Annotated in this window: 52 protein-coding genes and 1 tRNA gene; 35 read left to right on the top strand and 18 right to left on the bottom strand. The window is 31.5% G+C overall.

The genetic code is table 11. The annotated features are described in order from the left end of the window. Positions 1 to 314 precede the first annotated feature (314 nt). The 5 genes from ACK5ON_RS07395 to ACK5ON_RS07375 form a co-directional block, all read right to left on the bottom strand. A complete protein-coding gene (locus tag ACK5ON_RS07395) occupies positions 315 to 569 on the bottom strand; it encodes a DUF6327 family protein (RefSeq protein WP_396172877.1) in 255 nt (84 codons plus the stop codon). 2 nt (positions 570 to 571) lie between these two features. After that, positions 572 to 922 (bottom strand): competence protein, encoded by a 351-nt coding sequence (locus ACK5ON_RS07390; RefSeq protein WP_396172875.1) that lies wholly within the window; start codon positions 920 to 922, stop codon positions 572 to 574. Beyond that, on the bottom strand, positions 922 to 1,251 hold the full coding sequence (locus ACK5ON_RS07385; protein ID WP_409821290.1) for a YtxH domain-containing protein: 330 nt from the start codon (positions 1,249 to 1,251) through the stop codon (positions 922 to 924). Before ACK5ON_RS07385 ends, ACK5ON_RS07390 begins: the two co-directional genes overlap by 1 nt. Before the next feature lie 65 nt (positions 1,252 to 1,316). Next, entirely contained in the window at positions 1,317 to 2,300 is a 984-nt protein-coding gene (locus tag ACK5ON_RS07380; protein WP_409821288.1) for a hypothetical protein, read from the bottom strand. Positions 2,301 to 2,611: 311 nt separating this feature from the next. Next, the gene (locus tag ACK5ON_RS07375) at positions 2,612 to 4,327 is read right to left on the bottom strand and encodes a glutamine--tRNA ligase/YqeY domain fusion protein (protein WP_409821285.1); all 1,716 of its coding nucleotides are present in this window, start codon (positions 4,325 to 4,327) and stop codon (positions 2,612 to 2,614) included. Between the two features lie 116 nt (positions 4,328 to 4,443). Here ACK5ON_RS07375 and folB point away from each other — a divergent pair, with 116 nt between their 5' ends. Next, entirely contained in the window at positions 4,444 to 4,803 is a 360-nt protein-coding gene (folB, locus tag ACK5ON_RS07370) for a dihydroneopterin aldolase (protein ID WP_409821283.1), read from the top strand. Positions 4,804 to 4,900: 97 nt separating this feature from the next. Continuing rightward, positions 4,901 to 4,971, top strand: a tRNA-Cys gene (locus tag ACK5ON_RS07365). Positions 4,972 to 5,311: 340 nt separating this feature from the next. On the opposite strand, the gene ACK5ON_RS07360 is transcribed toward ACK5ON_RS07365, so the two are convergent. From ACK5ON_RS07360 to rnr, 4 genes are read right to left on the bottom strand one after another with little or no spacing between them, the layout of a single operon-like run. Then, the gene (locus tag ACK5ON_RS07360; RefSeq protein ID WP_409821281.1) at positions 5,312 to 5,716 is read right to left on the bottom strand and encodes a hypothetical protein; all 405 of its coding nucleotides are present in this window, start codon (positions 5,714 to 5,716) and stop codon (positions 5,312 to 5,314) included. Positions 5,717 to 5,725: 9 nt separating this feature from the next. Next, a complete protein-coding gene (locus tag ACK5ON_RS07355; RefSeq protein ID WP_396172865.1) occupies positions 5,726 to 6,418 on the bottom strand; it encodes a LysE family translocator in 693 nt (230 codons plus the stop codon). Positions 6,419 to 6,473: 55 nt separating this feature from the next. Further along, positions 6,474 to 7,139, bottom strand: a complete 666-nt coding sequence (locus ACK5ON_RS07350) for a head GIN domain-containing protein (protein WP_409821279.1) — start codon at positions 7,137 to 7,139, stop codon at positions 6,474 to 6,476. Between the two features lie 45 nt (positions 7,140 to 7,184). Continuing rightward, the gene (rnr, locus tag ACK5ON_RS07345; RefSeq protein WP_409821277.1) at positions 7,185 to 9,365 is read right to left on the bottom strand and encodes a ribonuclease R; all 2,181 of its coding nucleotides are present in this window, start codon (positions 9,363 to 9,365) and stop codon (positions 7,185 to 7,187) included. A gap of 738 nt (positions 9,366 to 10,103) precedes the next feature. Between rnr and rpiB the strand changes: the two genes are divergently transcribed. Genes rpiB through ACK5ON_RS07310 form a run of 7 tightly spaced genes read left to right on the top strand, consistent with a single transcriptional unit; the run spans position 10,104 to position 15,623 of the window. After that, entirely contained in the window at positions 10,104 to 10,535 is a 432-nt protein-coding gene (rpiB, locus tag ACK5ON_RS07340) for a ribose 5-phosphate isomerase B (RefSeq protein WP_409821275.1), read from the top strand. A gap of 9 nt (positions 10,536 to 10,544) precedes the next feature. Next, positions 10,545 to 10,868 carry a hypothetical protein gene (locus ACK5ON_RS07335; protein WP_396172859.1) on the top strand — a complete coding sequence of 108 codons (324 nt, stop codon included), beginning with the start codon at positions 10,545 to 10,547 and terminating at the stop codon, positions 10,866 to 10,868. A 3-nt stretch (positions 10,869 to 10,871) separates the two neighbouring features. Continuing rightward, a complete protein-coding gene (locus ACK5ON_RS07330; RefSeq protein ID WP_396172857.1) occupies positions 10,872 to 11,774 on the top strand; it encodes a cation diffusion facilitator family transporter in 903 nt (300 codons plus the stop codon). A gap of 18 nt (positions 11,775 to 11,792) precedes the next feature. Beyond that, positions 11,793 to 12,614, top strand: a complete 822-nt coding sequence (locus ACK5ON_RS07325; RefSeq protein ID WP_409821272.1) for an NAD(P)H-hydrate dehydratase — start codon at positions 11,793 to 11,795, stop codon at positions 12,612 to 12,614. After that, complete coding sequence (locus ACK5ON_RS07320; RefSeq protein WP_409821270.1) at positions 12,611 to 14,734, top strand: Tex family protein; 2,124 nt, start codon at positions 12,611 to 12,613, stop codon at positions 14,732 to 14,734. Before ACK5ON_RS07325 ends, ACK5ON_RS07320 begins: the two co-directional genes overlap by 4 nt. A gap of 20 nt (positions 14,735 to 14,754) precedes the next feature. Beyond that, the gene (locus tag ACK5ON_RS07315) at positions 14,755 to 15,060 is read left to right on the top strand and encodes a DUF6922 domain-containing protein (RefSeq protein ID WP_409821268.1); all 306 of its coding nucleotides are present in this window, start codon (positions 14,755 to 14,757) and stop codon (positions 15,058 to 15,060) included. Between the two features lie 8 nt (positions 15,061 to 15,068). Next, positions 15,069 to 15,623, top strand: coding sequence for a nucleotidyl transferase AbiEii/AbiGii toxin family protein (locus tag ACK5ON_RS07310; protein WP_409821266.1), 555 nt, complete (start codon positions 15,069 to 15,071; stop codon positions 15,621 to 15,623). A 15-nt stretch (positions 15,624 to 15,638) separates the two neighbouring features. On the opposite strand, the gene ACK5ON_RS07305 is transcribed toward ACK5ON_RS07310, so the two are convergent. Next, entirely contained in the window at positions 15,639 to 17,018 is a 1,380-nt protein-coding gene (locus tag ACK5ON_RS07305; RefSeq protein WP_409821263.1) for an alpha/beta hydrolase family protein, read from the bottom strand. Positions 17,019 to 17,119: 101 nt separating this feature from the next. Continuing rightward, positions 17,120 to 17,341, bottom strand: coding sequence for a twin-arginine translocase TatA/TatE family subunit (locus ACK5ON_RS07300; RefSeq protein WP_396172849.1), 222 nt, complete (start codon positions 17,339 to 17,341; stop codon positions 17,120 to 17,122). 182 nt (positions 17,342 to 17,523) lie between these two features. On the opposite strand from ACK5ON_RS07300, the gene ACK5ON_RS07295 reads away from it, so the two are divergent. From ACK5ON_RS07295 to ACK5ON_RS07240, 12 genes are all read left to right on the top strand, one after another. Beyond that, positions 17,524 to 18,351 carry a M23 family metallopeptidase gene (locus ACK5ON_RS07295; RefSeq protein ID WP_409821260.1) on the top strand — a complete coding sequence of 276 codons (828 nt, stop codon included), beginning with the start codon at positions 17,524 to 17,526 and terminating at the stop codon, positions 18,349 to 18,351. Positions 18,352 to 18,558: 207 nt separating this feature from the next. After that, positions 18,559 to 18,921 carry an SdpI family protein gene (locus tag ACK5ON_RS07290; RefSeq protein WP_409821257.1) on the top strand — a complete coding sequence of 121 codons (363 nt, stop codon included), beginning with the start codon at positions 18,559 to 18,561 and terminating at the stop codon, positions 18,919 to 18,921. Positions 18,922 to 18,923: 2 nt separating this feature from the next. After that, complete coding sequence (locus ACK5ON_RS07285) at positions 18,924 to 20,420, top strand: GH3 auxin-responsive promoter family protein (RefSeq protein WP_409821255.1); 1,497 nt, start codon at positions 18,924 to 18,926, stop codon at positions 20,418 to 20,420. A 157-nt stretch (positions 20,421 to 20,577) separates the two neighbouring features. Next, positions 20,578 to 21,435: a carboxypeptidase-like regulatory domain-containing protein gene (locus tag ACK5ON_RS07280; protein ID WP_409821253.1), complete on the top strand. Its 858-nt coding sequence runs from the start codon at positions 20,578 to 20,580 to the stop codon at positions 21,433 to 21,435. A 41-nt stretch (positions 21,436 to 21,476) separates the two neighbouring features. Then, positions 21,477 to 23,168 (top strand): DUF6909 family protein, encoded by a 1,692-nt coding sequence (locus ACK5ON_RS07275; RefSeq protein WP_409821250.1) that lies wholly within the window; start codon positions 21,477 to 21,479, stop codon positions 23,166 to 23,168. Between the two features lie 8 nt (positions 23,169 to 23,176). Next, a complete protein-coding gene (locus ACK5ON_RS07270; protein WP_409821247.1) occupies positions 23,177 to 24,145 on the top strand; it encodes a hypothetical protein in 969 nt (322 codons plus the stop codon). 2 nt (positions 24,146 to 24,147) lie between these two features. Further along, positions 24,148 to 25,011: a glucose-1-phosphate thymidylyltransferase RfbA gene (gene rfbA, locus ACK5ON_RS07265; RefSeq protein ID WP_409821245.1), complete on the top strand. Its 864-nt coding sequence runs from the start codon at positions 24,148 to 24,150 to the stop codon at positions 25,009 to 25,011. Positions 25,012 to 25,070: 59 nt separating this feature from the next. Continuing rightward, complete coding sequence (gene rfbC / locus ACK5ON_RS07260; RefSeq protein ID WP_396172836.1) at positions 25,071 to 25,622, top strand: dTDP-4-dehydrorhamnose 3,5-epimerase; 552 nt, start codon at positions 25,071 to 25,073, stop codon at positions 25,620 to 25,622. Continuing rightward, positions 25,616 to 26,497, top strand: coding sequence for a dTDP-4-dehydrorhamnose reductase (rfbD, locus tag ACK5ON_RS07255; protein ID WP_396172835.1), 882 nt, complete (start codon positions 25,616 to 25,618; stop codon positions 26,495 to 26,497). Before rfbC ends, rfbD begins: the two co-directional genes overlap by 7 nt. A gap of 78 nt (positions 26,498 to 26,575) precedes the next feature. Further along, on the top strand, positions 26,576 to 27,697 hold the full coding sequence (locus ACK5ON_RS07250; protein ID WP_396172834.1) for an ATP-binding protein: 1,122 nt from the start codon (positions 26,576 to 26,578) through the stop codon (positions 27,695 to 27,697). After that, the gene (locus tag ACK5ON_RS07245) at positions 27,627 to 27,833 is read left to right on the top strand and encodes a sugar nucleotide-binding protein (RefSeq protein ID WP_396172832.1); all 207 of its coding nucleotides are present in this window, start codon (positions 27,627 to 27,629) and stop codon (positions 27,831 to 27,833) included. The genes ACK5ON_RS07250 and ACK5ON_RS07245 overlap by 71 nt, the downstream gene beginning before the upstream one ends. A gap of 367 nt (positions 27,834 to 28,200) precedes the next feature. After that, positions 28,201 to 29,379: an ATP-binding protein gene (locus tag ACK5ON_RS07240; RefSeq protein WP_409821242.1), complete on the top strand. Its 1,179-nt coding sequence runs from the start codon at positions 28,201 to 28,203 to the stop codon at positions 29,377 to 29,379. Between the two features lie 445 nt (positions 29,380 to 29,824). Here ACK5ON_RS07240 and ACK5ON_RS07235 read toward each other — a convergent pair whose 3' ends face one another. Both ACK5ON_RS07235 and ACK5ON_RS07230 read right to left on the bottom strand, forming a co-directional pair. Continuing rightward, positions 29,825 to 30,772: a glycosyltransferase family 2 protein gene (locus ACK5ON_RS07235; protein ID WP_409821240.1), complete on the bottom strand. Its 948-nt coding sequence runs from the start codon at positions 30,770 to 30,772 to the stop codon at positions 29,825 to 29,827. 43 nt (positions 30,773 to 30,815) lie between these two features. Beyond that, complete coding sequence (locus ACK5ON_RS07230) at positions 30,816 to 32,294, bottom strand: glucosyltransferase domain-containing protein (RefSeq protein ID WP_409821238.1); 1,479 nt, start codon at positions 32,292 to 32,294, stop codon at positions 30,816 to 30,818. A gap of 238 nt (positions 32,295 to 32,532) precedes the next feature. On the opposite strand from ACK5ON_RS07230, the gene ACK5ON_RS07225 reads away from it, so the two are divergent. The 10 genes from ACK5ON_RS07225 (at position 32,533) to ACK5ON_RS07180 (ending at position 43,984) form a co-directional block, all read left to right on the top strand. Further along, the gene (locus tag ACK5ON_RS07225) at positions 32,533 to 33,069 is read left to right on the top strand and encodes a hypothetical protein (protein ID WP_409821235.1); all 537 of its coding nucleotides are present in this window, start codon (positions 32,533 to 32,535) and stop codon (positions 33,067 to 33,069) included. 213 nt (positions 33,070 to 33,282) lie between these two features. Continuing rightward, a complete protein-coding gene (locus ACK5ON_RS07220) occupies positions 33,283 to 34,014 on the top strand; it encodes an FkbM family methyltransferase (protein ID WP_409821232.1) in 732 nt (243 codons plus the stop codon). 1 nt (position 34,015) lies between these two features. Further along, positions 34,016 to 35,299 (top strand): lipopolysaccharide biosynthesis protein, encoded by a 1,284-nt coding sequence (locus ACK5ON_RS07215; protein ID WP_409821229.1) that lies wholly within the window; start codon positions 34,016 to 34,018, stop codon positions 35,297 to 35,299. After that, positions 35,280 to 36,530, top strand: a complete 1,251-nt coding sequence (locus ACK5ON_RS07210; protein ID WP_409821226.1) for a hypothetical protein — start codon at positions 35,280 to 35,282, stop codon at positions 36,528 to 36,530. Before ACK5ON_RS07215 ends, ACK5ON_RS07210 begins: the two co-directional genes overlap by 20 nt. Next, on the top strand, positions 36,523 to 37,662 hold the full coding sequence (locus ACK5ON_RS07205; protein WP_409821223.1) for a glycosyltransferase family 4 protein: 1,140 nt from the start codon (positions 36,523 to 36,525) through the stop codon (positions 37,660 to 37,662). The genes ACK5ON_RS07210 and ACK5ON_RS07205 overlap by 8 nt, the downstream gene beginning before the upstream one ends. A 194-nt stretch (positions 37,663 to 37,856) precedes the next feature. Then, positions 37,857 to 39,173 (top strand): ATP-binding protein, encoded by a 1,317-nt coding sequence (locus ACK5ON_RS07200; RefSeq protein ID WP_396172812.1) that lies wholly within the window; start codon positions 37,857 to 37,859, stop codon positions 39,171 to 39,173. Between the two features lie 44 nt (positions 39,174 to 39,217). Then, the gene (locus ACK5ON_RS07195; protein ID WP_409821221.1) at positions 39,218 to 40,333 is read left to right on the top strand and encodes a DUF1972 domain-containing protein; all 1,116 of its coding nucleotides are present in this window, start codon (positions 39,218 to 39,220) and stop codon (positions 40,331 to 40,333) included. Then, on the top strand, positions 40,266 to 41,630 hold the full coding sequence (locus ACK5ON_RS07190) for an O-antigen ligase family protein (protein WP_409821219.1): 1,365 nt from the start codon (positions 40,266 to 40,268) through the stop codon (positions 41,628 to 41,630). Before ACK5ON_RS07195 ends, ACK5ON_RS07190 begins: the two co-directional genes overlap by 68 nt. Then, on the top strand, positions 41,627 to 42,610 hold the full coding sequence (locus tag ACK5ON_RS07185) for a UDP-glucuronic acid decarboxylase family protein (RefSeq protein WP_396172806.1): 984 nt from the start codon (positions 41,627 to 41,629) through the stop codon (positions 42,608 to 42,610). The genes ACK5ON_RS07190 and ACK5ON_RS07185 overlap by 4 nt, the downstream gene beginning before the upstream one ends. 6 nt (positions 42,611 to 42,616) lie before the next feature. Beyond that, positions 42,617 to 43,984, top strand: coding sequence for an undecaprenyl-phosphate glucose phosphotransferase (locus ACK5ON_RS07180; protein WP_409821216.1), 1,368 nt, complete (start codon positions 42,617 to 42,619; stop codon positions 43,982 to 43,984). On the opposite strand, the gene ACK5ON_RS07175 is transcribed toward ACK5ON_RS07180, so the two are convergent. The 3 genes from ACK5ON_RS07175 to ACK5ON_RS07165 all read right to left on the bottom strand — a co-directional run bounded on the left by ACK5ON_RS07175 (position 43,981) and on the right by ACK5ON_RS07165 (position 47,680). Then, a complete protein-coding gene (locus ACK5ON_RS07175; protein ID WP_409821214.1) occupies positions 43,981 to 45,165 on the bottom strand; it encodes a glycosyltransferase family 4 protein in 1,185 nt (394 codons plus the stop codon). The genes ACK5ON_RS07180 and ACK5ON_RS07175 overlap by 4 nt on opposite strands. A gap of 101 nt (positions 45,166 to 45,266) precedes the next feature. After that, a complete protein-coding gene (gene wecB, locus ACK5ON_RS07170) occupies positions 45,267 to 46,352 on the bottom strand; it encodes a non-hydrolyzing UDP-N-acetylglucosamine 2-epimerase (protein WP_409821211.1) in 1,086 nt (361 codons plus the stop codon). Beyond that, positions 46,349 to 47,680, bottom strand: a complete 1,332-nt coding sequence (locus ACK5ON_RS07165; protein WP_409821208.1) for a hypothetical protein — start codon at positions 47,678 to 47,680, stop codon at positions 46,349 to 46,351. Before ACK5ON_RS07165 ends, wecB begins: the two co-directional genes overlap by 4 nt. A gap of 201 nt (positions 47,681 to 47,881) precedes the next feature. Here ACK5ON_RS07165 and purD point away from each other — a divergent pair, with 201 nt between their 5' ends. Continuing rightward, complete coding sequence (purD, locus tag ACK5ON_RS07160; RefSeq protein ID WP_409821205.1) at positions 47,882 to 49,162, top strand: phosphoribosylamine--glycine ligase; 1,281 nt, start codon at positions 47,882 to 47,884, stop codon at positions 49,160 to 49,162. Between the two features lie 27 nt (positions 49,163 to 49,189). Here the strand turns inward: purD and ACK5ON_RS07155 are convergent, their stop codons facing one another. Then, complete coding sequence (locus ACK5ON_RS07155) at positions 49,190 to 49,420, bottom strand: DUF6341 family protein (protein ID WP_396172794.1); 231 nt, start codon at positions 49,418 to 49,420, stop codon at positions 49,190 to 49,192. Positions 49,421 to 49,465: 45 nt separating this feature from the next. Between ACK5ON_RS07155 and ACK5ON_RS07150 the strand changes: the two genes are divergently transcribed. Then, entirely contained in the window at positions 49,466 to 50,395 is a 930-nt protein-coding gene (locus ACK5ON_RS07150) for a DUF6427 family protein (protein WP_409821203.1), read from the top strand. On the opposite strand, the gene upp is transcribed toward ACK5ON_RS07150, so the two are convergent. After that, positions 50,390 to 51,043, bottom strand: coding sequence for a uracil phosphoribosyltransferase (upp, locus tag ACK5ON_RS07145; protein WP_396172790.1), 654 nt, complete (start codon positions 51,041 to 51,043; stop codon positions 50,390 to 50,392). The two genes, ACK5ON_RS07150 and upp, sit on opposite strands and share 6 nt — an antisense overlap. Positions 51,044 to 51,122: 79 nt before the next feature. Between upp and ACK5ON_RS07140 the strand changes: the two genes are divergently transcribed. Further along, positions 51,123 to 51,728 (top strand): DUF4254 domain-containing protein, encoded by a 606-nt coding sequence (locus ACK5ON_RS07140; protein ID WP_396156357.1) that lies wholly within the window; start codon positions 51,123 to 51,125, stop codon positions 51,726 to 51,728. Between the two features lie 119 nt (positions 51,729 to 51,847). Beyond that, positions 51,848 to 52,658 (top strand): glycosyltransferase family 9 protein (locus tag ACK5ON_RS07135; protein WP_409821293.1); only part of this gene is annotated, 811 nt, incomplete at its 3' end.

Genomic DNA, 52,658 nt, shown 5'->3' with positions numbered 1-52,658 from the left:
TGGCAAGTTTTACAGCTAGTAATCTAGTTGGCGAATCTATGAAAACGGGGATGAAAAAGATTGAGCCAAACAAGAAAAAAGGGACTAACCATAAAATTAATGACGAGGAAGAACCAACCGAGACTGATGTGTAATATTGATTCCATCAGAATTTGAGTGGGTATTACCAAAATATGCATTATTTTGAAATATAAAGCCCATAAATTAAACCATTAAGAAATTAAGAAACATTAAGCCTTAATTTACTTAATTTCTTAATGGTTTATCTTATAACTAAAACCCACAAATTCTTGGTAAAACAATAAAAAAGAGACCTAATCGCCTCTTTTTCTTTTTATATACCAATTGATTGCTATTGGAATTAGTGTTTTCAAAATCGTCCCATACGTTCCTGATGAGAAATTTGAAACGCTTTCCAAAATCTTATTAACTTTCCTAAACGGAAGAATACTTTCTTTGGTTTTATCAATGCTCAATACAATCTTTTGATATTGTATTTCCCTTTCCATTTTTAGGATTTGTAACTCTTGCTCGATTTCGGCGTAGGATGAATATTTTTTGGTTTCCATAATTAATCATTAAAAAATATTTCGGAGAATTTCTCTAAAATGGGGCCTTCAACAATTCTGTCTTTTACGAAGAATAAAAGTAACGCTAAAACTAAATAAATACCCGCTACACACAAAAAACCTAAAGGGTAACTGTTCAACATCTCGCCAAAAACAAAAGCTCCTGCGATTGATATAAACAGTAAAACAATCATCAAACAAAATGCGATTAAGAAAAACTTAACCATCAATGTGGTTGACTTCATGGCAACTTTAAAACCCCAAAGTTTATAGTACGCTAGACTAGTTTCTATATATGCTTTGGTATTTTCCTGAATGCCTTCTGCATTTTGTTTTAATTCTTCAAAAGCCATTATTTGTGAAGTTTTGCGTTTTGTTTTTTTAGCTCGGCTAATTTCTCTTCCAAAAAAGTAATTGCTTCCTCCGCCTTGTAACTTGAATCAGAGAGCAAATCATTAACAGTGTCTTTCAAATCGTCTTTTGTTTTTGAGAACTTTTCTTTGGTTTCTGTTTCAAGGAAGTCCCATTTTGATTTGGCGCTGTCTTTCAAATCATCTAAACCATCCTTGATTTTTTCTCTTGTTTTTGAACCTTTATCCGGAGCAAATAAAATTCCTAATCCCAATCCGACTGCTGCTCCAGCAAGAAGGGCTAAAATACTATTGTTGTTTGAACTTGACATGATTTCTATAATTTAATTTCAAATAAAGTTACGAAAAAAAAATTGTTTTCAACATTAAATAGAAGTTAAACATCGGTAATAACATCAAAACCTTTAAAACTTCCTACAATTGCTAGGCCAATCACTTTCTTTGCTAATTGTTTGTTTTTAATTTTTCCAGCTATTTGATTTAAAGTTGAGCCAGAACCAACCGCATCATCAATTAAAAGAACATTTTTATAGGACACATTCCCTTTTACAACAAAGGTGTTTTCTGCATTGCTAATTCTCTCTTCAATTTTATTTAAAGATTTTTGTGGAACCGGTATTAAACCGCCAATTTTTTGAATTTCTATACTTGGTAAATTAATTTTTAAACCGTTGGCTAATACTTTCATTAGTTGAGTTTCACGTCTTATTGTTGGTGGAACATAAGCTATGGCATCAATTTTATAAACTGAAATTAGCGTATTTATTTTTTCTTTAATCTCATCAATTAAAATAGTCATCAACATCTTGTTCTGACCTTGTTTTGCGTAATGTAAAATAGTTCCAAGTCGTGTTTTTCCAAATCGTTCTATGGCATAAAAATCAAGATAAAGTAATTCGTCTAATAAAATTTTATCATGACCTTTAGTGTTTTTTAGCTTTTCTAAACCCGATATTAATCCGTTTTTATCAATATATTGGTTGTATTTGTCTTTGGTTAAAATAAATTCATCAATAGTTTTTTCTAATGGTAAACTACGTTTTTCACACCAGTTTTCAAATGCTTCTAATCCGTTAAGAAGTTGGCCTATTTCGGTTATTAGAATAAAATTATCTTGTAAAAACTTTTGTTTTTCGACTGGAATAATAGCAGTCGTAATAGCTTTTTTATTAGTAATAACTTTGAGTTTATAAATAGTTTTGGGTGTTCTACCTATTTTATCGATAAAATTATTATCTATCAACGTATTTAAAACCAAATGTACCATCTGTTTGGAAGCATGGATTTCATTTACAATTTCCGTTACACTCAATTCCTTTTTTATTTCAAAAAGCTGAATGATTTTTTCTTTAGCAGTCATATTTTACTATTTACTATCAATAGTCAAATATAAAATAAAAATAAAACAACACAAAATATTTTACTATTTACCATCAATAGTCAAATATAAAAACCGTTAAATTAATTAAAATCGAAATAAGGTGATTGCTGAAGTGTTTTTTGCTGAAATATAATTTCACTAGAATTAATTTTAAAAATTGCTTAAAATTAAAATATAAAAGCCGTTTTTAATAGTTTTACTATATCCATTTTAAATCAACTATAATATAATCTAATAATAGAAAAAGTCAACATTTCTGTTGACTTTAATCTATAAAAACTATACTTTATTTATTCTTTACTTTCCACTTTTGCCCAAGTGTCTCTCAAGCCAACAGTTTTATTAAAAACTAATTTTCCTCCCGAAGCTTCGGGAGAAGAATCTTTATCAACACAATAATAGCCCAAACGTTGGAATTGGAAACGTTCTCCGTTTTTGGCAGTTGCTAAACTAGGTTCCAAATATCCTGTAATCACTTCCAATGAATTTGGATTGATGTATTCTTTGAAATCAACCTCTTTATCGCCATCTGGATTTTCATGAGTAAACAAACGGTCATAAATTCTAACTTCTGCAGGAATTGCATGGGCAATAGAAACCCAATGAATGGTTCCTTTTACTTTGCGTTGAGAAGCTTCTGTTCCGCTTCCACTTCTAGAATCTTCGTCGTAAGTGCAATGAATTTCGGTTATTTTTCCGGCTGCATCTTTTACAACACTTTCCCCTTTGATGATATAAGCATTTTTCAAACGCACTTCTGTTCCTAAGGTCAAACGGAAAAATTTCTTGTTGGCTTCTTCCTGAAAATCTTCTCTTTCGATATACAATTCTTTAGAAAAAGGCACTTTTCTAAATCCTAAACTTTCGTCTTCCGGACTGTTTTCGGCATCTAAAATTTCTTCTTTCCCATCAGGATAATTAGTAATAACCAATTTTACGGGATTTAAAACCGCCATCACACGAGGTGTTGTTTTATTCAGTTCTTCTCGAACGCAAAACTCTAAAAGCGAAACGTCAATAAGATTTGTTCTTTTTGCAATTCCGATAGTAGTAGCAAAATTCCGGATTGCCATTGGTGGATATCCACGACGACGCATTCCCGAAATGGTACTCATTCTTGGATCGTCCCAACCAGTAACGTGTTTTTCTTCTACTAATTGCAATAATTTTCTTTTTGAAACAACCGTATGAGAAAGATTTCTACGCGCAAACTCTCTTTGCTTTGGACGAACAGGAAGTTGAGAATCTGAAACAAGTTCAGATTGAATCTGGTCTAAAAACCAATCGTATAATTCTCGGTGTGGCAAAAATTCGAGCGTACAAAACGAGTGTGAAATTTGTTCCAAATAATCGCTTTCGCCATGCGCCCAATCATACATTGGATAAATACACCAATCATTTGCTGTTCTGTGATGATGTGCATGTAGAATTCGGTACATAATTGGATCACGCATCAACATATTGTTGGCATTCATACTTATTTTGGCGCGAAGAATGTGTGTTCCGTTTGGAAACTCCCCGTTTTTCATTCGCGTAAATAAATCTAAATTTTCTTCAACAGAGCGATTTCTGTATGGTGAATCCGTTCCTGGACTTGTTGGCGTTCCTTTTTGCTTTGCCATGTCTTCAGAAGATTGGCTATCCACATAAGCTTTTCCTTTTTTGATAAATTCGATTGCCCAATCGTATAATTGCTGAAAATAATCAGAAGCGTAACATTCATTACTCCATTGAAAGCCGAGCCATTCGATGTCTCTCTTGATAGCGTCAACATATTCCTGCTCTTCTTTTGCTGGATTGGTATCATCAAAACGCAAGTTTACCGGCGCATTATAATCAATGCCTAAGCCAAAATTTAAACAAATCGCACTAGCATGACCCACATGCAAATACCCATTAGGTTCTGGCGGAAAACGAAAACGAAGTTTATCTTTCGACAAACCGTTTTTCAAATCTTCTTCTATAATTTGTTCAATGAAATTAAGCGACTTCTCTTCTGTAGACATAGTAATTTTCTATCTTTTGACAAAGATAGAAAATGTTTAAAGTTTAAAGTTTAAAGTTGTTTAAAAAAGCTAGAAAACATAGTAACTTTGAACTTTAAACCTGAAACATAGAATATATGGGAACTATAAAACTACAAAATATCAGAACTTTTTCATTTCATGGATGCTTAGAAGAGGAAGCTAAAATTGGTTCCGATTACCGTGTTGATTTAGAAATTAAAACTGATTTAAGAAAATCTTCAACTACTGATGAACTCAAAGATACGGTTGATTATGTGCTTTTAAACAAAATTGTTGTTGAAGAAATGGCTGTTCGTTCCAAGTTATTAGAACATGTAGGCCATAGAATTATTGTTAGAATTTTTAGTGAAATACCCGAAGTATCGAGAATTCTGTTAGCGGTTTCAAAACTCAATCCTCCTATTGGTGGTGATGTTGAAGCGGTTACTATTGAAATGGAAGAATACAGGAGTTAAATACGATTTACGAAGTTGGAAGTACGAAGTAGTTAGAAAACTTTTTAAACTTTACACTTTTAAACTTTAAACTTTTTAGTATATTTGCCGTCCAACTGGCATCGTGGCCGAGTGGCTAGGCACCGGTCTGCAAAACCGTATACTCCGGTTCGAATCCGGACGATGCCTCAAGAGAGTTACTAGAAATAGTAGCTCTTTTTTTTTGTCATTCTGAGGAACGAAGAATCTAAAAAATTGATTAAAGTTATGTTCGAACCCGTCCCGAAGTTTCGGGAGATGCCTCAAAAGAGTTATTGTAAATAGTGGCTCTTTTTATTTGTTATTGCTTCGCCAGCCTGCCTGACGGCAGACAAGTTCGAGCAAAGCTCTCGAACTTGAAGAACGAAGAATCTAAAAATTATTTAAAAGTTAATTTAAAAAAGTGCTCGAATAGCTTTAAAGGAAAGGTTTTTAGAATTAAATTACTATGGATAAGTAAAACTAAACGAGCATTTGTAACTAACGGCTGTTATAAACTGGCTCTATGATATGTAATTAATCTGCAACGCCTTACTTTACCATCTTTCTCTGTCTGACTATAAAACCAAATTTGGCCAAAAACAATTCTTATCAAAGCACCATTTAGGCATTGGTCACCATCCATTTGAGTAAGTCTAAAAAACCCTTTTTCTTTTTTAAATGTGCCTTTTCTAATATCGACCATCCACTTTTTGTAATTACTTATAGTGTCTGTGGTTTTTTTAAAGTATTTACGGTTTTCAAAAGTCTTGTCGTTATTCAACTCCATTTCATATACTAATGTATCTTGTGCTTCGCCACGCAAATGCAATATGTATTTTTTCCCGTCATTTTGAGAAAATACAGAAATGTGAAAAATTAAAAATAACAAGAAGAATAAAATTATTTTTCCCATAACACAGAGCTATTTCTCTTTCTCCAACTTTTCAAAAGCAGAATTTACCATTTTTTGTTCATTGGGAAACCACGCTTGTGAAAGTAAAAAAACTCCACAAACAATTAGAATAATACTAATAACTTTCTTAATCAAAAGAATGTTTTTTGGATTAAGTTTATTACGTAATTGTTTGGCTAATAGAATTTTAAAAATGTCAGTTATAAAATAAGTAACTATTAAAGTGGAGAAAAAAGTCAACATTCTAGAGGTTTTCAATTCTAGTTGTGGACCTACAGTTATCAAGATAGCTAACCAAAAACCAAGCACGCCAATGTTAATGAAATTCAAGAAAAAACCCTTAAAAAACAAAGATAAATAATTGGTTTTTGCTAATATTTTTGGATCAATTTCATCGATGCTTTTTTTAGATTCTTTTCTGTTTTTTGCAAATGATATGATTCCATAAGTCAACATCACTAATCCGCCAAAAATAAACAATGCTGGATCGTCTTTTATACTTTGTATTAATCGGTAACTACTAAAAAAAGCTACGATAATAAAAATTATGTCGGCTAAAACAACACCTAAATCAAATACAATAGCTGCCTTGAATCCTTTTACGACACTCGTCTCTAACAAAACGAAGAATACTGGTCCAATCATAAAACTTAGAAAGAAACCAAGTGGGATGGCTGATAAAATATCTTTAACTACTATCATTGTTACAATTTTGACACTGCAATTTAGAATTTAAAATCTATATTTTAAAATAAAATTACTTTGCTTGTTCAATAGTTCCGCCTGCTATTACTTTTTGATTAATTTGTTTTGGTTTACCATAAATGGTGATTTCTCCTCCAGCACGAACTTTTGCATCGACTACATTTGTTGCAAAAACAGCTGCTTGTCCACCAGCATTTGCCGTAATGGTTGTTTGACTGGTTAGTAATTTTTTTGCCTCATAAATTCCTCCTGAATTCACTAAAACATCTTGAGTTGATGCTTTTCCTTCCAAAGATACTGTTGAACCATCTGAAACTTTACTTTTTAATTTTTCTACATCAAGCAATAGTTTTATTTCAGAACCTTCTTTGACTATTATATCAAAAAATGTTGCTTTAATTGTGTCTCCACATGCTATTCTCGAACCTTCATTTGCTTCAACAGCATCAAGACTTTTAAAATAAACTGTAACCGAAATATTGTCTCCAGACATTATTTTAGTTAAAGGCATTCTAATTTTTAATTCGCCATTTTTATTGACTAACTCTACTTCTTCAGCATCTTTTCCATCAAGTTGCACTTTATTTTCATCACTTGGAACAAGAAAAACATCAATACGATCAAAGGAAGTTACTTTGTTAAAATTGCCCATATTTTTGGTTTCTTGAGCAAAAGCAACTGTACTAAATATTAATAAACTAAAAACAATTTTTTTCATATTAAAAAATTTACTGAATACTAATAACTGAAAACTGAACACTACCTATTCCTTTCTTCTAATAAAATGAAAATCCAATTGTTTCTTAACTAAATCCGCATTTTTTACTTTTACAAAAACTTCATCTCCCAATTGTAAAATACTATCTGTAGCTTGACCTACTAAGGCATATTGCTTTTCGTCAAATGTATAATAATCTTCTTTTATTTCGCGAATACGAACCATTCCCTCGCATTTGTTTTCAATAATTTCTACATAAATTCCCCATTCTGTAACTCCTGAAATAACTCCCAAAAACTCTTGATCTTTATGATCTTGCATGTATTTTACTTGCATGTATTTTACCGAATCTCTTTCGGCTTGAGCCGCTAAACCTTCCATATCACTGGAATGAGCACATTTTTCTTCGTAAATATCAGCATCAGCTGATTTTCCTCCATCTAAATAATAATGCAATAATCGATGCACCATCACATCAGGATAACGACGAATAGGCGAAGTAAAATGACTGTAAAAATCAAAAGCTAAACCATAATGACCAATATTTTCGGTAGAATATTTGGCTTTACTCATGCTTCTAATGGTTAACGTATCTACTAAATTTTGTTCTTTTTTTCCGTTGACATCATTTAGTAATTTATTCAATGATTTTGAAATATCGTATTTCGATTTCATATTTATCGCATAACCAAACTTAGAAATCACCGTTTGCAGGTTGATTAACTTATCTTCATTGGGTTCATCGTGAATTCGATATACAAACGTTTTCTTTTGTTTTCCAATAAATTCAGCCACTTTTTTATTGGCCAACAACATAAATTCTTCAATTAAATGATTAGCATCCTTAGATATTTTAAAGAAAACACCAACAGGTTCTGCATTTTCATCTAAATTGAATTTTACTTCTACTTTATCAAAAGAAATGGCACCTTCAGCCATCCTTTTTCTTCGCAGAATCTTAGCTAATTCATCTTGTTTTAAGGTGGCTGCTACAATTTCTGCTGGCACTTTATACTCCTTTCCTGTTAATGAAATCTCAGCAGGAATAGCACCTGATTTTGTTTCTATAATTTGTTGTGCCTCTTCATACGAAAAACGTTGGTCAGAGAAAATAATAGTTCTACCAAACCATTGATTAACAACTTCAGCTTTTGGTGTTAATTCAAAAATAGCAGAAAACGTATATTTTTCCTCATGTGGTCTTAGCGAGCAAGCATAATTTGATAAAACTTCAGGAAGCATTGGAACCACTCTATCAACTAAATAAACAGAAGTTGCTCTTTTATATGCTTCATCATCAAGAATAGTTCCTTCTTTTAAATAATGAGAAACATCAGCAATATGAACACCAATTTCATAATTTCCATTATCTAAAACTTGAAAGGAAAGTGCGTCATCAAAATCTTTAGCATCTTTTGGATCAATAGTAAACGTGAGTACTTTTCGCATGTCTCTTCGTTTTGCAATTTCATCTTGAGTAATAGAAGTTTCTAGTTTATTAGCATATGCTTCCACTTCAATCGGAAAATCATACGGCAGACCATATTCAGCTAGAATGGCGTGAATTTCGGTATTGTGTTCACCAGGTTTTCCAAGTACTTTTATAACAGAACCAAAAGGTGAGTCGGCTTTTGCTGGCCAATCTTCTAGTTTTACCAAAACTACATCTCCATGTTCAGCTTCCCCTAATTTGTTTTTTGGAATAAAAATATCCGTATACATTTTAGCATTAGCTGTAGTTACAAATCCGAAATTTTTCTGAATATCGATAACGCCTACGAATTCTGTTTTGTGTCTTTCAACTATTTCGATTACTTCAGCTTCTGGTTTTCTAGAACTTCTTCGGTTATACACATACGCTTTTACTTTATCATTATCTAAAGCATGATTCAAATTTATAAAAGGGATAAACACATCATGTTCTAATTCATCACAAACAAAATAGCCCGTTTTTCTAGAAGTCATATCAACTACTCCTTCATAATATTGCTTACTGGAAGCTTTTACGAGGTATTTACCAGGTTCAGATTCTATGATTAATTTTTGAGCAGCTAAAATTTTTAAATCTTTAATTATTTCATTTCTGCTTTTAGTATCGTCTAATTCTAAAATAGCAGCTATTTGTTTGTAATTGAAAGGTTTATTGGCGTTTTTAGATAATATTTTAAATATTTTTTCGGAAAAGGTTTTCTCATTTTTTCCGAACTTTTTGGGTTTCTTTCTCATTGTATCTTTAGTATTATTGCTGAAAATTACGAAGAAGTATTAAGATTTATAGAATTAAGTATTAAGATTTATAGAAAAAATAACATTTTTTATTTTTATAAAAAAATTAGAGTTTTCAACAATCATTAGAATTATCAAAAAAAATATTAAATTAAATTTAAATTTATGATGGTTATTATAGCGTGTTAATAGTTGTAATAACTTTTTTTAAATAATCATATTTTAAAAGTTATCTAAACTTATACAGAGAAATTAACAATGTTAAGTAATTGTAAAGTTCTTAAAATGAGTAAATATTTATTTTTTATTAACAGCTGTTAATATATTAAAAATAACTTATTTTTTTAATAAGTTTTTGTATTGTTTTTTGTTGAAAACCATCTTATTTATGCTGATAAAATTTATAAAAAAAAGAGAAACTAATTTTGATTTTTTAATTACAATTTTGCATTACAATTTATTTACACACAACCAAGAAAAACTTCTAAAATTCTATCCTAAGTTGTTAACAACAAATGTTAATTTAAGGTTAACTGATTATCAACGAATTGCAAATAGCTATTAACAATCTGTATTTTTAACAATTTTATTAAATAAAAAGTATTGATTTTCAATTAGTTATATAAATTAATACGTTAGTAAAAAATCTTAGTTTTTAAATATCAAGTAGTTGCAATAAAGCAAAATTCTAACTAATAGTTTGCTTAAATTTGTACACCTAACCACATATAAGACACTATGAAAATATCTATCGGAAACGATCATGCCGGACCAAATTATAAGAAAGCTATTGTAGCTTTTTTAAAAGAAAAAGGACACCAAGTTTTAAACCACGGAACCGATACTTTTGATAGTGTTGATTATCCCGATTTTGGTCACCCAGTTGCTTTAGATGTTGAAACCGGAAAAGCAAATTTTGGCATCGTAATTTGTGGTTCAGGAAACGGAATTAACATGACTGTAAATAAACATCAAGGAATTCGTTCTGCATTATGTTGGACGAAAGAAATTGCGGCGTTAGCTCGTCAACATAATGATGCCAATATAATTAGTATTCCTGCTCGATTTACCTCCATACAACAAGCGGTAGAAATGGTAGATACTTTCTTAAATACCAATTTTGAAGGCGGAAGACACGCCACTCGAGTGGATAAAATAGCCTGTAAATAAAAAAGAAAGATGCTTCAAAACCTAAGTTCAGTAAGTGATTATAACAGTTTGAGTAGAAAAGTAGCATTACTTACTTTTTTGCTTGGAGGATTTATTTTAGCGCTATATTATTTCACAGCATATAGCGGAATGATTTATATAAGTATCTTTTTTATGATTGCTTTTTTTATTTTGAATATAATTCTTTCATTATTTCTTATTTCATTATTTTTCAAAAACAAAAAAGAAAGAAAATCTATTTTAGTAACTTTATTTTTGATGTTGCTAAACGTACCTATTGGCTATTTGTTTTTACAGATTGGCTTTAAAATTTATGGTATTTTAAACAATTAAAAAATGAGCGAAGTTCATATTCATAAACATGAAGTAAAAAGCAAAAACTTAGTTTATTCTATTTTACTAAATCTGCTTATAACCATTGCTCAAATAATAGGAGGAATAATTTCGGGAAGTTTGGCTTTAATCTCTGATGCACTTCATAATTTTTCGGATGTTCTTTCATTAGTTTTCAGTTTGGTTGCTAATAAATTATCAAGAAGAAAAGCATCTATTGATCAAACTTTTGGTTACAAAAGAGCCGAATTAATAGCAGCATTTGTAAACGCTTCCACACTTGTTATTGTTGCATTAATTTTAGTTTATGGCGCAATAAATCGTTTTTTTAATCCACATCCAATTCAGTCAGTATTGGTAATTTGGTTGGCTTTATTAGGAATTCTTGTCAATGGTTTTTCAGTTTTGTTATTACAAAAAGACGCTGCGCACAACATTAATATGAAATCGGCCTATTTGCATTTACTGACCGATATGATGGCGTCTGTGGCTGTGTTGGTTGGCGGTTTATTGATGAAATTTTACGGCTGGTTTTGGGTTGATAGCGTCATGACAATTGCTATTGCTATTTATTTAATAGTTGTAGGTGTTAAATTATTAATTACTTCCACAAAAATGCTTATGCTTTTCACACCTGATTATATTGATATTAAAGAAATAGTTCGCGAAGTACATAAAATACCTGGAGTAAATAAATTACATCATATTCACGTTTGGCATTTGAATGATGAAGAATTGCATCTGGAAGCTCACCTTGATTGTTCGGAAGATATTAAGATGAGTGAATTCAATGTTTTACTTCATGAAGTAGAACATGTTTTATTTGAACAATTTCATATTAATCATATTAATATTCAACCCGAATTTAATAAAGAAGACCCAAAAGATTTTATCGTTCAGGATTAAATACCCTAACTTTATATCATGATTCTTATAGACCAAAATTATATTAAAAAAATAGTCATAAAACGATTGCCTAACTCTCATAAAGGCAATCATGGACATGCTTTTATAATTGCCGGAAGCAAATCTAAAATGGGAGCGGCGATTATTGCTACCAAAGCATGTTTAAGAGCTGGAGTTGGATTAGTTACAGTTAGTGTTCCCAAAAAAGAAAGAGCAACCATTTTCACTTCAATTCCCGAAGCGATGATAGAATTTAGGGAAGAGAAAAACGATTGGGAAAAATACAATGCTTTTGCAATTGGTCCTGGAATGGGAACAGATAAGCAAGCCGAAAGAAAACTAGAATTATTGAAAGAACAAGTGAAATCTCCAATTGTTTTTGATGCTGATGCTTTGACTATTTTAGCCAAAAATCAAAATTTATTAAAACAAGTTCCAATAAATTCGATTGTAACACCACATGTAAAAGAATTTGATCGGCTTTTTGGAAATCACGATTCTGAAACCGAAAGAAGGACAAAAGCCGAAACTAAAGCAACAGAATTAAACGCTATTATTGTACTCAAAGGAAACAAAACGTTCATTACTGATGGAAAACAATCATTTGAAAACACCACAGGAAATTCTGGCTTAGCCAAAGGCGGTTCGGGAGATGCATTAACCGGAATCATCACCGCTTTTTTAGCCCAAGGATACGAACCCATTAATGCGGCAGTTCTGGCGGTCTACATCCATGGATTAGCAGCCGATATTACATTAGAAACACAAAGCGAAGAAAGCATGTTGATAACCGATGTAATTGAAAACCTTGGAAAAGCATTCAAAAAAATTCAAAAATGACCAGCATACAATTCATTCAAAATCAAATAACGGCTTCTCCAAAAAATATAGAAGCTACATTAAAATTACTTTCTGAAGATTGCACCATTCCCTTTATATCCCGTTATAGAAAAGACCAAACCGGAAATTTAGATGAGGTGGTTATTGAACAAATTGCCAAGCTTTCCAAACAATATGATGACATTGTAAAACGGAAAGAAAGTATTTTAAATACAATAGAAGAACAGGGACAACTATCACCAGAATTGAAAGCTAAAATTTCTAATAGTTTCGATTTGCAAGAGATAGAAGATTTGTATTTACCTTATAAAAAGAAGAAAAAAACCAAAGCAGATATTGCACGTGAAAACGGATTGGAACCTTTGGCAAAAATTATTTTTGCCCAAGGAAAAGAGGACATCGATTTTATTTCAACGCAATACATCAATGCTAAAGTCAAAAACGAAGACGAAGCTCTGCAAGGTGCACGTGACATTATCGCCGAATGGATAAATGAGAATGTTTATATCCGAAAAAATCTGCGACGACTGTTTCAAAGAAATGCGATTATCGAAACCAAAGTGGTTAAGAAAAAAGAAACTGAAGTAGATGCTCAGAAATTCAAACAATATTTCGATTGGGCTGAACCCATTTCAAAAGTGCCTTCCCACCGATTGTTAGCGATGCTTCGTGCAGAAGCAGAAGGATTTGTGAAACTCAATGTTGAAATAGAGCAGGAGGAAGCTATTGATTTTATAGAAAAGGAAATTATAAAATCCAATAACAATACAACAGAACATTTAGAACTAGCGATAAAAGACAGTTACAAACGCTTGTTAGAACCAGCCATTTCCAACGAAACCTTGCAAGAAGCTAAAGCCAAAGCGGATAGTAAAGCCATCGATGTTTTTGCAGGAAATTTGAGTCAGTTATTACTGGCGCCGCCATTAGGAGAAAAAAGAATTCTTGCAATAGACCCAGGTTTTAAAAGTGGTTGCAAAGTAGTTTGTTTGGACGAAAAAGGCGATTTGCTATATAACGAAACGATTTACCCGCATGCGCCACAAAAAGAAGATGTTATGGCGATGAAGAAAATCCGTTCAATGGTGAACGCCTATAACATTGAGGCCATTTCTATCGGAAACGGAACGGCAAGTCGTGAAACCGAATTTTTTATAAAGAAAATAGCATTTGATAAGCCAATACAGGTTTTTGTAGTTTCGGAAGCGGGCGCATCGGTATATTCGGCGAGTAAAATTGCGCGTGACGAATTTCCAAATTTCGATGTAACCGTTCGAGGTTCGGTTTCTATTGGACGAAGACTTTCAGATCCTTTGGCCGAATTGGTAAAAATTGATGCAAAATCTATAGGAGTTGGACAATACCAACACGATGTGGATCAAACCAAATTGAAAGAAGAACTAGATAATACAGTAATTCGTTGCGTGAATTCGGTTGGAGTTAATATAAACACAGCTAGTAAATCATTGTTGAGTTACGTATCTGGAATTGGTGAAAAAATGGCTGAAAATATTGTAACTTATCGTCAAGAAAACGGACCTTTTGAAGACCGAAAACAACTCAAAAAAGTACCTCGCTTGGGCGAAAAAGCTTTTCAACAATCCGCCGCTTTTATCCGAATTAAAGACGGAAAAAATCCTTTAGACAATTCGGCAGTGCATCCAGAAGCTTATGGAATTGTCGAAAAAATGGCGGCAGCTTTGGGTTTAAAAACCAACGATTTAATTGCCAATAAAGAAAAAATTTCCAAAATAAAACTAGAAGATTTCGTCACCAAAGAAATTGGAATTCTGTCGTTAAAAGACATTGTTAAAGAATTAGAAAAACCAGGATTAGATCCAAGAAAGGCTGCCAAAGTTTTCGAATTTGATCCGAATGTTACTGCAATAAAAAATGTGAGAACGGGAATGATTTTACCCGGAATTGTCAACAACATCACTGCCTTTGGTTGTTTTGTCGATATAGGAATAAAAGAAAGCGGTTTGGTTCACATTTCCCAACTCAAAGCAGGTTTTGTTTCCGATGTAAACGAAGTGGTGAAGTTGCACCAACACGTTCAAGTAAAAGTGTTAGAAGTTGATGAGGAAAGGAAACGAATTCAGTTGACGATGGTTTTGTAATATTTGTTACCTTTGTTATTATGTATAAAGAAATAACCATAAACGATTTTTCTCAGCATCTTTTTTGGGATGTGGATTTGAATGGATTTGACTTAGATAAATACAAAACCTTTTTTATTCAAAGAGTGTTGGAGTATGGAAACATAAAGGATTGGAACTTGATAAAAAAGTTATATGGTATGGAGGCCATAAAAGAAGCATCGTTGAATGCAAGAAGTTTAGATGCTGTTACGCTTTCTTTCGTTGCAACTATTTTTAATATTGATAAGACAGAATTTCGATGTTACAAACACAGACAGTTGTTCCCGAACTTATGGAACTCTTAAAAAAAATTATGTCTGAAAAAACTTTTTCAGATTTTAATTTAGTTGGAGGTACGTCATTAGCATTACAAATAGGTCACAGAAACTCAATTGATATTGATTTGTTTGGAAATCAACCTATAGATTTTGAATTGTTTATTGCTATTTTAAAAAAAATAGGAAAAACAGAAATCTTTAAAAGTTCTAAAAATATTTTGATTACACAAATCAATGAAATTAAGGTTGATTTTGTAAATTATACGTATCCATTACTCGAAAAACCTTTTGAAATAGATGGTATTCGGATGCTTTCAAAAAAAGATATTGCTGCTATGAAATTGAATGCTATTGCGGGAAGAGGAAGCAAAAAAGATTTTATAGACTTGTACTTTTTGCTCAATGAATTTTCATTGAGAGAAATGATGGATTTTTATTGTTCGAAATATCTTGATGGTTCAGAATTTATGGTTTATAAAAGTCTATCCTATTTTGAAGAAGCCAATCTTCAACCAGAACCAAAAATGTTCAAAGATTTCAATTGGGAAATTTGTAAACAAAAAATCATCGAAGAAGTAATAAAATTGTAAAAAATTCAGTTTTCATTATAACTTCAAAATCCACGAGCTCATTTTGTCTAAAACTTGTGGAGCAATGGTTTGTTCTAATTGCCCATATTCTTCCACCGAACCCGTTTTTGCTTCTTGAAAAAGATGATTCAGATTTGGAAATTCTACTATTTCAATTTTTTTATTATTTGCTTTTTCCAATGAAGCTTTGATTCCGGCTAAATTTTCTTTTGAAATTACTTGTAAATCTTTAGAGCCATTTAGCGCTAAAACAGGAATTTTTAGTTTACTCCAATATACATCCGGATTGATTTTCATGAAATAAGTAAACCATGGAATGCTTATTTTGCTGCTTTCTTGTTCTGCAGTATTGGCAATTTCATCTGCAGAAGGTTGTTGCTCTTTAGGTAGTTTCTGCATATTGGCAATAAGAATTTTTTTGACTTCACCTTTCAAATCAGTCCCGTTATAATTCTTGATAAGTGCATAAATTTCACGGTTAGTTACTTCTGTTGATTTTAATTCTTCTTCTGAAGCTCCAGCAGATTTTGCTAACGCATTAGACTGTAATACTAATAATTCATCTGTTGGAATTCCTGGCCCAGCCATTGAAATAACAAATTTCACTTTTTTATTTTGAGAAGCCACCATTGGCGCTATAATTCCGCCTTCGCTGTGTCCAATTAAACCAATGTTTGTAAATCCTTTTTGATCTAAAAATGCAACAGCAGCATTGGTGTCTGTTGCAAAAGTTTGGGTTGTCATAGCGGCACTTGCACCGTTTGAACCTCCAATTCCTCTATCGTCAACGCGTAAAACGCCAATTCCTTTTTTGGCAAAATCGTCGGCAATTACCCAAAATTCTTTGTGTCCAAAAAGTTCAGAATCCCTGTTTTGTTGTCCAGAGCCCGAAATTAAAATTACAATCGGAAACTGTTTTTTGTTTTTAGGCAAGGTTAAGGTTCCTGCCAAAATGGTATTATCTGTAGGATTAGTAAAAGTCACTTCTTCTATGATGTAGTCAAAAGGCGGTTTTGGTGTTTGAGGTCGTTTTAAAACAGACTCGCCCGTTTTGATTTTAGATAAAATCAACGGTAAACTCATTTGACCTTGTGTAAAAGTGCCCTCAATTTTGTCGTTTTTAAGCGTTCCTTTATAGGTAATACCCATTTCATTTGCTTTTATTTCAAGTTCATTTTTTTCAAATGTTGTTGAGGTAACCGGAATATCTTTTGCTCCTTGCTTTGGGCTATCCATAGTTGTTTTGAGGGCGTTTCCGATTGGTTTAATGTTAAACACTAGCGGTAATTTGTTTCCTTGAATATCGAGTTCACCTGTCCAAGAGCCGCTTATTTCTTGGCTAAAAAGTGAGGAAAAACAAAAGAAAAAAGCAATTGAAAGTAGTGTAGATTTCATAAAGGGAAAGTATTTAATGGTAAATATAAAAAATCCCAAAATCCAATCAATATCATTGGAATTTGGGATTTATCTTTTTGTGATTTTAAAGAAATTATTCTTTATTTTGCTTCGCCTGTTCGCCCATTTGAGCTCGAGTCTTCTTCTTTTTTAGTTTCTGTTGTGTCGTCTTTAGCCGCTTTTTTAAATTCTTTTACTCCGCTACCCAAACCTTTCATTAGTTCTGGAATTTTTTTACCTCCAAAAAGCAACAAAATAACAGCCAAAATCAACATCATTTGTGGGAATTCAATGGCGCCAAGAAATATAGTTAAAAAGTTCATAATATTTTTTATTTAAATAAATATTAGGCAAATGTAGAAAATAAATTAATAGTAGGCATCGATTTAACGTTAAAGAACGTTAAAGTTAATAAAATACAAAGCAGATATAATTTTCTATCTTTGTCACATATTCCATTCTTATGTCTGAAAAACGGCTAAAACGCAAAATACTAAAGAAAAAATTGTTCACAAAAAACCGATTGGTTATCTTAAATGAGGAAACCTTTGAAGAAGTTTTTTCTTTACGATTAACATTGATGAATGTTTTTGTGGTAGCAACTATTGGCGCTGTTCTAATTATTTTTGTAACGACCTACATTATTGCTTTTACACCACTTCGCGAATATATTCCTGGATACGCCTCTACAAAATTAAAAAAAGACGCCACAGAATTGGCCTTGAAATCAGACTCCTTAGCAAATGCTTTGAAGAAAAACGAAGCGTATATTGCTTCCATAAAAAAGGTATTGACAGGTGATTTAGATTTTGCTAAATTTAACAAAGACTCTATAACAACATCAGATTTAGAACCAGTTTCAGAGGAAGATTTAAAAATTTCTAAAGCCGAACTAAAGTTGCGAGAAGAAGTTGCTAGAGAAGATAAATTCAATTTATTTGAAAAAGCAAAACCAAAAACAGGAGTTGTTCTTTTTCCACCAATAAAAGGAATGGTAACGGAGAAATTCAATCCAAAAATCAAACATTATGCAGTTGATGTTGCGGTGGCAAAAAACACACCAATAAAATCTATTTTGAACGGAACAGTAATTTTTGCAGATTGGACACCAACAACAGGAAATGTGGTAATCATAAGACATAATAATGGTTTTATTTCGGCATATAAACACGCAGCATCAGTTACGGTTTCTCAAGGAGATAAAGTAAGATCGGGCGAAGTAGTAGCCCTTGCAGGTTCAACTGGACAAGAGTCAACTGGCGTTCATTTGCATTTTGAGTTATGGAAAGACGGTTATCCGATTGATCCAAGTGTTTTTATAGAATTTGAATAAACGTTATAGAAAATTATAAAATTAAACACATAGTAACATAGAAAAAAAGGATTTTATAGACCAATTGTTTCGTCTGTTCGCTATCGCTCAGTTCTTGATTTAACTCTGCTATGATTTGCTGTACAAAAGTGAAACGGCTTTATATTTTTATAAAAACTATGTTTCTATGTGTTTGAAAAAAATTACAACAAATAGGTTAAAACGAGTATGAAAACATTAAATACAATAGCTGAAAATTTAATTGGCATGACTTTTTTTGTTGGAGCTCTTTTTTTTATCCTTGCTCTGATAACACATCAATTTCCTCCAAAAAAGATTAATTCATTTTATGGTTATAGAACACCAAATTCGATGAAAAGTCAAGAAAGATGGGATTTTGCCCAATCTTTTTCGTGCTTCAGAATGATTGAAGGAGGATTGTTTTTGGTTCTGATTTCGTTCTTGAAGTTTGTATTAGTTATTTCTGAAGATTTAGAATTTGTGGTAAGTTTAGTGTCAATATTTGGAGTTATAGTTTATCTGATAGTTTCAACAGAATTTGCCTTAAAAAAGAAATTTCCAAACAAGTAAAGATGTCTGTAAAGTCTATTGCCGCTAAATTATTTGCTAAAAGCATATATAAAAAAACCCAAGCGTGGGCAACAAATCCTCTTGAAACACAACAAAAGGTTTTCCAAGACTTGATAAGACAAGCCAAAGAAACGCAGTTTGGGAAAGACCACGATTTTGCTAGTATCAAATCGTTTGAAGACTTTGCAAAACAAGTTCCAATAAGAGATTACGAGGAATTGAGACCTTATATTGACAAGGTTGTAAAAGGCGAAGAAAACATTCTTTGGAAAGGGAAACCATTGTATTTCGCCAAAACATCGGGAACAACATCGGGCGCAAAATACATTCCGCTGACCAAAGAATCGATGCCAACTCATATTGAAGCAGCTCGAAATGCGATTTTGAATTATATTCACGAAACAGGCAAAGCCGATTTTGTAGATGGAAAGATGATTTTCCTGCAAGGAAGTCCAATTTTGGAAGAAAAGAACGGAATCAAATTAGGAAGATTGTCAGGAATTGTGGCACATTTTGTTCCAAAATATTTACAAAAAAACCGAATGCCGAGCTGGGAAACCAATTGCATTGAAGATTGGGAAACTAAAGTGGATGCTATAGTCGAGGAAACGTTCAACGAAAACATGACCGTGATCTCGGGAATTCCTTCTTGGGTGCAAATGTATTTTGAAAAACTAGAACAAAAAGGAGGAAAACCCGTTGGTCAGTTATTCAAAAACTTCAATTTGTTTATTTATGGAGGCGTAAATTACGAACCGTATCGCGCCAAATTCGAAAACCTAATAGGTCGAAAAGTAGATTCTATTGAGTTGTTTCCCGCATCAGAAGGATTTTTTGCCTATCAATCCCGAAACTTCGGGACGCAAAAAGAAAAAGGAATGTTGTTGCTTTTGAATTCGGGCATTTTTTACGAATTTGTAAAAACGGAAGATTTTTTTACTGAAAAACCCAGAAGATATACTATTGCAGAAGTCGATTTAAACACCAATTATGTTTTGATAATTTCTACCAACGCGGGTTTATGGGCATACAATATTGGCGATACGGTTCAGTTTACGAGTTTAAAACCATATGAAATTATCGTTTCAGGAAGAATTAAACATTATATTTCGGCTTTTGGCGAACACGTTATTGGGAAAGAAGTGGAATGTGCTTTGCAAGAAGCTATGGAAGGAACAAATATTCGCGTGAACGAATTTACGGTAGCACCACAGATCGCACCAAATGATGGATTACCTTACCATGAATGGTTCATCGAGTTTGAAAATACCCCCGAAAATATGGACGAATTTGCCGTGAAAATTGATAATGCGATGCGTAAACAAAACGTTTATTACGACGATTTGATTGTTGGAAAAGTGTTGCGAACTTTAATTATTACTAAAGTTCAAAAAAACGGCTTTCAAGACTATATGAAATCCATTGGAAAATTGGGCGGGCAAAATAAATTACCAAGATTGAGTAACGATAGAAAAATAGCTGATTTTTTTACTAATTAGAAGCGAAAAGCTCGGGCATTTATGCCAACCATTTTCCTGCTTTTCGCAGTATCTTTTTGTCACATCGAGCGCATCCCGAAGTTTTGGGAGTGACACAATTTGTCAAAAGACAAAAAGGATACTTGCTTCAATCAGGGCTAAAAAAGAAACAAAAGGAATGAAAATAAACATTGTAATACTAATACTATTCTTAAAAACAATTTGGATTTCCGCTCAAGTCAAAGGCATTGTTGTAGACGAAAACGACAAACCTATTCCGTATGTAAACATTTGGGTTGAAAACGAGAATATTGGAACTACTTCAGAAGAAGACGGAAGATTTAGTATTGACACTAATGATAAAAACAAAAATTTATTTTTTTCTATTATCGGTTTTGAAAAGAAAACAGTGAAAGTAGACGAGGCGACAAAAGTAGTTTTGCAATCCATCACAAACGAGTTAGATGAAGTGGTGATTTTTAACAAAAAAGAAACCAAAGAAATCCAAATAGGAATAGTAGAAAACACCATTTTTCAAGCATTTGATAATGGACCAAAAAACGACATTAAGTTTTTCCCCTATAATCCCAAGTACAACAAAACCAAATATATAAAACAAGTAAAAATAGCTACTGATAGCAAGATAGAAACAGCAACCATAAAACTTCATTTTTTTGCAGTAGATGAAAACGGGTTTCCCGGTTCTGAATTATTAAAAAAAGACCTTATTGTAACTATTAAAAATGGGGGAAAAAGTACAAAAATTAATGTTTCAGATTTTAATTTAATAATGCCCAAAAAAGGAATTTTTGTAGGTTTTGAAAAGCTAATGATTGAAAACAATAAACTAGAAAGAACAAGTATAGATCGAAACACTAACTTAACGGTTACTCAAAAACTGTATTACCCATTTGTGTTATATAATTATGTTCAAAATCCTATCGGATTTACTTTTATTAGTGGAAAATGGATACGCATCAACGACAATAAAACCGGTAGATACGAACCTGCAATATCGCTAATACTAACCAACTAAACATAAAAACCCTATATTTGCAGGTTAGAAAACAAAATTTAATGAAGGAAATTAAAAACATTTCGCGTTCACGTGCGCAAGAATCATCGGCAGCTATCGAACGATTGTACATTACCATGAGACACCTATTTAACAGGGGGTTTTATAAACCAATGGGTATTTCAGGGGAAACATTGAGAGAATCATTACTTTCTTTAAGACCAGAAATTTATGGAAGTATTGCCGAAGAAAAAGTAGAACTTAATGGTTTGCTATACGTCATTGAGCGGCTTCCTGTTGGCATTGAAGAATGTCGGTTTATCAATTTAACCTCGGATGAGGGCTATTCAAAATCACATTTTCAGCCGATTGTTCCACCTAAGAGAAGACGAAATTGTTACCGTATTGACGACGAGCAAATGAATGTAGAAATCACTCGTGGCCGATCGGATATTTATGATATTTTGACCCATTTAACCTTTATTTTCATCGAATCCCATAAAATTAAAAACAGAGTTTTACTTGATGACATTGATGTAGAAGTAACCCGTGATTGGGAAAAACTAGAGGAAATAGTTAAACAGAACAAAAAACTTACTCAGATAGAAAAAGAGCGCGCTATTTCTCATGCTGCGAATGTATTAGGCAGAAGTTTTTCAGAAGTTTTAGACGTTTATGCCTCTTTTGGAACCACAGACAAACCAGATCGGTTTTTGCATATTATTTATTGGTTGGGAAAATTAGCCATTGAAGAAATCATCAATAACAATAAAAGAACGATTACGTTTAGTCCAATTTTGAGAGAAAGATTAGGACATCATATTCACGGAGAAATATGGGCTAATAACATCAAAGAAACATTAAAAGCCAATAATTTATTGGAAAGACCAATTCACATTATTAGTGCCAATATGCACAGTGTGATGAATTCTATTTTTGCCACAACTGTTTTGCAGCCCAAATACAAAGACAAAACCGACTTCTTTATTTATGAAGAATTGAGCAAATCTGGTGCTGATGATGTTAGAAATAAAGTTTCAGCATTTGCCCTAAAACATGGTATGATTTCGCTTCCAGATCAATCAGGAACGAATATAGATGTTCAAATTTTTGATACAGCCAAAATAGATTGGGAAAAATCAAGTTTTCCTAAGGCCAAAATTGGAAAAGAAAGTCCGGTTTTAATAGTTATGGATTACGCTTTTGGCGAACAAGCTTTTGAGACAATTGATGAATTATTGAAGCCGTATAAAGAAGGTAAGCAAAAAACTTTTTTAAATGTTGAATCGGTTTCTATAATGGGAAAAGCAGGAATTTTGGAAGGCGGAAAAGGAGATATTATGATTCCATCAGCACACATCAACGAAGGCACCGCCGATAATTATCCATTTGAAAATGAATTGACCAAAGAAATGTTTGAAGGAAACGCAATTCCTGTGTATTCTGGACCCATGGTTACTGTTTTAGGAACGTCACTTCAAAATAAAGATTTATTAAAGTTTTTCCACGAGTCAACCTGGGAAGTTATTGGACTGGAAATGGAAGGCGCTTATTATCAAAAAGCCATTCAATCGGCATCCAAAATTAGAAAAAGTATTCCGCCAAATGTGAAAGTTCGGTATGCTTATTATGCTTCAGACAATCCATTGGAAACCGGAAGCACCTTGGCATCAGGAGGTTTAGGAACAACAGGCGTGAAACCTACATATTTAATTACTGTAAAAATATTAGAACAAATTTTTAACGTTAAATAATAAGTTAAATGAGCACAACACCACAAAACACAGACAATCAAGAAATAGACTTGTCACAAATTTCAAAGAAAATAGGTGGTTTTTTTGAAAATATTTCCACTAAAATTTTTAAAGCATTCTTATTTATTAAAAGAAATATAATCTGGGTTGGTATATTATTAGCACTCGGAGTAGTAATTGGTATTTATCTTGATAAAAACACAAAAGTGTATAATAATGAGATTATTGTATGTCCAAATTTTGGATCAAACGATTATTTGTATGCTAAAATTGAATTAATAAATGCTAAAATTTTAGAAGGAGATACTTTGTTTTTAAAAGAAGTTATAGGAATTAAGCATCCTAAAAAATTCAAATCAATAAAAATTACTCCTATTACTGATGTATATAAATTCATTGACAATAAAGAGCAAAACTTTGAAATGATAAAACTACTTGCCGAAGATGGCGATATTAAGAAAATTGTAAACGAAAGCTTGACCAGTAAAAATTATCCATATCATTTAATTTCTTATTCAACAACAAAACTAACTTCTAATGAAGAAACGCTAAAACCTCTTTTGAATTATTTAAACAATTCTGATTATTATAAAGTAATTCAAAAGGAATATGTAAATAACATTAAAATTAAAATAGTACAAAATGATTCTATCATTTCACAAATTGACGGCCTTTTAAATTCATTTAAAGGAAAAGGCAATGGAGATAAGACGGTTTATTACAGTGAAAAATCTCAATTAAGCGATGTGATTAAAACAAAAGATTTATTGGTTTATGAACAAGGAACACACCGATTAGAATTGGTTAATCTTGATACTATTATTAAAGAAAACAGTTCGACATTAAACATCAGAAACGTTAAAAATGTAAACGGAAAATTGAAATTAGTTTTGCCGGTTTTATTTATTTTCCTTTTTGTTTTGGTTGGGTTTTTCAAATCGTATTATAGAAAACAAATGGCTAAATTAAATAGTTAATTATGAAGGGAATTATTTTAGCTGGTGGTTCAGGCACAAGATTGCATCCGTTAACCTTAGCCGTAAGTAAGCAATTAATGCCTATTTACGACAAACCAATGATATATTATCCATTATCTACGTTGATGTGGTCGGGAATTAAGGAGATTTTGATTATCTCTACGCCACATGATTTGCCTTTGTTTAGACAATTATTAGGTGATGGAACCAGACTGGGTTGTCGTTTTGAGTATGCTGAGCAAGAACATCCTAATGGTTTAGCCGAAGCGTTTATCATTGGAAAAGAATTTATTGGAAAAGACAAAGTAGCTTTAGTTCTTGGCGATAATATTTTCTACGGAACAGGTTTGTCTGATTTATTGTTAGCCAATAACAATCCCGATGGCGGAATTATTTATGCGTATCACGTTCATGATCCAGAACGTTATGGGGTCGTAGATTTTGATAAAGAAGGAAAAGTACTTTCGATTGAAGAAAAACCCGAACATCCTAAATCTAATTATGCTGTTCCAGGAGTTTACTTCTATGATAACGATGTGGTCGAAATAGCTGCCAATATTAAACCAAGCCACCGCGGAGAAATAGAAATAACCGATGTCAATAAAGAATATTTAAAGCGGGGAAAACTCAAGGTAAGCATACTCGATAGAGGAACAGCGTGGTTTGACACAGGAACTTTTAACTCTTTGATGCAAGCATCACAATTTGTTCAAGTAATTGAAGAACGCCAAGGATTAAAAATAGGTTCTATTGAGGAAGCGGCTTTTAAAATGGGTTACATTGATGCCAAACAATTAAAAAAATTAGCCGAACCATTATTAAAAAGTGGTTATGGTAAACATTTATTAAGTTTGCTAGAAGAATAAAGAACAAATGAAGATATTATTATTGATTTTGATTTTTGAACTTGATATTGACATTGAAAATGAATTTTATCCCTACAAAACTAGAAGGTTGTTACGTTATTGAGCCCAAAATCATTTCTGATGAACGTGGCTATTTTATGGAAAGCTTCAACGAAATTACTTTTCAAAAGGGAGTAAACCAGCCCGTTCATTTTGTTCAAGATAATCAGTCGTATTCTTCAAAAGGAGTTATCCGCGGTTTGCACTATCAAACCGGAGAACATGCTCAGGCAAAATTAGTGCGTGTTTTACAAGGCGAAGTATTAGATGTTGCCGTTGACATAAGACCAAATTCTCCAACATTCGGACACTATGAAGCCGTAGTATTATCGGGCGAAAATCAAAAGCAATTTTTTGTCCCCAGAGGTTTTGCACATGGATTTTTAGTATTGAGTGATACGGCAACTTTCTTTTATAAATGTGATAATTTTTATAATAAAGAAAGTGAAGGAGGAATTATATATAATGATAAAACCATCAATATCGATTGGCAATTTCCTCAGGAAAACTTAATTATTTCCGAAAAAGATAAAGTGCAACCCAATTTAGAAAATGCCAAAAAAGCATGGTAGTTTTAGTCACTGGAGCCAACGGACAACTTGGACAATCGCTACAATTTATTGCGCCAAATTACCCAAAAATAGAATTTGTTTTTTGTAATTCGTCCACTTTAGACATCACCAATTTAAACAATGTTAAACAAATTTTTAACCATTATAAACCCAATTATTGTATCAACGCAGCAGCATACACCGCCGTTGATAAAGCCGAAAGCGAACCCGATAAAGCGCATTTAATTAATGTAATTGGTGCTAAAAATGTAGCCCAAGTTTGCAAAGAACACAACACAGTATTACTTCATATTTCTACCGATTTTGTTTTTGATGGCAATAAAAAAGCTGTCACACTGAGCGCAGTCGAAGTGCCATACTCAGAAAACGACATCCCAAATCCAACAGGTGTTTACGGACAAACCAAATTAGACGGAGAAATTGAAATTCAAAAAACATGGGAAAAACATTTTATTATCAGAACCTCTTGGGTATATTCCCAATTTGGAAACAATTTTATGAAAACCATGCTGCGATTGGCTTCGGAACGAGACACTTTATCAGTTGTAAACGACCAAATCGGAACACCAACGAATGCAGTTGATTTAGCAGAATGTCTAATTAAAATCATAATTTTCTCCTCCCTCTCCTTTGGAGAGGGTCGGGGTGAGGCGTTCGGTATTTACAACTTCAGCAACGAAGGCCAATGTTCCTGGTATGATTTTGCCAAAAAGATATTTGAAATCAACAATAAGAATATCGATTTAAAACCAATTCCAACATCAAGTTTCCCAACGCCAGCCAAAAGACCCAAGTACAGCGTTTTGGATAAAACCAAAATCAAGAGTACTTTTGGAATTCAGATTAAAAGTTGGAAGGAACGTTTAAAAGCGTAGATTTTTCCGTTATAACAGAAAAAAAATAGTAGATTTTTCCGTTACGATGGAAAATTTGTTATTTTTGTAAAAAACAAGATGATAGTTCGACAGATAGTAGAAAATATTAGGCGAGAGTTTTTTCAGCAGAAAGCCATAATTTTATTGGGTGCTCGACAAGTTGGAAAAAGCACTTTGTTACAATCTATTTTTAAAGACCAAGGCAGCATATTGTGGTTAGATGCAGAAAACCCCGATGTTCATAGTATTTTTGAAAACGCATCGGCAACACGATTGAAAACTTTTTTTGAAAACAATAAATTTGTTGTAATTGATGAAGCCCAAAAAATTGAAAACATTGGCAGTAAGTTAAAATTAATAACCGATTATTTACCAGAAATTCAAGTAATTGCAACAGGATCGAGCGCATTTGAATTGCGAAATAAATTAAATGAGCCACTCACAGGAAGAAAATTTGAGCATAAACTTTTTCCACTTTCTTTTGTGGAAATGAAAGAAGAAATAGGGTTGCTAGAAGAAATTAGAATGTTGCCACACCGAATGGTTTATGGGTATTATCCAGAAGTAGTTACCACTAAAAATGGCGAAGAAAAGATACTCCGACTACTTTCGGATAGTTATTTATACAAAGATATCTTGTTGTTTAACGGTATAAGGAAACCCGAAAAAATGCAAGAATTACTAAAGGCATTGGCTTGGCAAATAGGCAGCGAAGTAAACTATAACGAATTAGGAAAATTAATAGGATTAAAAAGCGAAACCGTAGAAGAATATATTCATTTATTAGAGCAATCATTTGTAATTTACAGATTGAATTCGTTTCATTCCAACCAAAGAAAAGAAATAAAAAAAGGCAAAAAAGTATATTTTAATGACTTAGGAATTCGAAATGCAATAATCAACGACTTTTCGCCTTTTGAAACCAGAAGAGATAAAGGAAATTTATTTGAAAATTTTATTATAAATGAATTTATAAAACAAAATGAATACCAAGAAAAGTTTGAAAAAATGTTTTTTTGGCGCACACACGAGCAGCAAGAAATAGATTTGATTATAGAAAAAAATGGGCAATTAAAAACATTTGAAATAAAATGGAATTCAAAAGCAAAAGCACGGTTGAGTCAAACATTTGCAAGACAATATCCAAACCCTACTTTCGAAGTTATCAATTCAGATAATTTTTTTGAGTTTGTTACATAAAAAAAGTAGTAGAATAAGTATTCAACCAATATCAACGCCAGCCAAAAGACCCAAGTACAGCGTTTTGGATAAAACCAAAATCAAGAGTACTTTAGGAATTCAGATTAAAAGTTGGAAGGAACGTTTAAAAGCGTAGATTTTTCCGTTATAACAGAAAAAAAACAGTATAATTTTCCGTTACAACAGAAAATTTATTGATCTTAAAAAGAGTAAACGACGCATTTTTAGTGCACTTCCCTTTCAGACTCTAAAAACGTTACCACTAATTTTACAAATAAATTCGTGCTAATTTGTTTAATTCGAAGCAAAAAATAAGTTCTACAACTTACAGACTTTTAGACTGCCAATAAAACCTATGGATTTCAGGTCCAAACGTTTTGTTCGAATTTTTTATTTATTCATAGCAACCCTGTTTATGCTTGTAAATTTAATATACAACTTTAAATTTTCAATAATAATTAAAAATTATATCAAATAAACTTGTAAATTTGTAAAAAAGCAAAATGATATTACGTGAATTAAGCCGAGAAATAATTCCGCTATTAGATTTTTTTCCTTGTGTAGCCATTTTAGGGTCTAGACAAGTAGGAAAAACAACTTTTGTAAAAAATTTAGAACCAATAATTAGTCAACCAATATTGTATTTAGATTTAGAGGACACTAATGATTATGAAATTTTAAGCAATAATGCACAATGGTTTCTCAACCAAAACAAGGACAAACTCATAATAATTGATGAAATACAAAGAGAAACAAAATTATTTCCTTTATTACGTTCATTAATAGATAAACAAGAAAAACCAGGTCAGTTTATCCTTTTAGGATCAGCATCGCCAGAATTATTAGCAAAAAGTTCAGAAACTTTAGCAGGAAGAATTGTTTATAAAGAGCTAACACCATTAACCTATTTTGAAACCCTACAATATTCAATATCAACACATTGGTTTAAAGGCGGTTATCCAAAAGCATTTCTCTCGCCAAATGACTATTTGTGGCAAGAATGGCATAAAGCTTATATAAAAACATATATTGAAACCGATTTAAGAATGTTGGGTTTAAATGCCTCGCCAGTTATGATATCTAAATTACTGCGAATGATTGCTTCCATTCAAGGATCGGTGGTAAACTATTCTATGTTGGGAAACGCATTGGGAATATCCAGTGTACAAGTGAAAAAGTATATCGATTTTTTAGAACATTCGTTTATTATTAGAAGACTAGAACCATTTTATATCAATATTGGGAAACGATTAGTAAAAAGCCCAAAAATATACATTAGAGATTCAGGAATTTTGCATTCGCTGTTACAAATTCATTCATACAATGATTTAATTGCCAATCCGATTGCGGGTAACTCATGGGAAGGATATGTAATTGAACAAATAATTTCAAGGTTAAATACCAATTGCATACCCTATTTTTATAGAACCCAAAGTGGTGCAGAGGTAGATTTGTGTTTAATAAACGGAAATGAAATAATAACAACTATAGAAATTAAATTATCTAACAACCCAAAAATAAGCAGAGGCAACAGCGAAACCATAAGCGATTTAAAATCCAAAACCAATTTTGTAGTTACATTTGATAAAGCCGATTATCAACTGAATGAATTTTGGAAAGTATGTGATTTACAAACATTATATATAGAATTAGAAAAATTAAATTTGATTAAAACATACTGATGGAGAATAATTGTTTTACTATTACAACCAAATCCAATTTTGACCAGAAATTGAAAAAAGGGAGGAAAGTTTAGAGTCCTTGTTTTATGGAAATCAAATTAAATAAGTTTTTTGAAAATACGTTAATTTTACTTTTTCGGAATTCAATTCCGAAAAAGTAATTTTTTTTAAATATTTGTTTGTAATCTATAGTTAAATTTCCTAAAGTATTATTGAAAATGGAAAGAGTTTTTAATTCAGATTTTATAGATTTACAAATTAATTTTCGCATGAATTTTAATGCCAACAAAGTGCCCAAGATAGAGCGTTTTGGATAAAACTAAAATCAAGAATACTTTTGGAATCAATATTAAAAATTGGGTGGAAAGTTTAAAAACAATTACAACATGAAAATAGTAGTTACTGGTGGCGCAGGATTTGTGGGTTCAACACTTTTTTATTTAAATTAATCCACTCTTTTATCAATAAAATACCTTGGTCTCTGTTTTACTTCAGAATAAATTTTACCTATATATTCTCCAATGATTCCAAAACAAAACAATTGAATACCACCCAAGAAATACATTGGCAAAACAGTTGATAGCCATCCTGGAACTACATTTCCAGCATATAAAGCGAAAAGCGCATAGCCAGTCATAATCAAACAAAAGAAAAAGATTAAAAAACCTATTATCGTTACCAATTTTAAAGGATAATTACTAAATGAAGTAACGCCATTCCAGGCAAAAGCGGCCATTTTTCGGAAAGGATATTTGGACTCACCAGCAAAGCGCTCTAATCGGTCATAGTAAACAATATCTTTAGCAAAGCCAATCGTCGGTATAATGCCTCTTAGAAACAAATTTACCTCATTAAACTCAGCCAAAGCATTTAAAACTCTTTGACTACACAATCTATAATCAGCATGATTGTGAATAATATTAACCTTCATTTTTTTCATCAAATTATAAAAAAGTAAAGCTGTGTTTTTTTTAAAAAAAGTATCTGTTTTTCTCTCTTTTCTAACACCATAAACTACGTCAACGCCCGAAGTAAACTTTTGTATCATTTCTTCTATTACTAAAACATCATCCTGTAAATCAGCATCAATAGAAATTAATGCATCTGCTTCATCTTTAAAAGTTAGTAGTCCAGCTAATAAGGCATTTTGATGACCAACATTTCCTGCAAGCTTTAATCCTTTAATGTGTTTTAATTGTTTGGAATTTTCTTTTATAAGCGGCCAAGTTTTATCCTTACTTCCATCATCTACAAAAACAGCGAAACTCTTTTCGGAGATACAATTTTTTGCTATTAAATCAGATAGAATAGTATTCAATTGATTTGAAGTTTCATTCAATACTAGATCTTCATTAAAACATGGTGATACGATTCCAATTATTGGTTTTTGCATAACTAAATTTAAAATTTCGTAAAATGATATATAAATAGTCTTGTTATTCTACCCACAAAGCAGTTCCTTTTGTCGTACCCAATTTTACCACTAGAACGTCATTTATTAATTTTATAGACTCTTGATTTGGCCAGATAGGCATTGGTTCAATCGAATCTTTAATTTTAAGATAGGTTTCTTTGTTATCAATCATTTTGTAATAATTGATGTCATTAAATTTGAAAAAATTGATTATTCTGTAATTATCTCCATTATCCCAACTGAATAATGACCCACCAAAAGCCTCAGACTTATCTAGTCTATATCTTCCATGATGTTCATATGGCAAACAACCATAAAAATAAACATAGTTAATATTAGGATCAAAGTTTGGGTATTTTGTTTGTATCAAATTATCAATTTTTCGGGCAGTATCTTTGTCGTGATTGAAAATTTTATAATTTGAATAAAATAAATTGGTCACAAAATAGATATTTGTAATGCATATTAATGAAACAGCCCAAATGGTAACTTTCTCCCATTTCAAAGTTGAAATGAAGTGAACAATAACAAAACCAAAGACAATACCAGAAGTGACATATATTCTAGGAGGATGGTAACCGTTTGTTATCAAAAATGAAAACCCAAAAGGGACTAGTAAAAGCGTAAATAAAGTAAGGAAACGAAGAACAAAAAGTTGCTTTTGAATTATAAATTTTACAAAAAGGACTAAAGAAATTCCTGTTGCAATAATAAAAAGTTTTTCGCCATAGTAAAATTTCCCCGTTAGATTTTCAAACCAAATTGAAACAGAGTTTGAAAATTGATTATCAGAATTACCAGTAAGATAAGAAGACAAATAACCGCCATCAACTGGAGGACAAATTATTTTTACAGAAACATAATATAAAACAAGTCCAAGCGCCATCACCCCAGCAAAATATAGAGTTTTTCTAATTTCTAATTTAAAACTGAAGTTTTCTTCAAAAGTATTTTGAAAGAAGATAATAATATAAATTATAACAGGAATCAAGACTAATCCTTGGTATAATGCCACTATGAACATAATTAATAAAGCGGAAATAAAAAAACAGGATATTGATTTAAAACTGAAAAAAGTATTCGTACTTTCAAGAAATAATGACACAGCTAATGTTGAAAAAAGAAAACCCAAAGGAACTACATCTGCTTGCATGGTAAAAATAAGTTGATAAGCTAACTGTGGGAAAGTTAGAAAAAGCGCACAAAACAAATAACCTGTAGTACCATTAAACTTAAACAATCTAGAAAGTTCAACTGAAGTTAATGAAAGCAAGAGAAGCCCTAATAGAAGTGTAAAGTAAGGCAAGTGACCTTCAAAAATGTGATACCTTACCAAATTAGTTCCCCATCTTCCTAAAGTCAATGAGAAATCAGAATAAACAGGGGTTTCACTATCAATACTAAGTGAAAAATTTGTTAATGTAAAGCCGTAGGTCACCAGACTTGTAAAAATTGAAAAAATCAAAAGTTTAAATTGCTCAACAGAGATTTTATGATTCATAAACGTATATTGTTTAGAGATAAATTGAATATACTACAAACATAATATTTTATCCAAAGCCCACTATAAGACAACTCAAATTTTTAGAAATTAAATTTTCAATTACATTAAAAAAAGATTTAAGTATGGTTGATTGTTAATATTGATATAGATTATTTGTTATAGAGTAAAATCATTTATACTAATACAATGTTGTAGATTACTAAATTAGTTATTAAGTTTGCAAAAAATCTATCATATGAAAACAAAATTAATTTTATTATTACTAATATCTATTACTACATTTTCAAGCTGTAAAAATGATAAATCTGAAACTAAAAATAATGAAGATACTTCTGAAGTAATTTCAAATAATTTTAAAGTTACTCTGAAACTTATTATTAAAAAAGATGATGATTTAAGCTTGTTTTATACAGAAGACGGTTCAATAAATTTTAAAGACGACCCAATTTGGCATGGAGTTAAGGGTAGTGAATCATTACAAGATGTAGTTTTTGAATTACCAGAAGGTTCATATCCTACGCAACTTAGAATGGACTTGGGGATAAAGAAAGACCAAGAAGACATAACGCTGAAAAGCGTAAAAATGGAATACAAAGGCAAAACAAGAGAAATAGTAGGTGCAGAATTAATAAACTTTTTTAGAGCTGATGATAGTAAATGTACATTTGATCCTGCAACAGGTTTAATAAAAGCAGTTGGTCCAACTAAAGCACCATCTTTATATCCTCAAGAAGCCAATTTAGGACCAGAGATAGCTAAATTAGCTAAATAATCAAAAAACATTTGGTTTACGAAGCCATAAGTCAAAATAACTTATGGCTTTGTTTATTGAAAAAAGTTTGAAAACAAATTATAAAAAAACAAAGTGTTTTTTTACTATCTGAAAGCAATTTTGTTATTTAAAATGAGAAGAGTAAACATATTATTTTTTTGGTTATTAGGCCACAAAAACAATGTTAGCTTTGTGGAGTTGATTGCGTTTTTAATGAAGCCAAAGATTAAAACTATTGCAAAAAGGTGCATTAATACTATTGAGCAAAAAGAAGATATTGAAATTAATTTTCATAATTTTAACGATGTTTTTCATTGGCCAATTTCTTTTTCACTAGACAGACTTGACCAAGTTATAGCCGAAACTTTTGATAAGAATGATTGGCATTATTATCAAAAAGAAAAAACAATTGTTGAAAAGGGAGAAATTATTTTAGACATTGGAACAGCCGAAGGTTTGTTTCCACTTACAGTTATAGATAATTGTAAACACGTTTATATGGTTGAACCAAGTAAGATATTTATAGATTGTCTTAAAAAGACTTTTGTAAACCATCTTGATAAAGTGACCCTGTTTAATGTTGCTGTTGGAAATGAAGATGGAATCATACCATTTGATGAGAATTCACTCGATGGAAAAGTTGCTGTTGATAATGATGACAATACCTATAAAATTACCATAAGCAAAATAGACACGTTATTGAAAAACAAAAAAATAACCTATCTCAAAGCAGACATTGAAGGATTTGAGTTGGAAATGTTGAAAGGCGCTGAGGAAACTATTAAAAAAAACAAGCCAAAAATAGCCATTACGACCTATCATACTCAAAATAATCCCGATGAAATCATAGCATTAATAAAAGGATTTGTACCCGAATACAACTATTATGTAAAAGGGATTTATGAAAAAACCCCAAAGCCAGTATTAATTCATTTTTGGATTTAGAATGATAAAAAAAAAGATAAATAGTCTAATTAAAGATAAAACAAAAAGTAACTTTTTTATCTATGGATTAGGCCAATCTTTTAATTTATTAAGTCCATTACTTATTGCGCCATTAGTTGTTGCAGTATGCGGAATAGAAGGTTTTGGTAAAGTTGGTTTGGGATTTGCGCTAGCACTTTTTTTAATACTAATTGTCGATTATTCTTTTGATGTTAAAGGGACAAAACAAGTAGCAGAAAACAGAGAGAATAAATACGAGCTTGAAAACATTTTATTTCTGGCCATTTTTACTAAAATAATTCTCTTTGTATTTGCCTCTATTATCGCTATTTTATTAGTGATTTTTATTCCATTCTTTTCCCAAGAAAAACACCTTTTCCTTATCAGTTTACTTATTGTTTTTGCTCAAATTTTTAATCCTGTTTGGTTTTTACAAGGAATTGAAAATTTCAAACTTGTAAGCATTGTTAATATATGTTCGAAAACGCTTTATGTTCTTTTGGTTTTCTTACTAATAATAGAAAAAACCGATTACATCTGGGTTAATTTTTATTTAGGATTTAGCGCTTTAATTTTTAATCTTCTTGGGCTAACAATCATAATCAAAAAACTCAAATTAAAATTATATTTTCCAAAAAAGGAGGAATTTGTAGACGTTTTAAAAAATGATTTTACATTTTGTATATCTCAATTGTTTTTATCAGCCAGACAACTTTCGCCACTAATTTTAACTGGTTATTTTTTGGGATATAGTTTTGCTGGACAATACAAAGTAATGGAACAAGTAATAACACTATTTAGAACTTTCAATCAAGTCTACTTAAAATTTTTCTACCCAAAAGTGTGTTATAAATTTATATTGGATAAGGCAAATGGCTTGTCATTTTGGAAAAAATATTCTCGGTTAAATAATGTTTTAGTTTTTGCTGGATTATTACTAATTTTTATTTTTTCAAGGGAAATACTCACCTTTTTTCATTTATCTGAAGAAGTAGTCAATCAAATTAATGTAATTTTTAGAGTTTCGTTACTTGTTTCGTTTATGCTTTCCATATCATTACCTTTGGAACAGCTAATGTTTATTTCGAACCAAACTAAAAGCTATATAAGAATTACTATTTTTGTAACTAGTGTAAATATTATATTATTATTATTACTAACAAAAAAATATCAGCTAACAGGTATTGTTTTAACTTTAATAGTTGCTGAATTATTGTTTATACTTTTATACTATTTCAATTGCTTCTTAAAAATTAACAGAATAAATGAAGACAGTACTTGCTAAAAAATCAATTTTTGAAGTTATCTTTATTCTTTGCGTTGTAATTCCTTATTTTGATAATTTTGAGTTAACTATTGCCACATGGTCAATTGCGGCATTGTTCACAGTTCAGAATACTTATTCTCTTGGGCTAATTAAACAGTTGTTTTTTTTTCTTGGAATATTTATTTTCGCCTTGGTAGTTACTTTTTTTAATGAACACCAACCCTTTTACGTACTAAGAGATATAACTTACATGATTAAACCTTGTATAGGAATTGTTTTAGGGTATCAATTATGCAAAAAAATAAATTCAAATATTTTTAATATTATAGTAAAAACGGGTTTTGTATTTTCGCTAATTCACTTGTTTTTTTTGGTAAGAGGAGTCGTTTTTTTTAAAGTTCTCAATATAAATGATTTAAGATTTTTTGGGGGCTTTTTCAGTGATTTTGAAGTATTTGCTCTTATAGTTATTTTGTTTCATAAGAGATTCGAAGTGACTTTTTCTCCTCAAAAAATAAGATGGTATACTGCAATTATAGCATTATCTGTCTTTCTCTATTTAGCAAGAACTAACTTTATTCAACTTGGCATACTACTTCTAGCGCTCAAAGGACTTTTTGTTGCCAATAAAAGAAATGTTACAATTCTAGTAACAGTTGCAATTGTCACAATTATAGGTTATTCGTCTATTTTAGTTTTTAATCCAAAAAGAAATGGACCGGGAATGGAGGCGTTTCTTTATAAAATTAAAATCATCCCAGAAGAAGCTTTTAAAACAAAAGTTAACAGAAATGATTGGAAAGCATTTAACGACAATTATCGTTCCTACGAAAACATTATGACCGTAAGACAGGTAACAGGTGATGGGTTTTATTCTATTGCTTTCGGTCAAGGATTAGGTTCCAAAGTAGATTTAAAGGAGGAATTGCAACTTGGCGATATGAAGTTGAGATATATTTCTATTTTACATAATGGCTACATGACCGTTTTTCTCAAATCAGGTTTGATAGGCGTACTATTATTATTGTTTTCTTTGGGTATTTATTTTAGAAAAACAAGTTCTGAGATAACTATTATAAAACAAATCGATTTATTATTGTTAGGCATGGGAATATTTATGATAATGTCCTATTGGGTATTTATGGGGTTTTATTTCAAGGCAGACAATAAAATAATCTTACTTGGAGCATTAATTTGTTACAAGGAGATAATAATGTCAAAACGACAAAAAGTGGTCCAAAATGATTAATATTCTATTTATCCATCAATCAGCAGATTTATACGGTTCAGATAAAACACTTTTACAACTACTTTCAAAATTGGATAAGTCTAAATTTAGAGCTACTGTTGTTATTCCGCTCGATGGTCCATTAAAAGAAGAACTAGAAAAAGAAAACATTAATGTCATAATTGCGCCAGTCTTAAAGCTTTACCGTAAAATGTTTACCCCAAAAAACATTTTACTCTTTTTTAAACAAATTAAAATAGCCATAAAAGTTTTAGACGAACTTAATAAACAACACAAGTTTGAATTTGTTTATTCTAATACTTTGGCCGTTTTATTGGGAATGATATATGCTAAAAAAAGAAAAATAAGACACATTTGGCATGTTCACGAAATTATTGTACATCCGAAATTCATTGCATACATTTTTCCAAAACTCTTGAATAAATATGCAGATGTTGTTGTTTGTAATTCTAAAGCAACCATGTATAATTTGGTTTCTAGAGAAAAAGATTTAAGCATGAAAACTCATGTAATTCATAATGGCTTGAAACCACAAAGCGAAGATTATGTAAAAACTAATAGAGAAAGTATTGGATTTGATAATAATGACTTCATTATAACCTTAATAGGCAGAATAAATAGATTAAAAGGGCACAAATGGTTGTTGAGTACATTTGTGAATCAATTTGAAGATAAAAAAAACATAAAACTATTATTTGTTGGTTCCCCAGTTATTGGGCAGGAATATTACTTAGAAGAAATACAAGAAATAATAAAAGAAAAAAAACTAAACAATAACATACAAATCTTAGGATTCAAGAAAGATTTGAGGCCTATTTTTAATCTCTCCGATATAATAGTCGTACCATCAACAGAAGCTGAGTCTTTTGGACTAATAGCTTTAGAAGCAATGTTGGCAAAGAAACCCTTAATTGCCTCTAATCATGGCGGACTAAGGGAAATAATTATCCACAATGAAACCGGTTTTCTGGTTGAACCTAGTAATGAAACACAATTAGCAACTGCAATCCAAAAACTGTTTAACGATAAAGATTTGAGAAACTCATTTGCAAACAATGGTTATGAACGAGCTATAAATGAGTTTTCGGAAGAAAAATATGTTAGTAGTTTTGTTAAACTGTTCGAGCGGTAATTTAAAAACAAATCAATTCCTTTTAATAAATTCAAATTTTTCTATTTTTACCATCACAATAGAAACAACTTTATGAAAATAGCAATACTCGGCACCCGAGGTGTACCCAATTATTACGGTGGTTTTGAACAGTTTGCTGAAGAGAAATATCAAATTTTTTGTATTTTGGCTCTTTTAAAAATAAAAATACAACCTTGATTGAATCTCAAAACATAGAGTGGAAACAAAATTGGCACGATGACTACCTAAAATGGGTTTGTGGTTTTGCTAATGCATTTGGCGGTAAAATTTTTATAGGAATTGATGATAATGGAAACGTTACAGGATTAAAAGACTACAAAAATCTTTTAGAAACTATTCCAAACAAAATTAGAGAACATTTAGCTATTGTTGCACAAATAAACGTGCTCAAAAAAAACAATCGCCATTTTATAGAAATTATTGTGCCTCAATATACAGTAGCCATTTCATTGCGTGGAAGATATTATTACAGAACAGGAAGCACAAAATTAGAACTTACAGGAAATGCACTAAACGAGTTTTTACTAAAAAAATCAGGGCAAACATGGGATAATGTTATTGAGCAAACAGCAACTTTTGACGATATTGACCAAAATAGTGTTCATTATTTTATTAATGATGCCAAAAGAAGCGGAAGAATTTTTGAGGTCGAAGATTTAACAACAACTCAGTTGTTTGAAAAATTGCGACTAACAGAAAACGGCAAATTAAAACGAGCAGCAATTATCTTATTTGCTAAAGATCCAAACAGGTTTTATCCAAATGTTACAGTAAAACTAGGTCGTTTTGGCACTAGCGATGACGATTTAAGATTTCAAGAAATAGAAGAGGGTAATATTATTAAGCTTCTTAAAAATGTTGTAGATCAATTAGGCCGAAAATTTTTAATAAAAAACATCACTTTTGATGGAATGCTTCGCATAGAAACAAGCGAATATCCAGATGCAGCTCTTCGTGAAATGTTACTTAATGCTTTAGTACACAGAACTTATACTGGCACGGCAATTCAATTGAGAGTTTATGACAATAAATTATCACTTTGGAACGAAGGAAATCTTCCAGAGAATTTGTCCTTTGAAAGTTTAAAAGGTTACCACATATCAATTCCTAGAAATCCTCTAGTTGCAGATATTTGTTTTAGAGCTGGTTATATAGATTCTTGGGGAAGAGGAACGTTGAAAATTATAGACGCATGCAAACAATTTCAATTACCAGAACCTACAATAGAGCCATTAAATGGAGGTGTTTTGGTGACCTTAACAAAAACAACCGATTTTTCTACAAAAAAACAAACCACAAATTTAAACCAAAGACAAATAAAAGCAGTTCAATATGTTAAAGATAATTATAAAATCACAAATAAAGAATACCAAATAATAAACAATATCTCCAGAGAAACCGCTAGTAGAGATTTAAAAATTTTAGTTGATGTAGAAATTTTTATAAACTCAGGAGTTAAAGGCGCAGGCGCAGTTTATTTTTTAAAATAATTGCGTCATAATTGCGTCATAATTGCGTCATAAAAACAAAACTAATGAAAATAGCCATTCTAGGAACTCGTGGTGTACCCAACTATTACGGTGGTTTTGAACAGTTTGCTGAATTTTTTTCGGTGTATTTGGTCGAACAAGGTCATGAGGTATATTGCTACAATTCCCACGATCATCCTTTTCAGGAAAAATCTTTTCACGGGGTGAATATCCTTCACCAATATGATCCGGAACATAAAATGGGAACCTTTGGCCAGTTTATTTATGATTTCAATTGCATCATGGATTCTCGTAAAAGAGATTTTGATATTATTCTGCAATTAGGGTACACCAGCAATTCCATTTGGCATTTTCTTTTACCAAAAAAATCAATTATTATTACCAATATGGATGGTTTGGAATGGAAAAGAACTAAATATTCTAAACCCGTGCAGCAATTTTTAAAATTTGCCGAAAGATTAGCTGCCAACAGTAGTGATTTTCTCGTTTCGGATTCATTAGGAATTCAAAAGTTCTTAAAACAGAAATATAAAAAAGAATCTACTTACATTGCTTATGGTGCCTATCCTTTTTCAACTCCAAATGAAAGTGTTTTAAAAGAATACAATGTTGAGAAAAACAATTACAACATGATAATGGCCCGTTTTGAACCCGAAAATAACTTGGACATGGTATTGGAAGGTGTCGCTATAACTGAAGACAAAATGCCAATTTTAGTGATTGGAAAACACCAAACAAAGTATGGGGATTATTTAAAAAACAAGTTTAAAGAACATTCTAATATTTTTTTTATTGGCGGACTTTATAATTTAGAGCACTTGAATAACCTTCGTTATTTTTCTAATTTATATTTTCACGGCCATTCTGTTGGAGGAACAAACCCATCATTGCTTGAGGCAATGGCCTCAAAAGCATTAGTTGTGGCGCACAACAATGATTTTAACAAAGGAATATTAAAAGAAAACAGCTTTTATTTTTCAACTCCAAACGAAGTGAAAAATATTCTGAATACTATCAAAAAAAATGATAACTTGCAATTGGTTCAAAACAATTTTGACTCCATTGTCAACGAATTTAATTGGGAAAAAATTAATGGGGAATATTTACAACTCTTTGAAGACTGTTTTTCAAAATCTGATAAAAGAAAACACAAGCAATAGTTCTTTTATTCCAACACTTTTAGTTTTAGTTACCATTCCGTTATCTTTTGCGATAAATAATATTGCCTTAGCTTTATTTTTGTTAGTGGTACTTTTGACTTTCAAAAAATCAAATTTCAAATTTCAAATTAATTTAATACTCCCAATAACGCTGTATTTTTTAATGGTAGTTTCTTATTTTTGGACTATCGACAAAAAAAGCACTTTGTCAGGTATTTCAACAGAAATTTTCTTGTTACTCATTCCACTAGCATTTTTATTTTCTAAAGATTTTTCGCTAGCCCAAAAACAAAAGCTAATTTCCTTTTATAGTTATTCAATGGTAATTTTGGCATTATTCTTTTCTATAAGAGCTTTAGTTCGTTATTTTATGCAGGATGATATTAGGGTTTTCTTTTACCATGGAGAGAATGAAGATGATTATGGATTAGTCCCCAAATTATTAAATGCCATTCATATATCAGTATTTGTGGCAGTGGCTTTTTTTCATTTTTTTACTAAGGAAATAAGATCAAAAGCTGACTATTTTTTCTCTGTAGTGCTTTTTGGATTTTTATTATTGCTTTCCTCAAAAAATATGGTTTTGGCAGTTATCCTTTTAGTATTAATATATATTTTCTTTTTTTCGAAAACGGCACACAAAATGCGTTTACGCAATTTAATCGTTTTTGGATTGTTAATTGCAATAATTTTTTCAATTGGAAGAATAAAACAAAGGTTCCAAGTAGAGTTTCAAACAAATACTGACAAAAGTTTAAGTGCCAATGTTATTGAAGGAATTCCTGTTGGGGTTCATTATGTTAGCATAAAAGAGGCATGGACAAATGAAATGTTTACACCAAATGATTATTTCAATGGAACGGCATTTAGAGTATATCAGTTCAGATTATTTTTAGAAATGATGAATGAAGATAAAATCTTTTGGAAAGGTTATGGTTTGAATGCATCTTATCCCAAAATAGAAGCAAAAGGAGTGGCTTATAATGTATATGAAGGTGATCATTCCAATAATGGATACCAAAAGATGAATTTTCACAATCAATATGTTCAAGTTTTTGCCGAATTGGGTGTTTTCGGATTTCTAATATTGGTATTAATGTTAGGGCTTAATCTAAAAAACGCATTAAAATCTAAAAATTTCGTTCATTTTGTTTTCGCATTTCTAATGATAAGTTTATTTTTGACCGAATCATTCCTTTGGAGACAAAGAGGAGTGGTTTTTTTCACGATGTTGTATTGTCTATTTAATTCCGGAATTGTTTTGAATAATTCTAGACAAGAACAAAAAATTATATGAAAAGAATTTTAATTACGGGTGCTGCAGGGTTTTTAGGTTCGCATCTTTGTGATCGATTTATAGCGGAGGGATATTTCGTTATCGGAATGGACAACTTGATTACTGGGGATTTAAAAAACATTGAGCATTTATTCAAACTTCAAAACTTCGAGTTTTATCATCATGATGTAACTAAATTTGTTCATGTTCCCGGTAAATTGGATTATATCCTTCATTTTGCATCTCCTGCAAGTCCGATTGATTATTTAAAAATTCCAATTCAAACCTTGAAAGTTGGTTCGCTAGGAACACACAATCTTTTAGGATTAGCGAGAGTAAAAAAAGCTAGAATACTAATTGCATCCACATCTGAAGTGTATGGCGATCCGTTAATTCATCCGCAAACCGAAGAATATTATGGAAACGTAAACACCATTGGTCCAAGAGGCGTATATGACGAAGCCAAACGATTCCAAGAATCCATAACCATGGCATACCACACTTTTCACGGTGTAGAAACTAGAATAGTACGGATTTTCAATACGTATGGACCAAGAATGCGTCTCAATGATGGTCGTGTAATTCCAGCTTTTATTGGGCAAGCATTGCGTGGTGAAGACTTAACCATCTTTGGCGATGGAAGTCAAACACGTTCGTTTTGTTATGTAACTGATCAAGTTGAAGGAATTTTCAGATTATTACATTCTGATTATGTTTATCCAGTAAACATTGGAAATCCAGACGAAATCACGATTAAAGACTTTGCAGATGAGATCATTAAATTAACGGGAACAAATCAAAAAGTAGTTTATCATGATTTACCCATAAACGATCCGATGCAACGCAAACCTGATACTACTAAAGCAAAAGAAATTTTAGGATGGGAGGCAAAGGTAAAGCGTGATGAAGGAATGAAATTGACTTACGCTTATTTTAAATCACTTTCTTTAGACGAACTTTTAAAAGAAGAGCACAAAGATTTTAAAGGATATATCCACTAGTGTTTTATGGTTGCACAGCAAACAGGAAGATATTCAAAATACATTAGACCAATAAATATAATCTTTGATCTAATTGTAATAACTGCATTAAGTTTGTTTTTCTTTAGGGAACTCAAACTTAATATTTTTTATTATTTGATTTATCAAACTATTACTTGGTTTCTAATTGCAATCATAGTTAAATATTATGAGGTTTTTAGATTTACAACTCCAGTAGAAATTATCACAAAATTGGTAAAACAATTTAGCATTTTTTTGCTAATCGTTATCGCCTTTTTCCCTTTTGCAAAAACAGCTATTTTTAGTGGAAAAGCAATAGCCATTTTTTTGACATTGAGTTTTATAATCATTGTGGGATTTAAATATTTTCTGTTTTTTTACCTCAAGAAATATAGAATTGTAACAGGAAGTAATTTTAGAAATGCAGTAATAATTGGTTACACACCTGAAGCCATTCGATTAAAAGAAGTTTTTGAAAACAGAAAAGATTACGGCTATAGATTCTTTGGATACTTTTCAGATAAAATCAAGAATCCTGAAGTTTTGGGAAAAATAAATGAAATTGAAAAGTTCACGACTGACCATTTAATAGATGAAATTTATTGTTCGTTAAATGAAATTTCAAATGAAAAGCTTAAAGAATTAGTTGAATTTGCTGATGACAACAAAAAAGCAATAAAATTCATTCCCGACTCTAAAGAAATTTTTTCAAAAAATTTAAAGATAGATTACTACGAATTATTTCCAGTATTATCACTTCAAAAAACTCAATTACACAATCCAATAATAAAAGGAATTAAAAGAGCTTTCGATGTTATCTTTTCTATACTTGTAATTACTTTATTGCTGTCTTGGTTAATACCATTGCTATCAATTTTAATTAAATTAGAATCAAAAGGACCAGTTTTTTTCAAACAAGGAAGGCCTGGTTTAGATGAAGAAGAATTTTTTTGCTATAAGTTTCGTTCTATGCAACTCAATAGATTTACAGAACAAGAAGCGTCAAAGAATGATCCTCGTGTAACTAGATTAGGTAAGTTTATGAGGAAAACTAGTATTGATGAACTTCCACAATTTTTTAATGTTCTTTTGGGAGACATGTCTGTTGTTGGTCCAAGACCGCACTTGTGGTCACAAAACAAGGCCTATGCGTCTAAAATTAAAAAGTATATGGTTCGTCATTACGTAAAACCTGGTGTTACCGGTTTGGCTCAAGTTAAAGGTTTCAGAGGCGAAATAGAAACAGAAGAAGATATGGTTAATAGAATCAAACTGGATGTGTTTTATATTGAAAACTGGTCAATGATTATGGATTTGAAAATCATTTTTCAAACAGTGATTAATATTTTCAAAGGAGAAGAAAAAGCTTACTAGAAAACATCTTTTTCAATTAAGTTTTTTACTTGATAATCTAAATTAAAATTATTTTGAGAGTTAATAAATATCCTTTTTTTCATTTCTTCCAACTCTGATTTTGTCAACTTTGAAATTTCAACAAGTATTTTGTTTAAATCTTGGTAATCTCCCACTACGGCAATCCAACCTAAATTATTATCAGAAACGATGTTTTCTCCTTCGCCACCACCAAAATATAAAATAGGAAAGCCCAACGAGCTATATTCAAAAATCTTGGAAGGAACAGACCCATAAATTCTAGTTTTCAAGGGGACAATGGCAATGTCAAACCATTTTAACTTTTCATGCAATTCCTTGCGGTTCAACATTCCATGAAAGAATATTTTTTGTTCTGTTCTAGATGAAATAAGTGCTTCTATTTGATTTTTTTCGGCGCCATCACCAAAGATGTGAAATTCTATATTCAAACCTTCTAATTCAATTTTTTCACACAATTCCATGACGCCTTGTGCAACTCCTAGAAGCCCTGCGTAATAAATTGTAATTGTTTTAGTTTCTTCTGTAATTAAATCTAGATTTTCAACTTGATGATCTGGAAAATTGCGATATAAAAAACAAATTTTTTTAGGAAATAGCGAATGAATGTGAGTTATAATTTCATTGGATTGTCCCAAAATTAGTGTTGCCTTTTTATAAATAAAACGTTCTAAAAACAAAGAAATTTTATGAGAAAAGGAATTTTTTTTTAACGCTTCCAATTCGATGGCGGCCAATGGCCATAAGTCGGAAACATTCAAAATAACTTTTTTGTTTTTCAACGACAAGATAAAAACCGAAATAAAAGAAAGCAACAAAGGAGGTGATTGCACAACCACTTTTTCAGGAGTTTTTTTGAATAGTAAATAGAAAAACAGACTCAATGAAAACGATAAAACGGAAAGTAACCTAATGAAAACATTTTTACTCACACTAGGGTAAATCCAAAGGCGTTTTACAGTTATATTTTCTCTATTTTCAGTTACTGAAAATTTTCCTTGATATTCTTTGAATAATCTTCCTTCAGGATAATTCCCTAATGGACAAACCACAGAAACTTTGTAATTATTCTGATGTAATTTCAGTGCTAACTGCTCAATTCTATTAGCAGCAGCACCTTTTTCGGGAGGATAATAATTGGATATGATTAGTATTTCTAGCATTTTTTACCACAAAGACACTCAGGAAACACAAGGTTTGCAAAGTTATATTATTTACAAAAACAAAAATAGTGTACTTTGTACATTCTTAGTGAGTTTTCTAGTTAAACCTTCAAAAGTATATCAATAATTCTCTCCGATGCTTTTCCATCCCACAATTCGGGAATTCCTTTTTTTGGCAAACCATTTTGTAGAAATTTTGTAAACGCTAAAGTTAAGTTTTCAATTGAAATCCCAACCAAATTATTAGTGCCAATATCAATAGTTTCTGGTCTTTCTGTGGTAGTTCGCATAGTGAAACAAGGAATTCCTAAAACGGTTGTTTCTTCGGAAATTCCACCCGAATCGGTAATCACAGCAAAACTGTTTTTAATCAAAAACATAAAGTTTAAATAGCCCTGCGGTTCTACAAATAATATGTTTTTAAAATTTAAATTTGTTTCTCCTAAAATCGCTTTAGTTCTAGGATGAATAGGAAAAATTATTTTTTTATTGCCAACCATTTTATCTATGCCATTCAATAAATCGATCAACGATTTTTCTTCATCTACATTCGATGGCCGATGCAACGTTAAAATGATATAATTCTTAGTTTCTAACTTAAATTCGTTCCAAAAATCAGGGGCAGAAATCCGATCTAAATTTTGGTATAATGTATCAATCATTACATTGCCCACAAAATGAACATTAGAAGATAGAACCCCATTTTTCAATAAATTTTCTGATGCTGAAGTTGACGTAGTAAAGAAATAATCAGTTATACTATCAGTTACAATTCGGTTAATTTCCTCTGGCATTTTCATATCGCCCGAACGAATTCCAGCTTCCACATGAGCTACTTTTGTATTCATTTTTTTAGCTACAATCGCACAAGCCATGGTCGAATTGACATCGCCAACAACCAAAACTAAATCACATGGATTTTGAATTAGCTCTTTTTCAAAAGCTATCATGATTGCACCAGTTTGCTCCGCTTGCGAACCGCTTTTCACTTCCAAATTGGCATTAGGATGTGGAATATTTAATTCTTCAAAAAAAGTATCGCTGAGGTTTTTATCATAGTGTTGCCCAGTATGCACCAAACGATAGGAAACGTTAGAACCTTCAGATTGTCGCTTTTCAATCGCCTTGATTATGGGTGCGATTTTAATAAAATTAGGTCTTGCGCCTGCGATAATAGTTATTTTCATAATTTGTTTATCAAATGTGAAACAATTAATTGAGGTTTTCCTGATTTTGTTGGCATAATTTCTTTTACCTCTTCAAATTTTATTTCAAATGGTTCATTTAAATTTTTTTGAATTTGAATTGTAATACTTTCTAGAATACCATCATTAAAACCTTCATCTTTTATATATTGAATTTCAATTCCTGATATTTTTTTTTGTATTACACAAAACTGTTTTATTTCAGGAATATGTTCAAAAATACCAGTAAAAGAATGTACAACTAAAAAATTTCCAGAAGGTGTTTTTACAATATCAGTATCTCGACCTATAATTTTTTGAAAAATAGGTAATTTTAATTCTCTATTAGCTGAATAATTATTCTTAGGCAATTTTATGGCTAGGTCACCAATTTTATAACGAATTAAAGGCATTGCATAACCATTTAAATTTGTAATAATTACATTTCCAATTTTCCCATCTTCAACCTCATTGCCATTGTCATCTAGTATTTCTACATAAACATTTGTTGCCATCAGATACATATAATCTAAATCTTTTTGAGCGCCAATCATTAATCCTTCACCCGAGCCATATGTTTCATAAGTTTTGCATCCAAAAGTATCATGTATGGTTTTTTTATAGTTATCAAAAAGTTTATCACCCCATGAAATAGCCGATTTGAATTTAACCTTTATATTATTTTCTTGTGCAATTTTTGCAATTACATAAAGGGAAGATGCATATCCAGCTAAAACATAATCTTCATGATTATCTATTTTTTCTAGGACTTTCTTTATGTCAGTTTCGTTGTGAGAGAAAGCTTGAATGTATTTTGTTCTAAAAAAAAAGTCTTTATATTTTTTCAGCCCAAGTCTCTTTGGATTAATTCCCGTTTGAATTAATTTATCACCAAGTTCATAATTTGCCCATTTCCACCATAATAGCTGTGTTGCTCTATTAATGGTTTGTTCTTTTCTATTCCAATAGATTATAGTTTGTTCTCCTGTAGAACCACTACTTCCATTTTTTAAAAGCTTTTCTTTTGGTTGAGTTAAGATGAAATCTGTATTAGTTTTTAAAATAGATTTTGTTAAAATTGGAAATTTTTTTAGACTTTCGATAGTGTTATTGTCATCAATTTCGACATTTAAATTTTTATAATAACTTGAATTTTCAACAGAATGGGCTAATAACAAGAGAAGTTTTTGTTGCTGCAATTTTTCTATTTCAGTTTCAGATAAGCGAGTAAAAAAATCGAGTTTTTTTATTTCTTTTGACAAAGGAATATTAAAAATAAACTCACTTAAAGGTAGAATAATCCTTTTTAAAACTTTATTGTAAACTTCCATTTTTTACTTTTCTAGATACATTTATAGAACTATTAAATCTATTTTCTTCAAAAATAAGAAATCCAAATACGATATGCCACAAACAACAAATATTTTAAAATAATATCTTTAAATTCAGTTCAAAACAAGCTATTTTTGCCAAATAACACTCGTGGCTCAGACGAACTGTAGTGAGCGTAGCGAAATAAAACAATAAAACAGATGACAATTTTACTTCTTGGTTCTGGTGGAAGAGAACACGCTTTAGCATGGAAAATGCTCCAAAGCCCTAAATGCTCCAAACTTTTTGTTGCACCAGGAAATGCTGGAACTGCTCAAATAGCAACCAATTGTAGTCTTGACATTTTAGATTTTGACTCCATAAAATCTCTTGTTCTTCAAGAAAAAGTTGAAATGGTAGTTGTTGGTCCAGAAGATCCATTAGTTCAAGGAATTTATGATTTTTTTAAAAATGACGAAACTCTAAAAAACATTCCAGTAATTGGTCCATCAAAAGTTGGCGCTCAATTGGAAGGAAGTAAAGAATTTGCGAAAGAATTTTTAATAAGACACCATATTCCAACAGCAGCATATGATAGTTTTACTGCGGCAACAGTTGAAAAAGGTTACGAATTTCTTGAAACGCTGCAACCACCATATGTTTTAAAAGCCGATGGATTAGCAGCAGGAAAAGGGGTTTTGATAATTCAAGACTTGGCGGAAGCTAAGGAAGAATTGCGTAATATGTTAGTTCACGCAAAATTTGGAAAGGCAAGTAAAAAAGTAGTGATTGAAGAATTTTTGGACGGAATTGAATTGAGTTGTTTTGTCCTTACCGATGGGAAAAATTATAAAATGCTACCAACAGCTAAAGATTACAAACGTATTGGCGAAGGCGACACCGGATTAAATACAGGTGGAATGGGCGCAATTTCTCCAGTGCCGTTTGCAGATGCTATTTTATTAGAGAAAATTGAAACCCGAATTGTTAAACCAACGATTGAAGGTTTTCAAAAAGATGGAATTGAATACAAAGGTTTTGTTTTTATTGGATTAATCATCGTCAAAGGCGAACCAATTGTCATAGAATACAACGTGAGAATGGGCGATCCTGAAACCGAAGTGGTAATTCCTAGGTTAAAATCGGATTTGGTGGAATTGTTCCAAGCGGTTGCCGATGAAAAATTGGATGAAGTTACATTAGACATCGACGAAAGAAGCGCTACTACAATAATGGTCGTTTCTGGCGGTTATCCCGAAGATTATGAAAAAGGGAAAGTCATTTTGGGTATTGAAAAAGTAGCGGATTCTATCGTTTTTCATGCAGGGACAAAGTTAGAAAACGGACAAGTTGTGAGTAATGGTGGAAGAGTTTTGGCGGTGACTTCGTTTGGGGAGAATTTCCAAGAAGCCATAAAAAAATCTTATCAAAATATAGACAAGCTACATTTTGATAAGATGTATTTTAGAAAAGATATTGGCAAAGATTTAGATAATTCCTAATTTTCCCCTTTGGGGATTAAGGGGCTTTTACTTTAAAAAAGAGTGAGCCGTCGTATCTTGGTTTTCTTCATTGTTGTCTTGGTGTGATTGTAATTGTTTGCACCAATATACCATATAATATCCACAAATAATCACCAGTGTCCAACTTACAATGTTGGCCAACCACCAGTTGCTGAGTTCTAAATGACGTAAAAGGTCAAGAGGTAGAAACAAAAAATCAACAAAAAGTGATTGAATGCCTTCAAAAAATGCTTTCATTTTATAAAATGTTATATTTACAGCACAAATGTATAAAATATCCTCATGATTACAAGCATTTTTAAAAAATCAACTATTCTAAATTATTCTTTTGTTGTATTTTTATTAGTAACTTTCTTTTTTATATACCAGTTTAGCCAATCAGATACTGCATTTGTGACTAATGATTTTTTTAAAAAAGGATTGTTGTTAGTTTTGTTAATTACATCTTTTTTCCTTGTCAATTTCATTGTCAAAAAAAATGGAATAACCAAAAACAGTAGTTATGCTATATTTCTTTTCTTATTATTGCTAATTCTTTTCCCATCGGTTTTTAATAATTCAAATTTATTAGTTGCCAATTTTTTTCTGCTTTTGGCTATCAGAAGAATGATTTCATTGCAAACATTAAAAGCACCAAAGGAGAAGATTTTCGATGCTTCTATCTGGATTTTTATTGCTAGTTTGTTTCATTTTTGGTCCATCCTTTTCATAATTTTGGTTTACATATCTATAATTTTTCACGCTTCCAGAGATTACCGAAATTGGCTTTTACCATTTGTAGCATTTTTTGCGACTGCTGTTATCTTTTTACTTTCAGCATTTATTATTGATAAAACATGGATAAGTCATCTTTTAAATCAAACACAAACAAATTTCCAACTCGATTATTTCACTAATAATTATCAAAATATTGCTTTGTCTTTGTATGCGATGATAGCGGTTTATTTTGTGTTCTCCATGATTTTTACATTTACAAACAGACCACTAATTCTTCAAGCTTCTTACAAGAAAATGATATTTGGATTTTTGATTGGGTTACTAGTTTTTTTGATTTCGCCACAAAAAGACAACACCATATTGCTTTTTACTTTGTTTCCTTTAGCGGTAATGGGAACAAATAATATTGAACAATCTCCAAGTAAAATGTATCAGGAAATAGTATTGTTATTATTAATTGTCGGGAGTTGTCTCTGCTTTTTTACACAACTATAATTTGCTTCCATAAGCCAAATCACCAGCATCGCCAAGACCAGGAACAATATAGTTTTTTTCGTTGAGTTTTTCATCAAGAGCAGCTACCCAAAGATGGCAATTGGCAGTAAGGTTTTTTTCTAAAAAAGCAATGCCTTCTGGAGCAGCAATTACCACCGCAATGTGGATTGTTTTTGGTTTTTGTTCCAAATGTAATTTTTGTAAAACCGCTACAATCGATTGTCCTGTGGCTAACATAGGATCAATTAAAATTAAGTTTTTATCTTCAAATGATGGTGCTGCTTGGTATTCTACCAAAATTTCAAATTTATCGTCGTTATCATAATGGTGACGATAGGCAGAAACAAATCCATTTTCGGCATTGTCAAAAATGTTCATAAAACCAGTATGCAAAGCCAATCCAGCACGAAGAATAGAACATAAAACCACATGGTCAGCAATAGTGGTTGTGTGTTTTATACCTAGTGGTGTTTGCACATCTATTTTTTCATAGTCTAACGTTTTACTCAACTCGTATGCCATGATTTCGCCTATGCGCTCTATGTTTTTACGAAAACGCATGCTGTCTTTTTGGATAGTTACATCCCGAATTTGAGCCAAAAAATGATTGAGAATACTATTTTGTTCTGAAATATAATGAATGTGCATGATAAAGGTTTAAAGTTTAAGGTTTAAAGTTTCAAGTCAAATGTATAAAAACTATATTTGTAAATTAAAATTTCAACTTATGTTTTCACAATTTGCCTTTCCTATTTTCGAGCAAAGTATTAAAGAGTATCACATTATTGATGATGTATATCAGCCAACATTAAATCCTCATACCAAAGGAACCATCGAATATTTATTGTATGCTAAAAACTGGGTTGATACCGTGCAATGGCATTATGAAGACATCATTCGCGACCCAAATATTGACCCCGTAGCCGCTTTAGACTTGAAAAGAAAAATTGATGCATCCAACCAAGTTCGTACCGACATGGTGGAATATATAGACAGCTATTTTTTGCAAAAACACGCAGCCGTTCAAGTAAAACCAAATGCTAAAATCAACACCGAAAGTCCGGCATGGGCAATTGATAGATTATCGATTTTAGCTTTGAAAATTTACCACATGAGCGAAGAAGCCAATCGCGCAGAAGCTTCGGCTGAACACAGAGCGAAATGTCGAGAGAAATTAAATGTATTGTTAGACCAAAAAAGTGATATGTTTATTTCTATCAATGATTTATTGACCGACATTGAAAACGGAGACAAGTTCATGAAAGTCTATAAGCAAATGAAAATGTACAACGATGATGATTTGAATCCAGTGTTGTATCAGAATAAGAAGTAAAGGATAAACCATTAAGGCAATAAGTTTTATTAAGTATCGTCTTAATTTTTCTTAATGGTTTTAAAAAATATAATTTGTCAAAACCAATCCAACATATAGCCGTCATCCGAATATCTGCCATGGGCGATGTGGCGATGACGGTTCCTGTTATTAGAGCTTTTGTAGAACAAAACCCTAGAGTAAAAATCACGTTAGTTTCACGGCCTTTTTTTAAACCTTTTTTTGACGGAATTCACAATGTTGATTTCTTCTCGGTTGACGTCAAAGGAAGACACAAAGGTTTTTTCGGCTTACTGAAATTGTACTCGGATTTGAAGAAACGTAACATCGATGCTATTGCCGATTTACACAACGTTTTGCGCTCTCAAATCATTAGAAAGTTATTTGCATTCAGTGGAAAAAAAGTAGCGTTTACCGATAAAGGCAGGGCTGAGAAAAAAGCACTTACTAGAGCCGTCAATAAAATCTTCCAACCTGTAAAATCTATGGTGGATAGACATGTTGATACCTTTAATCAATTGGGTTTTAAGGTTGACATATCTAATCCAATCTTTCCTCAAAAAGCCATTTTATCCAATGAGATTGTAAAAATATTGGGAGAAAAAGGAAATAATAAATGGATTGGAATTGCACCCTTTGCTCAATATGAAAGCAAGGTATATCCTTTGGATTTAATGCAAAAAGTGATTGATGATTTGGCCTCAAACACAACCCATAAAATCTTTCTTTTTGGTGGCGGAAACAAAGAAATTGAAATTTTAAATTCTCTTGCAAACAAAAAAGCAAACGTAATAACTATTGCTGGGAAACTCCATTTGCACCAAGAATTGCAACTTATTTCCAATCTCAACGTAATGCTTTCTATGGACAGCGGCAATTCTCATATTGCTGCTATGCTTGGTATAAAAGTCATCACACTTTGGGGTGCGA

Origin of the sequence: Flavobacterium sp., assembly GCF_046317795.1 — a bacterium.
In the GTDB taxonomy this organism is placed as follows: Bacteria; Bacteroidota; Bacteroidia; order Flavobacteriales; family Flavobacteriaceae; genus Flavobacterium.
Note: the sequence above shows the minus strand (reverse complement) of the source record. Positions and strands in the feature narration are given on the sequence as shown.

What these genes read in the sequence shown, in the direction of transcription:
- ACK5ON_RS07395 (WP_396172877.1), bottom strand. Translation starts at nt 569, where the DNA reads ATGGAAACCAAAAAATATTCATCCTACGCCGAAATCGAGCAAGAGTTA.
- ACK5ON_RS07390 (WP_396172875.1), bottom strand. Translation starts at nt 922, where the DNA reads ATGGCTTTTGAAGAATTAAAACAAAATGCAGAAGGCATTCAGGAAAAT.
- ACK5ON_RS07385 (WP_409821290.1), bottom strand. Translation starts at nt 1,251, where the DNA reads ATGTCAAGTTCAAACAACAATAGTATTTTAGCCCTTCTTGCTGGAGCA.
- ACK5ON_RS07380 (WP_409821288.1), bottom strand. Translation starts at nt 2,300, where the DNA reads ATGACTGCTAAAGAAAAAATCATTCAGCTTTTTGAAATAAAAAAGGAA.
- ACK5ON_RS07375 (WP_409821285.1), bottom strand. Translation starts at nt 4,327, where the DNA reads ATGTCTACAGAAGAGAAGTCGCTTAATTTCATTGAACAAATTATAGAA.
- folB (WP_409821283.1), top strand. Translation starts at nt 4,444, where the DNA reads ATGGGAACTATAAAACTACAAAATATCAGAACTTTTTCATTTCATGGA.
- ACK5ON_RS07360 (WP_409821281.1), bottom strand. Translation starts at nt 5,716, where the DNA reads ATGGGAAAAATAATTTTATTCTTCTTGTTATTTTTAATTTTTCACATT.
- ACK5ON_RS07355 (WP_396172865.1), bottom strand. Translation starts at nt 6,418, where the DNA reads ATGATAGTAGTTAAAGATATTTTATCAGCCATCCCACTTGGTTTCTTT.
- ACK5ON_RS07350 (WP_409821279.1), bottom strand. Translation starts at nt 7,139, where the DNA reads ATGAAAAAAATTGTTTTTAGTTTATTAATATTTAGTACAGTTGCTTTT.
- rnr (WP_409821277.1), bottom strand. Translation starts at nt 9,365, where the DNA reads ATGAGAAAGAAACCCAAAAAGTTCGGAAAAAATGAGAAAACCTTTTCC.
- rpiB (WP_409821275.1), top strand. Translation starts at nt 10,104, where the DNA reads ATGAAAATATCTATCGGAAACGATCATGCCGGACCAAATTATAAGAAA.
- ACK5ON_RS07335 (WP_396172859.1), top strand. Translation starts at nt 10,545, where the DNA reads ATGCTTCAAAACCTAAGTTCAGTAAGTGATTATAACAGTTTGAGTAGA.
- ACK5ON_RS07330 (WP_396172857.1), top strand. Translation starts at nt 10,872, where the DNA reads ATGAGCGAAGTTCATATTCATAAACATGAAGTAAAAAGCAAAAACTTA.
- ACK5ON_RS07325 (WP_409821272.1), top strand. Translation starts at nt 11,793, where the DNA reads ATGATTCTTATAGACCAAAATTATATTAAAAAAATAGTCATAAAACGA.
- ACK5ON_RS07320 (WP_409821270.1), top strand. Translation starts at nt 12,611, where the DNA reads ATGACCAGCATACAATTCATTCAAAATCAAATAACGGCTTCTCCAAAA.
- ACK5ON_RS07315 (WP_409821268.1), top strand. Translation starts at nt 14,755, where the DNA reads ATGTATAAAGAAATAACCATAAACGATTTTTCTCAGCATCTTTTTTGG.
- ACK5ON_RS07310 (WP_409821266.1), top strand. Translation starts at nt 15,069, where the DNA reads ATGTCTGAAAAAACTTTTTCAGATTTTAATTTAGTTGGAGGTACGTCA.
- ACK5ON_RS07305 (WP_409821263.1), bottom strand. Translation starts at nt 17,018, where the DNA reads ATGAAATCTACACTACTTTCAATTGCTTTTTTCTTTTGTTTTTCCTCA.
- ACK5ON_RS07300 (WP_396172849.1), bottom strand. Translation starts at nt 17,341, where the DNA reads ATGAACTTTTTAACTATATTTCTTGGCGCCATTGAATTCCCACAAATG.
- ACK5ON_RS07290 (WP_409821257.1), top strand. Translation starts at nt 18,559, where the DNA reads ATGAAAACATTAAATACAATAGCTGAAAATTTAATTGGCATGACTTTT.
- ACK5ON_RS07285 (WP_409821255.1), top strand. Translation starts at nt 18,924, where the DNA reads ATGTCTGTAAAGTCTATTGCCGCTAAATTATTTGCTAAAAGCATATAT.
- ACK5ON_RS07280 (WP_409821253.1), top strand. Translation starts at nt 20,578, where the DNA reads ATGAAAATAAACATTGTAATACTAATACTATTCTTAAAAACAATTTGG.
- ACK5ON_RS07275 (WP_409821250.1), top strand. Translation starts at nt 21,477, where the DNA reads ATGAAGGAAATTAAAAACATTTCGCGTTCACGTGCGCAAGAATCATCG.
- ACK5ON_RS07270 (WP_409821247.1), top strand. Translation starts at nt 23,177, where the DNA reads ATGAGCACAACACCACAAAACACAGACAATCAAGAAATAGACTTGTCA.
- rfbA (WP_409821245.1), top strand. Translation starts at nt 24,148, where the DNA reads ATGAAGGGAATTATTTTAGCTGGTGGTTCAGGCACAAGATTGCATCCG.
- rfbC (WP_396172836.1), top strand. Translation starts at nt 25,071, where the DNA reads ATGAATTTTATCCCTACAAAACTAGAAGGTTGTTACGTTATTGAGCCC.
- rfbD (WP_396172835.1), top strand. Translation starts at nt 25,616, where the DNA reads ATGGTAGTTTTAGTCACTGGAGCCAACGGACAACTTGGACAATCGCTA.
- ACK5ON_RS07250 (WP_396172834.1), top strand. Translation starts at nt 26,576, where the DNA reads ATGATAGTTCGACAGATAGTAGAAAATATTAGGCGAGAGTTTTTTCAG.
- ACK5ON_RS07240 (WP_409821242.1), top strand. Translation starts at nt 28,201, where the DNA reads ATGATATTACGTGAATTAAGCCGAGAAATAATTCCGCTATTAGATTTT.
- ACK5ON_RS07235 (WP_409821240.1), bottom strand. Translation starts at nt 30,772, where the DNA reads ATGCAAAAACCAATAATTGGAATCGTATCACCATGTTTTAATGAAGAT.
- ACK5ON_RS07230 (WP_409821238.1), bottom strand. Translation starts at nt 32,294, where the DNA reads ATGAATCATAAAATCTCTGTTGAGCAATTTAAACTTTTGATTTTTTCA.
- ACK5ON_RS07225 (WP_409821235.1), top strand. Translation starts at nt 32,533, where the DNA reads ATGAAAACAAAATTAATTTTATTATTACTAATATCTATTACTACATTT.
- ACK5ON_RS07220 (WP_409821232.1), top strand. Translation starts at nt 33,283, where the DNA reads ATGAAGCCAAAGATTAAAACTATTGCAAAAAGGTGCATTAATACTATT.
- ACK5ON_RS07215 (WP_409821229.1), top strand. Translation starts at nt 34,016, where the DNA reads ATGATAAAAAAAAAGATAAATAGTCTAATTAAAGATAAAACAAAAAGT.
- ACK5ON_RS07210 (WP_409821226.1), top strand. Translation starts at nt 35,280, where the DNA reads ATGAAGACAGTACTTGCTAAAAAATCAATTTTTGAAGTTATCTTTATT.
- ACK5ON_RS07205 (WP_409821223.1), top strand. Translation starts at nt 36,523, where the DNA reads ATGATTAATATTCTATTTATCCATCAATCAGCAGATTTATACGGTTCA.
- ACK5ON_RS07195 (WP_409821221.1), top strand. Translation starts at nt 39,218, where the DNA reads ATGAAAATAGCCATTCTAGGAACTCGTGGTGTACCCAACTATTACGGT.
- ACK5ON_RS07190 (WP_409821219.1), top strand. Translation starts at nt 40,266, where the DNA reads ATGGGGAATATTTACAACTCTTTGAAGACTGTTTTTCAAAATCTGATA.
- ACK5ON_RS07185 (WP_396172806.1), top strand. Translation starts at nt 41,627, where the DNA reads ATGAAAAGAATTTTAATTACGGGTGCTGCAGGGTTTTTAGGTTCGCAT.
- ACK5ON_RS07180 (WP_409821216.1), top strand. Translation starts at nt 42,617, where the DNA reads ATGGTTGCACAGCAAACAGGAAGATATTCAAAATACATTAGACCAATA.
- ACK5ON_RS07175 (WP_409821214.1), bottom strand. Translation starts at nt 45,165, where the DNA reads ATGCTAGAAATACTAATCATATCCAATTATTATCCTCCCGAAAAAGGT.
- wecB (WP_409821211.1), bottom strand. Translation starts at nt 46,352, where the DNA reads ATGAAAATAACTATTATCGCAGGCGCAAGACCTAATTTTATTAAAATC.
- ACK5ON_RS07165 (WP_409821208.1), bottom strand. Translation starts at nt 47,680, where the DNA reads ATGGAAGTTTACAATAAAGTTTTAAAAAGGATTATTCTACCTTTAAGT.
- purD (WP_409821205.1), top strand. Translation starts at nt 47,882, where the DNA reads ATGACAATTTTACTTCTTGGTTCTGGTGGAAGAGAACACGCTTTAGCA.
- ACK5ON_RS07155 (WP_396172794.1), bottom strand. Translation starts at nt 49,420, where the DNA reads ATGAAAGCATTTTTTGAAGGCATTCAATCACTTTTTGTTGATTTTTTG.
- ACK5ON_RS07150 (WP_409821203.1), top strand. Translation starts at nt 49,466, where the DNA reads ATGATTACAAGCATTTTTAAAAAATCAACTATTCTAAATTATTCTTTT.
- upp (WP_396172790.1), bottom strand. Translation starts at nt 51,043, where the DNA reads ATGCACATTCATTATATTTCAGAACAAAATAGTATTCTCAATCATTTT.
- ACK5ON_RS07140 (WP_396156357.1), top strand. Translation starts at nt 51,123, where the DNA reads ATGTTTTCACAATTTGCCTTTCCTATTTTCGAGCAAAGTATTAAAGAG.